At 71.6% G+C, this 56,303-nt stretch carries 49 protein-coding genes, 1 pseudogene and 1 riboswitch (1 of these 51 running past the window's edge); of the genes and pseudogenes, 24 read left to right on the top strand and 26 right to left on the bottom strand.

What is annotated here, in order from left to right; genetic code table 11:
• Together ACZ60Q_RS07285 and ACZ60Q_RS07280 are read left to right on the top strand one after the other, a co-directional pair.
• Positions 1-62, top strand: the final stretch of a protein-coding gene (locus ACZ60Q_RS07285) for a response regulator transcription factor (protein WP_032752670.1). The gene continues 592 nt to the left of window position 1, outside the view; the window shows 62 of its 654 coding nt (coding positions 593-654); its start codon lies beyond the left edge, outside the window; the stop codon is at positions 60-62.
• Complete coding sequence (locus ACZ60Q_RS07280) at positions 59-1,375, top strand: sensor histidine kinase (RefSeq protein ID WP_469629703.1); 1,317 nt, start codon at positions 59-61, stop codon at positions 1,373-1,375. The genes ACZ60Q_RS07285 and ACZ60Q_RS07280 overlap by 4 nt, the downstream gene beginning before the upstream one ends.
• On the opposite strand, the gene ACZ60Q_RS07275 is transcribed toward ACZ60Q_RS07280, so the two are convergent.
• Positions 1,309-2,949, bottom strand: a complete 1,641-nt coding sequence (locus tag ACZ60Q_RS07275; RefSeq protein WP_469629700.1) for a VWA domain-containing protein — start codon at positions 2,947-2,949, stop codon at positions 1,309-1,311. The genes ACZ60Q_RS07280 and ACZ60Q_RS07275 overlap by 67 nt on opposite strands.
• 293 nt (positions 2,950-3,242) lie before the next feature.
• Here ACZ60Q_RS07275 and ACZ60Q_RS07270 point away from each other — a divergent pair, with 293 nt between their 5' ends.
• Together ACZ60Q_RS07270 and ACZ60Q_RS07265 are read left to right on the top strand one after the other, a co-directional pair.
• The gene (locus ACZ60Q_RS07270; RefSeq protein ID WP_469629697.1) at positions 3,243-5,312 is read left to right on the top strand and encodes a PhoX family protein; all 2,070 of its coding nucleotides are present in this window, start codon (positions 3,243-3,245) and stop codon (positions 5,310-5,312) included.
• Between the two features lie 62 nt (positions 5,313-5,374).
• A complete protein-coding gene (locus tag ACZ60Q_RS07265; RefSeq protein WP_469629695.1) occupies positions 5,375-5,776 on the top strand; it encodes an RNA-binding S4 domain-containing protein in 402 nt (133 codons plus the stop codon).
• A 136-nt stretch (positions 5,777-5,912) separates the two neighbouring features.
• Here ACZ60Q_RS07265 and ACZ60Q_RS07260 read toward each other — a convergent pair whose 3' ends face one another.
• Together ACZ60Q_RS07260 and ACZ60Q_RS07255 are read right to left on the bottom strand one after the other, a co-directional pair.
• Positions 5,913-6,158, bottom strand: a complete 246-nt coding sequence (locus ACZ60Q_RS07260; RefSeq protein WP_469631219.1) for a DUF2630 family protein — start codon at positions 6,156-6,158, stop codon at positions 5,913-5,915.
• A 60-nt stretch (positions 6,159-6,218) separates the two neighbouring features.
• Positions 6,219-7,112 carry a hypothetical protein gene (locus ACZ60Q_RS07255; protein ID WP_469629693.1) on the bottom strand — a complete coding sequence of 298 codons (894 nt, stop codon included), beginning with the start codon at positions 7,110-7,112 and terminating at the stop codon, positions 6,219-6,221.
• Positions 7,113-7,243: 131 nt separating this feature from the next.
• On the opposite strand from ACZ60Q_RS07255, the gene ACZ60Q_RS07250 reads away from it, so the two are divergent.
• From ACZ60Q_RS07250 to ACZ60Q_RS07230, 5 genes are all read left to right on the top strand, one after another.
• The gene (locus ACZ60Q_RS07250; protein ID WP_469629690.1) at positions 7,244-7,651 is read left to right on the top strand and encodes a hypothetical protein; all 408 of its coding nucleotides are present in this window, start codon (positions 7,244-7,246) and stop codon (positions 7,649-7,651) included.
• A gap of 205 nt (positions 7,652-7,856) precedes the next feature.
• Entirely contained in the window at positions 7,857-8,471 is a 615-nt protein-coding gene (locus ACZ60Q_RS07245) for an NADPH-dependent FMN reductase (protein ID WP_469629689.1), read from the top strand.
• 70 nt (positions 8,472-8,541) lie between these two features.
• Complete coding sequence (locus tag ACZ60Q_RS07240; RefSeq protein ID WP_469629686.1) at positions 8,542-9,513, top strand: ATP-binding cassette domain-containing protein; 972 nt, start codon at positions 8,542-8,544, stop codon at positions 9,511-9,513.
• Positions 9,510-10,367: an ABC transporter permease gene (locus tag ACZ60Q_RS07235; protein WP_469629683.1), complete on the top strand. Its 858-nt coding sequence runs from the start codon at positions 9,510-9,512 to the stop codon at positions 10,365-10,367. Before ACZ60Q_RS07240 ends, ACZ60Q_RS07235 begins: the two co-directional genes overlap by 4 nt.
• Before the next feature lie 105 nt (positions 10,368-10,472).
• Complete coding sequence (locus ACZ60Q_RS07230; protein ID WP_469629681.1) at positions 10,473-11,729, top strand: MerR family transcriptional regulator; 1,257 nt, start codon at positions 10,473-10,475, stop codon at positions 11,727-11,729.
• 239 nt (positions 11,730-11,968) lie between these two features.
• On the opposite strand, the gene ACZ60Q_RS07225 is transcribed toward ACZ60Q_RS07230, so the two are convergent.
• The 4 genes from ACZ60Q_RS07225 to ACZ60Q_RS07210 form a co-directional block, all read right to left on the bottom strand.
• Positions 11,969-15,670 (bottom strand): ATP-binding protein, encoded by a 3,702-nt coding sequence (locus tag ACZ60Q_RS07225; RefSeq protein WP_469629679.1) that lies wholly within the window; start codon positions 15,668-15,670, stop codon positions 11,969-11,971.
• Positions 15,671-15,747: 77 nt separating this feature from the next.
• The gene (locus ACZ60Q_RS07220) at positions 15,748-16,170 is read right to left on the bottom strand and encodes a universal stress protein (RefSeq protein WP_469629676.1); all 423 of its coding nucleotides are present in this window, start codon (positions 16,168-16,170) and stop codon (positions 15,748-15,750) included.
• Positions 16,171-16,360: 190 nt separating this feature from the next.
• Entirely contained in the window at positions 16,361-17,020 is a 660-nt protein-coding gene (locus ACZ60Q_RS07215; RefSeq protein WP_469629673.1) for an FMN reductase, read from the bottom strand.
• Between the two features lie 6 nt (positions 17,021-17,026).
• A complete protein-coding gene (locus tag ACZ60Q_RS07210) occupies positions 17,027-18,181 on the bottom strand; it encodes an LLM class flavin-dependent oxidoreductase (protein ID WP_469629670.1) in 1,155 nt (384 codons plus the stop codon).
• A gap of 561 nt (positions 18,182-18,742) precedes the next feature.
• Between ACZ60Q_RS07210 and trpS the strand changes: the two genes are divergently transcribed.
• Positions 18,743-19,822 carry a tryptophan--tRNA ligase gene (gene trpS, locus ACZ60Q_RS07205; RefSeq protein ID WP_469629668.1) on the top strand — a complete coding sequence of 360 codons (1,080 nt, stop codon included), beginning with the start codon at positions 18,743-18,745 and terminating at the stop codon, positions 19,820-19,822.
• 111 nt (positions 19,823-19,933) lie between these two features.
• Here trpS and ACZ60Q_RS07200 read toward each other — a convergent pair whose 3' ends face one another.
• Positions 19,934-21,940 carry an NAD-binding protein gene (locus ACZ60Q_RS07200; RefSeq protein WP_469629666.1) on the bottom strand — a complete coding sequence of 669 codons (2,007 nt, stop codon included), beginning with the start codon at positions 21,938-21,940 and terminating at the stop codon, positions 19,934-19,936.
• Between the two features lie 553 nt (positions 21,941-22,493).
• On the opposite strand from ACZ60Q_RS07200, the gene ACZ60Q_RS07195 reads away from it, so the two are divergent.
• Positions 22,494-23,567 carry a PucR family transcriptional regulator gene (locus ACZ60Q_RS07195; protein ID WP_469629663.1) on the top strand — a complete coding sequence of 358 codons (1,074 nt, stop codon included), beginning with the start codon at positions 22,494-22,496 and terminating at the stop codon, positions 23,565-23,567.
• 145 nt (positions 23,568-23,712) lie between these two features.
• On the opposite strand, the gene ACZ60Q_RS07190 is transcribed toward ACZ60Q_RS07195, so the two are convergent.
• The 6 genes from ACZ60Q_RS07190 to ACZ60Q_RS07165 form a co-directional block, all read right to left on the bottom strand.
• The gene (locus ACZ60Q_RS07190) at positions 23,713-24,168 is read right to left on the bottom strand and encodes a tellurite resistance TerB family protein (RefSeq protein ID WP_469629661.1); all 456 of its coding nucleotides are present in this window, start codon (positions 24,166-24,168) and stop codon (positions 23,713-23,715) included.
• Positions 24,169-24,347: 179 nt separating this feature from the next.
• Positions 24,348-25,628 (bottom strand): cation:proton antiporter, encoded by a 1,281-nt coding sequence (locus tag ACZ60Q_RS07185; protein ID WP_469629658.1) that lies wholly within the window; start codon positions 25,626-25,628, stop codon positions 24,348-24,350.
• Positions 25,629-25,630: 2 nt separating this feature from the next.
• A complete protein-coding gene (locus ACZ60Q_RS07180) occupies positions 25,631-26,101 on the bottom strand; it encodes a cation:proton antiporter regulatory subunit (RefSeq protein ID WP_469629655.1) in 471 nt (156 codons plus the stop codon).
• A 254-nt stretch (positions 26,102-26,355) separates the two neighbouring features.
• Complete coding sequence (locus ACZ60Q_RS07175; RefSeq protein WP_469629653.1) at positions 26,356-26,859, bottom strand: winged helix-turn-helix domain-containing protein; 504 nt, start codon at positions 26,857-26,859, stop codon at positions 26,356-26,358.
• Positions 26,856-27,395 (bottom strand): hypothetical protein, encoded by a 540-nt coding sequence (locus ACZ60Q_RS07170; RefSeq protein ID WP_469629650.1) that lies wholly within the window; start codon positions 27,393-27,395, stop codon positions 26,856-26,858. The genes ACZ60Q_RS07175 and ACZ60Q_RS07170 overlap by 4 nt, the downstream gene beginning before the upstream one ends.
• Positions 27,396-27,523: 128 nt before the next feature.
• On the bottom strand, positions 27,524-28,078 hold the full coding sequence (locus ACZ60Q_RS07165) for a flavoprotein (RefSeq protein WP_469629647.1): 555 nt from the start codon (positions 28,076-28,078) through the stop codon (positions 27,524-27,526).
• Positions 28,079-28,231: 153 nt separating this feature from the next.
• Here ACZ60Q_RS07165 and ACZ60Q_RS07160 point away from each other — a divergent pair, with 153 nt between their 5' ends.
• Together ACZ60Q_RS07160 and ACZ60Q_RS07155 are read left to right on the top strand one after the other, a co-directional pair.
• On the top strand, positions 28,232-28,876 hold the full coding sequence (locus ACZ60Q_RS07160) for a dihydrofolate reductase family protein (protein ID WP_469631216.1): 645 nt from the start codon (positions 28,232-28,234) through the stop codon (positions 28,874-28,876).
• A gap of 206 nt (positions 28,877-29,082) precedes the next feature.
• A complete protein-coding gene (locus tag ACZ60Q_RS07155) occupies positions 29,083-29,568 on the top strand; it encodes a hypothetical protein (protein ID WP_469631214.1) in 486 nt (161 codons plus the stop codon).
• A 230-nt stretch (positions 29,569-29,798) separates the two neighbouring features.
• Here ACZ60Q_RS07155 and ACZ60Q_RS07150 read toward each other — a convergent pair whose 3' ends face one another.
• Positions 29,799-30,125 carry a hypothetical protein gene (locus ACZ60Q_RS07150; RefSeq protein WP_469629644.1) on the bottom strand — a complete coding sequence of 109 codons (327 nt, stop codon included), beginning with the start codon at positions 30,123-30,125 and terminating at the stop codon, positions 29,799-29,801.
• Positions 30,126-30,435: 310 nt separating this feature from the next.
• Here ACZ60Q_RS07150 and ACZ60Q_RS07145 point away from each other — a divergent pair, with 310 nt between their 5' ends.
• The gene (locus tag ACZ60Q_RS07145; RefSeq protein WP_469629643.1) at positions 30,436-31,170 is read left to right on the top strand and encodes a DUF6879 family protein; all 735 of its coding nucleotides are present in this window, start codon (positions 30,436-30,438) and stop codon (positions 31,168-31,170) included.
• Positions 31,171-31,197: 27 nt separating this feature from the next.
• Positions 31,198-32,040, top strand: a complete 843-nt coding sequence (locus ACZ60Q_RS07140; RefSeq protein WP_469629641.1) for a helix-turn-helix domain-containing protein — start codon at positions 31,198-31,200, stop codon at positions 32,038-32,040.
• On the opposite strand, the gene ACZ60Q_RS07135 is transcribed toward ACZ60Q_RS07140, so the two are convergent.
• A complete protein-coding gene (locus tag ACZ60Q_RS07135) occupies positions 32,037-32,534 on the bottom strand; it encodes an HAD domain-containing protein (protein ID WP_469629638.1) in 498 nt (165 codons plus the stop codon). The genes ACZ60Q_RS07140 and ACZ60Q_RS07135 overlap by 4 nt on opposite strands.
• Positions 32,535-32,729: 195 nt before the next feature.
• Here ACZ60Q_RS07135 and ACZ60Q_RS07130 point away from each other — a divergent pair, with 195 nt between their 5' ends.
• Complete coding sequence (locus ACZ60Q_RS07130) at positions 32,730-33,800, top strand: hypothetical protein (RefSeq protein ID WP_469629635.1); 1,071 nt, start codon at positions 32,730-32,732, stop codon at positions 33,798-33,800.
• Positions 33,801-33,806: 6 nt separating this feature from the next.
• Here ACZ60Q_RS07130 and ACZ60Q_RS07125 read toward each other — a convergent pair whose 3' ends face one another.
• Complete coding sequence (locus ACZ60Q_RS07125) at positions 33,807-34,928, bottom strand: cobalt-precorrin-5B (C(1))-methyltransferase (protein ID WP_469629632.1); 1,122 nt, start codon at positions 34,926-34,928, stop codon at positions 33,807-33,809.
• Positions 34,929-34,945: 17 nt separating this feature from the next.
• Between ACZ60Q_RS07125 and ACZ60Q_RS07120 the strand changes: the two genes are divergently transcribed.
• Positions 34,946-35,713 (top strand): cobalt-precorrin-6A reductase, encoded by a 768-nt coding sequence (locus ACZ60Q_RS07120; RefSeq protein ID WP_469629629.1) that lies wholly within the window; start codon positions 34,946-34,948, stop codon positions 35,711-35,713.
• On the opposite strand, the gene ACZ60Q_RS07115 is transcribed toward ACZ60Q_RS07120, so the two are convergent.
• Genes ACZ60Q_RS07115 through ACZ60Q_RS07105 form a run of 3 tightly spaced genes read right to left on the bottom strand, consistent with a single transcriptional unit; the run spans position 35,698 to position 39,271 of the window.
• Entirely contained in the window at positions 35,698-37,230 is a 1,533-nt protein-coding gene (locus ACZ60Q_RS07115; RefSeq protein ID WP_469629627.1) for a precorrin-2 C(20)-methyltransferase, read from the bottom strand. The two genes, ACZ60Q_RS07120 and ACZ60Q_RS07115, sit on opposite strands and share 16 nt — an antisense overlap.
• The gene (locus ACZ60Q_RS07110; RefSeq protein WP_469629624.1) at positions 37,227-37,856 is read right to left on the bottom strand and encodes a precorrin-8X methylmutase; all 630 of its coding nucleotides are present in this window, start codon (positions 37,854-37,856) and stop codon (positions 37,227-37,229) included. Before ACZ60Q_RS07110 ends, ACZ60Q_RS07115 begins: the two co-directional genes overlap by 4 nt.
• Positions 37,857-37,909: 53 nt before the next feature.
• Complete coding sequence (locus ACZ60Q_RS07105; protein ID WP_469629622.1) at positions 37,910-39,271, bottom strand: cobalamin biosynthesis protein CobG; 1,362 nt, start codon at positions 39,269-39,271, stop codon at positions 37,910-37,912.
• 300 nt (positions 39,272-39,571) lie between these two features.
• Positions 39,572-39,651: riboswitch (cobalamin riboswitch) on the top strand.
• Between the two features lie 92 nt (positions 39,652-39,743).
• On the opposite strand from ACZ60Q_RS07105, the gene cobN reads away from it, so the two are divergent.
• Positions 39,744-43,349, top strand: coding sequence for a cobaltochelatase subunit CobN (gene cobN, locus ACZ60Q_RS07100; RefSeq protein ID WP_469629619.1), 3,606 nt, complete (start codon positions 39,744-39,746; stop codon positions 43,347-43,349).
• 81 nt (positions 43,350-43,430) lie between these two features.
• Entirely contained in the window at positions 43,431-44,594 is a 1,164-nt protein-coding gene (locus ACZ60Q_RS07095) for a hypothetical protein (RefSeq protein ID WP_469629616.1), read from the top strand.
• A 326-nt stretch (positions 44,595-44,920) separates the two neighbouring features.
• Here the strand turns inward: ACZ60Q_RS07095 and ACZ60Q_RS07090 are convergent.
• Positions 44,921-45,319 (bottom strand): annotated as a pseudogene (locus ACZ60Q_RS07090) (AlbA family DNA-binding domain-containing protein); the annotation flags it as partial.
• A gap of 4 nt (positions 45,320-45,323) precedes the next feature.
• A complete protein-coding gene (locus ACZ60Q_RS07085; RefSeq protein ID WP_469629613.1) occupies positions 45,324-45,974 on the bottom strand; it encodes an ATP-binding protein in 651 nt (216 codons plus the stop codon).
• Between the two features lie 313 nt (positions 45,975-46,287).
• Here ACZ60Q_RS07085 and ACZ60Q_RS07080 point away from each other — a divergent pair, with 313 nt between their 5' ends.
• The 3 genes from ACZ60Q_RS07080 to ACZ60Q_RS07070 all read left to right on the top strand — a co-directional run bounded on the left by ACZ60Q_RS07080 (position 46,288) and on the right by ACZ60Q_RS07070 (position 48,557).
• Positions 46,288-47,139, top strand: a complete 852-nt coding sequence (locus ACZ60Q_RS07080) for a helix-turn-helix domain-containing protein (protein WP_469629610.1) — start codon at positions 46,288-46,290, stop codon at positions 47,137-47,139.
• Positions 47,140-47,150: 11 nt separating this feature from the next.
• The gene (locus tag ACZ60Q_RS07075) at positions 47,151-47,342 is read left to right on the top strand and encodes a hypothetical protein (protein WP_469629607.1); all 192 of its coding nucleotides are present in this window, start codon (positions 47,151-47,153) and stop codon (positions 47,340-47,342) included.
• Between the two features lie 102 nt (positions 47,343-47,444).
• A complete protein-coding gene (locus ACZ60Q_RS07070) occupies positions 47,445-48,557 on the top strand; it encodes a DUF4037 domain-containing protein (RefSeq protein WP_469629606.1) in 1,113 nt (370 codons plus the stop codon).
• An 87-nt stretch (positions 48,558-48,644) separates the two neighbouring features.
• Here the strand turns inward: ACZ60Q_RS07070 and ACZ60Q_RS07065 are convergent, their stop codons facing one another.
• The 4 genes from ACZ60Q_RS07065 to ACZ60Q_RS07050 form a co-directional block, all read right to left on the bottom strand.
• The gene (locus ACZ60Q_RS07065; protein WP_469629603.1) at positions 48,645-50,423 is read right to left on the bottom strand and encodes a lysyl oxidase family protein; all 1,779 of its coding nucleotides are present in this window, start codon (positions 50,421-50,423) and stop codon (positions 48,645-48,647) included.
• A 476-nt stretch (positions 50,424-50,899) separates the two neighbouring features.
• On the bottom strand, positions 50,900-52,087 hold the full coding sequence (locus ACZ60Q_RS07060) for a PQQ-binding-like beta-propeller repeat protein (RefSeq protein WP_469629600.1): 1,188 nt from the start codon (positions 52,085-52,087) through the stop codon (positions 50,900-50,902).
• A gap of 440 nt (positions 52,088-52,527) precedes the next feature.
• Positions 52,528-52,950: a PIN domain nuclease gene (locus ACZ60Q_RS07055; protein ID WP_328866186.1), complete on the bottom strand. Its 423-nt coding sequence runs from the start codon at positions 52,948-52,950 to the stop codon at positions 52,528-52,530.
• On the bottom strand, positions 52,947-53,162 hold the full coding sequence (locus tag ACZ60Q_RS07050) for a type II toxin-antitoxin system VapB family antitoxin (RefSeq protein WP_469629597.1): 216 nt from the start codon (positions 53,160-53,162) through the stop codon (positions 52,947-52,949). The genes ACZ60Q_RS07055 and ACZ60Q_RS07050 overlap by 4 nt, the downstream gene beginning before the upstream one ends.
• Before the next feature lie 356 nt (positions 53,163-53,518).
• Between ACZ60Q_RS07050 and ACZ60Q_RS07045 the strand changes: the two genes are divergently transcribed.
• Positions 53,519-55,942, top strand: coding sequence for an N-6 DNA methylase (locus ACZ60Q_RS07045; RefSeq protein WP_469629594.1), 2,424 nt, complete (start codon positions 53,519-53,521; stop codon positions 55,940-55,942).
• Positions 55,939-56,139: a hypothetical protein gene (locus tag ACZ60Q_RS07040; protein ID WP_469629591.1), complete on the top strand. Its 201-nt coding sequence runs from the start codon at positions 55,939-55,941 to the stop codon at positions 56,137-56,139. Before ACZ60Q_RS07045 ends, ACZ60Q_RS07040 begins: the two co-directional genes overlap by 4 nt.
• The last annotated feature ends 164 nt before the right edge of the window (positions 56,140-56,303 follow it).

Below are 56,303 nucleotides of genomic sequence, written 5' to 3'. Positions count from 1 at the left end.
GCGCCAAGCTCGGCGAGCCCGCGCTGATCCGCACCGTGCAGGGCGTCGGGTACGCCCTGTGAGGCGGCCTTCCCTGCGGCGACTGGTCGACGCCTCGAAGCTGCCGCATTCGACGATCCGGACCCGTATCGCCCTCGTGTACGGCGGTGTCTTCCTGGTGCTCGGCACCGCGCTGCTGACCACCGTCAACCTGGCCTCCCGCGTCGGTACGGAGACCGAGGCGCGCTCCATCGCCTCGTCCGCCGCGGTCGCCCAGCCCGGCTACGCGGTGAACGGTCCGCTGATCTCCCGTCGGCACCTGGGGCCGCCCACCGTCTACGACCTCACCGACAACGTCAGTAACGCGGCGGGGCAACAGCTCCTGTACTGGTCGATCGCCGCTCTGCTCGTGATGACGGGCTGTGCGGTCGCGGTGGGCTGGTGGACGGCCGGGCGGGTGCTGCGCCCCATCCACGACATGACCGAGAAGGCCCGCCAGCTCTCCGCGCACACCCTGCACGAGCGCATGGCGCCCACCGGGCCCGACGACGAGCTCAAGGAACTGGGCGAGACGCTGGACGCGCTGCTGGCCCGGCTGGAGAAGGCGTTCGACAGCCAGCAGAGGTTCATCGCGAACGCGTCGCACGAGCTGAGAACCCCGCTGGCCACCCAGCGCGCCGCGATCCAGATCGGCCTGGATGATCCGTCCCCCGAGGACCTCGTCACCACCCGGCAGACCCTGCTGGACACCAACCGGCGCAGCGAGCGGCTCATCGAGGGACTTCTCGTGCTGGCCCGCAGCGAACGGGGACTGGCCGCGGACGAGCGCGAGGCGGTCCGTCTCGACCACGTGGTCAGGGAGGAGGTGGCCCGGCGCCCGGCGGTACGGGGTATGAGCGGGGACCCGCTGGGCGCAGGGGCGGGCGTCGGCGCCGGTCCGGAGGGCCGGGGGGCGGGCGGCGGACCGGCCGTGAACGTCGCGGTGGCCGCCTGTTCGGTGCGCGGAAACCGGCTGCTTCTCGCCCAGCTGGTGGCGAACCTGCTGGCCAACGCGGTCACGTACAACGTGCCGGGCGGCTCGGTGGAGGTCTCGCTGACCGGGGAGGGCGCCCTGCTGGTGCGCAACACCGGACCGGGGGTCTCCGAGGCCGATATCGCGGGGTTCTTCGAGCCGTTCCGGCGGGGCGAGGGCCGGGACCGGATGGGCCTGGGGTCGGGCCTCGGGCTTTCGATCGTCCGGTCGATCGCGGTGGCCCACGGCGGTACGGTCACGGCGATACCGGGCCCGGAGGGCGGCGGTCTCGCCGTGACCGTGCGGCTGCCGGCCGATCAGGCCCCGGAGCCGGCCGTGCGCGTGGCGGTCCAGGCCGGGAGTCCGGCGAGGATCTCCCGGTAGAGCTCGGCGTCCGCGATCTCGCGGGGCGCGGGGCCGGCGTGGAAGAAGCCGGCGTTCGGGGCGTCGAGCTTCCGCAGGAAGTCGAAGCCCTTCGCGTCCTGCTCACCGAAGGCGACGAACTGGAAGAACAGCGGCAGCCGTGCCGCCTCCGTGAGGGCCTGCCGGGCGGCCTGCCTGGCGTCCGGCGGGCCGTCCGTCTGGAAGATCACGAGAGCCGGGCCGGTGGCCTCCGTCTTCTCGTAGTGCGCGACGATCTCCTCGACCGCACGGTGGTAGTGCGTCCGGCCCAGCCGGCCGAGGCCCGCGTGCAACTCGTCGACGCGACCCTCGTGTCCGGAGAGCTCGATGGCTCCGGTGCCGTCGATGTCCGTCGAGAAGAAGACGACCGGCACGTTGGCGTCCTCGTCCAGGTGCGCGGCGAGCGCGAGCGCCCGGTCGCCCAGGTGCTGGGCGCTGCCGTCCTTGTAGAACGGCCTCATCGAGCCCGAGCGGTCGAGCACCAGGTAGACGCGGGCGCGGAGCCCGGTCAGTCCGTGTGCCTTGAGCGCCGTCTGCGCCGCCTTGTACGGGGCGACGAGCTGCGGAGCATGCGACTTGACCCGCGCGAGCGTGGTGGCGGGCTTGCCGGGAGCGGCCTCCGACGGGGCGACGGTGACGGGTTCGGGTGCGGTGGTGACGACGGGCTCGGTTGCGGTGATGACCGGCTCCGGCGCGGTGGTGACGACGGGCTCGGTCGCGGTGACGACGGGCTCAGTTGCGCTGATGACCGGCTCGGTTGCGGTGATGACCGGCTCCGGCGCGGTGACGGGCTCCGGTGCGGCAGGGGTCTCCGGGGTCAGTTCGATGACCGGCGTCGCTGTGGTCTCCGGTGCCTCCGGTGCTACCGGTGCCACTGAGGCCTCAGGAGCCTTGGGGGCCTCGGCGACGGGAGAGGTCTGAGGTGCCTCGGGGGCGGTCTCAGGGGCCTCTGCCTCCGCTGCTTCGGGGACGGCTCCTGCTTCCTCCTCCGCTTCCGCTTCTGCTGCCGGCTCCGGCTTGGCCTTCGGCTCCGGGGCGGGCGCCGGCGCCTCGTCCAGGTCGAGGTCGATCGTGATCGGCTCCGGCGTCGACTCGGGCTCCTCGGCGGCCTTGACGGGTGCCTCGGTGGTTACCGGCTCCTCGGCGGCCTTGACGGCTTCCTCGGCGGGCACCGGCTCCTCGGGCTTCTCCGCCTTCGGAGCGTCTTCCGGGGCCGACTTCTGTGCGGGGACGGTCGGCGACGTCGGCGCGGCGGCCTTGTCGAAGGCCTCCGCCACCAGGTCGGCGGCGAGCGAGCCGCTACGCTCCGTGGCGTCGGCGGGGGAGGCCGTGGACGCGGTGGACGGCTTCTCCGTGAAGGACGCGGAGGGGGACGAGGGCGAGGCCGGGGCCGGGATCGACGCCTTCGGCTCCGCCGCGGGCTCGGCCGCCGAAGTGGTCTCCGGCTCCGGCTTCTTGGGCTGAGCGCGCTCGGCCTGGGGCGGGACGGTGGCCGTGGTCGGCTCGTCCTGCTCCGTGCGGCCGAACACCTTACGCAGCAAGCTCCGAATGCCCATGGGCGAGGCCTTTCGCATGAGTTGGGTGCGGTGAATGTCCGACCTGGTTGCATTCATCCCTGGCCAGGACGGATACGTAAGGTTAGCGGCCGGATCCGGCCGTTCGCCGGTGCGGCCCACCCCCGCGTCAACCGAGCCGAAACCGTTCCCGGACCGAGTCCACGACGGTGCCTCCCACCGGCCCCCGAGCGAACAGCGGTGGCCCGGACTTCACCCGCCGTTCACCGGGAGTCCCTCGGACCGCGTCAATGCACACATACCGTCACGCACGAAACCAGACGGAGGGAATCCACGTGCGCAATCTGCTGCCGTTCATCAGCTCGCATCCGGGTGGGCGTTCCGCGCTGACCTGCCGCTTCCGCTGCGGGGACGCCTGCTTCAAGGAGACGCCCAACAACAGCGACAACGAGTACGCCGGCGACATCATCGCCGGTGCCGTGTCGCGCCGCTCGATGATGCGCGCCGCCGCCGTGGTCACCGTCGCCACCGCCGCCGGTACCGCGGCGTTGAGCGGCCCGAGCGCCCCGCGGGCCGAGGCCGCCGCGCTCGCCGGGCACGGGCACAAACCGGGCCACCCCCACAAACCGACCCCGTCCGGTGCGCGTGGCCTGCGGTTCTCGCCGGTCGCGCCCAACAAGGACGACAAGGTCACGGTCCCCGACGGGTACGCCCAGAACGTGGTGATCCGCTGGGGCGAGCCGATCCTGCGCGGCGCGCCCGCCTTCGACCCGGACAAGCAGACGGCGAAGGCGCAGGCCGGCCAGTTCGGCTACAACAACGACTTCCTGTCCCTGCTCCCGCTGCGCGGCGAGCGCGGTCGGCAGGTCATGGTCGCCAACCATGAGTACACGGACGAGACCCTCATGTTCCGCGGTTACGATCCGGCCAACCCGACCCGTGAGCAGGTGGAGATCGGCTGGGCGGCGCACGGACTCTCCGTGGTCGTCGTGCAGGAGGAGAACCGCACCGGCAAGCTGGGGCCGGTCAACCGGCACCCGCTGAACCGGCGTCTGACCGCGACCAGCGAGTTCCGTGTGACGGGCCCGGCCGCGGGGAGCACCCTGCTGCGCACGTCCGCCGACCGAACCGGCCGCAAGGTGCTCGGCACCCTCAACAACTGTGCGGGCGGCACCACTCCGTGGGGCACCACGCTGCACGGCGAGGAGAACTTCAACCAGTACTTCGCCAACGGCACCACCGACATGCACAAGCGGTACGGGATCGGCACGAGCGCCACCGAGCGCAAGTGGGAGCGGTTCGACCGTCGGTTCGACCTGGCGAAGGAACCCAACGAGGCCAACCGCTTCGGCTGGGTCGTCGAACTCGACCCGTACGACCCGGACTCCACCCCGCGCAAGCGGACCGCGCTGGGCCGGTTCAAGCACGAGGCGGCACAGCCCCGGCTCACTTCCGACGGTCGCCCGGTCGTCTACATGGGCGACGACGAGAAGTTCGACTACCTCTACAAGTTCGTCTCCAGCAAGCGGATGAAGAAGGGCAACTCGCGGGCCGCCCGCGAGCACAACCTGACGCTGCTGGACGAGGGCACCCTGTACGTCGCCAAGCTGACCGGCGACTCGCCGGTCACGGAGGTCGACGGCACCGGGAAGCTGCCCCTGGACGGGGAGTTCGACGGCAGCGGCGTCTGGATCCCGCTGGCCACGGGCACCACTTCGCACGTGCCCGGCATGACTGCCGACGAGGTGTACGTCTACACGCGGCTCGCCGGTGACAAGGTCGGCGCGACCAAGATGGACCGCCCCGAGGACGTCGAGCCCTCGCCGCGCACCGGCCGGGTCTATGTCGCGCTCACCAACAACTCGGACCGCGGCAAGGCGGGCAAGCCCGGCGCGGACGAGGCGAACCCGCGCAACAGCAACAAGCACGGGCAGATCCTGGAGCTCGCGGAGAACTGGGACGACCCGGCGGGTGACGGCTTCGCCTGGCGACTGTTCCTCGTGGCGGGCGACCCGGACGACCCGGCGACGTACTTCTCCGGCTTCCCCAAGGAGAACGTCAGCCCCATCTCCTGCCCGGACAACGTGGCGTTCGACGCCCACGGCAACCTGTGGATCTCCACGGACGGCAACGCGCTCGGCTCGCACGACGGGCTGTTCGGCGTGGCGACCCACGGTGACCGGCGCGGCGAACTGAAGCAGTTCCTCACCGTCCCGGCCGGGGCCGAGACCTGCGGGCCGGTCATCCAGGACCGCCGGGTCCTGGTCGCGGTCCAGCACCCGGGCGAGATCGACGGGGCTTCCGTCGAGAAGCCGGCGAGCGTCTGGCCCGACGGTCCGGGCAGGATCGTCCGCCCCTCCGTCGTCGCCGTCTGGCGCAAGGACGGGCGCGACATCGGCGTGTGAGGTCCGGCGGGCGGGGGCTTAATGGTTCCCGCCCGTGACCCGGTCCGCATTAGAGTCGGAGCATGGTTTCCGGTGACGCGCCGCAGGCGGAGGGAAGCGTCCGGGTCGACGTGTGGATCTGGTCGGTCCGGCTGACGAAGACCCGCGCCCAGGCGGCCGCCGCCTGCCGGGCGGGACATGTGAAGGTCGGCGGCGAGCGGGCCAAGCCCGCACAGGCCGTACGCGTCGGCGACGAGGTGAGGCTCCGGCACGCGGGGCGGGACCGGGTGGTCGTCGTCTCGAAGGTCGTGAAGAAGCGGGTCGGCCCGCCGGTGGCCGTGGAGTGCTTCGTCGACAACAGTCCGCCCCCACCGCCCCGCGAGATCGCGATCCAGGTGCCCGTACGGGAACGGGGCGCGGGGCGTCCGACCAAGCGCGATCGCCGGGAGATGGAACGTCTTCAGGGACGCCCGCCGGAGAACTGAGGCCCCCGACCGGGTCGGACGGCTTCCCGGGCCGCACGGCTTCCCGGCTCGGCCCGGCTGTTCGTTGTGCGCTTCCGGCCCGGTGTTTCACGTGAAACACCGGGCGGGCCGCCCGGTGCACGTTCCGGGGCCCTGGTCAGCTCTGGTATCCCTCCACCTCGTCGGCGGGGCGAACCTTCGCCGTCGAGGGGTCCTCGCCGTACTCGCTGAGCGCCCGCCGCCGACGCAGCAGGTCCCAGCACTGGTCGAGCTGGACCTCCACCGCTCGCAGCCGGGCCTTCTCGTCCGTGGACAGGCCCATCTTCGCTACGGAGCGGTCGCGCAGACCGCGCTCCTCGGAGACCAGGTCGTCGATGTTCTCGAAGATGTCGCGGTCGGCCATGACGCCTCTCTCGGGTCGCTCGGTGGCGGTCACGGATCCCACTCTCACCCGAGCGCCGCCTCATCGCACGTCGGCCGCGGACCGCCTGCCCCACAGGAGCAACCGGGCCAGTACCGCACCTACGAGCAGGACCGCGCCGACTGCCAGCACCACCCACACCGTGGTCCGCAGCGAGGCGGTCAGGGCGTCGACCACCGCGGCGGCGGCGTCGCGGTCGCTGTCCGGCACCTGGTCCAGCACCCGGCTGCGGCCGGCCGCGACCAGCACCCGGAGCACGATCGCACCGAGCACGAACCCGGCTCCCACGATCGCGGTGGCCCACAGCCCGGCCCGCAGCCCGCGCCGTACGGTCGCGATGCCCACCACCAGGACGATAAGTACCAGCGTGGCGGCGGCCGGCCAGATGCCGCAGGAGCGGAGCCGGCGAAACGAGCTCCTGAGGTCGTCGGCCTGACCGGGGCCGAGCACGGTGATCTCCGTCCGCTCGACCGGGATCTGGTCGGCGAACGGCACGCCGTCGCGTACCAGGTCCTGTTTGACCTGGTCGATCACCGGGGCCAGATCGATCGTCACGGCCTCCCCGCTGTCGCCGTCCAAGGCGGCTGCCACCGCCTTGTGGGCAGCCCGGTTCGCGGTGTCCCAGGCGTTCCGGAAGGCCTGGGTGGTGGTGAACGACCGCACGGTCCCGTGCAGGAACTCCCGGACCGTGTCCTGGAGCGGACCGAGATCGATCTGCCGCATCGCCTCATCGGTGACCAGGTCCGCGACGGTGTTCTGCACCGCCGGGTCGGAGGAGAGCGGGGACACGGCGGCGACGTACCGGTCGGTGTCGTCGATCTCCAGGTCGACCCAGGCGGAGAGCGCGCTCAACGGCACGAGGACGGCGAGCAGAACGAGCAGGACCGCCGAGAAGGCCGCCGAGGCCGCCGAGATCGCTGAGGGAGAGGTGCGCACTCCTCCAGGGAATCCCGTACGGGGCCGGGCCGCTCCGGGCCGTACGCCATCCGAGTTGCCGGGTGGCGCGGTCGGGTGTGCTCTGGAGGAACGGGGGCGTGCGACGGGGGCGACGGAAGGAGCTGTCCGCGATGGCCACACACGCAGCCATGCCCGGCCGAAGTGGTTCCCGCGCCCCTGCGCGGCCCCGCCACCACACCCCGCTCGCCTGGGCGCTGCCCCTGGTGCTCGGTGTGGCCTACGGGTTCTACGCGGCGTTCATCCGCCGTGACGGCGGTCCCAGCACCGGCGGACAGGTCCTGCTCGGGCTCGTCTCCGGTGTCGCTCTGGCGGTCCTCTGCTTCGCGGTGGGCCGGATCCAGCGCTCGCTGCCGCGCGAGCTGCGGGCAGCCGTGTACGGCGCGCTGACCGCGTGCGCCATCGGCTTCCTGGTGAGCCTCACCGACACCAGCGTGCTGAGGTCGACCGTTCTCGGTCTGGTGGTCGGGGCGGGCGTCCTCTGCGTCTCGTTCTACGTCTTCTACACGCGGGAGACCTGAAGTCCATCCGATGCGCGGGGCCGGGTTGCGGAACCCGGCCCCGTGATCGGGTTCCGTGACCGGGTTCCGGGCTGGTCCGACCGCTTGCGCGACCGCCAGATTGAATCTGGCGGTCGCGCCCCCGCGTCTGGCGCCCAAGAGGTGAGGGAGCGGAACGGGCCGGGCCGGACGGCGCGGAGGGTCGCGGGAGGAGGAGAAACGAGCGATGACGACGGACGAGAGCGCCGACGAGAGCGCCTGCGGGTTCCGGGACGCGGGTAGCAGCCTTCCCCTGCGCGTAGCGGTGATCATCGGCAGCACCCGCGAAGGCCGCATCGGCGATGCGGTCGGCCGCTGGTTCATGGAGCGGGCCCAGGACCGGAGCGAGCTGGACCTCGTCGTGCTGGACCTCGCCGATTTCGACTTCCCGGTGCACTACCCGGAGCGGGCGACCGGGCAGATGACGGAGTTCACCGAGGAGATCGCCAGGGCCGAGGCCTTCGTCGTGGTCACTCCGGAGTACAACCGCTCGTTCCCCGCCTCCCTGAAGCAGGCCATCGACTTCGCCTACGAGGAGTGGCAGACCAAGCCGGTCGCCTTCGTGAGCTACGGACACGGTTCCGCCGGGCTGTACGCCGTGGAGCAGCTGCGCTCGGTCTTCACCGAGCTGCACACGGTGACCCTGAGGAACGGGGTCGCGCTCGACTTCCTCCGGCAGCCGCTGGAGGGGCACCCCGGCGACACCGGCCGGGACCGGTCAGTGGGCCTGATGCTCGACCAGCTCGGCTGGTGGGGCTGGGCCCTGCGCGAGGCGCGCGCCGTCCGCCCGTACGTCTCATGAGCCCCGGAAAGCCGCCACCGATCACAGGCTCCCACCGACGACCCACAAAGCGACTCACAAGGAATGGACCATGAGCACTGAACTGGCCATCGAGACCACGGGGCTGGTGAAGGTCTTCGGCGACAACCGTGCGGTGGACGGCATCGACCTCGCCGTCCCCACCGGAACCGTCTATGGCGTCCTCGGACCCAACGGCGCGGGGAAGACCACCGCCGTCCGCATGCTCGCGACCCTGCTGCGCCCCGACGGCGGCACGGCCCGGGTGTTCGGCAAGGACGTCGTGAAGGATGCCGACGCGGTCCGCAGCCGGGTCAGCCTGACCGGGCAGTACGCCTCGGTGGACGAGGACCTGACCGGAGCGGAGAATCTGGTCCTGCTCGGCCGGCTGCTCGGGCACTCCAAGCCGGCGGCCCGCGACCGGGCGACCCAGCTGCTCGAAGGATTCGGGCTGAGCGAGGCGGCGGGCAGGCAGGTGAAGAACTACTCGGGAGGCATGCGGCGACGCATCGACATCGCCGCGTCCATCCTGAACACCCCGGATGTGTTGTTCCTGGACGAGCCGACCACCGGACTCGACCCCCGCAGCCGCAACCAGGTGTGGGACATCGTGCGGGCGGTCGTCGCCCACGGCACCACGGTCCTGCTGACCACTCAGTATCTGGACGAGGCCGACCAGTTGGCCTCGCGTATCGCGGTGATCGACCACGGCAAGGTCATCGCCGAGGGAACCAAGGGCGAGCTCAAGGCTTCTGTCGGTGCCGGAACCGTCCATCTGCGGCTCCGTGACGCCGGTCAGCGGGGCGAGGCGCAGCAGCTGCTGGCGCTCGCGCTGAACACGGAGGTCCAGCTCGACGCGGACCCGGTGGCGCTGACCGCCAGGGTCGACGGGCAGAGCACCGAGCAGGGCGCGGCGGAGCAGGCCGGGCGCGCCCTGGCCGAGCTGGCGCGTTGTGGCATCACGGTCGACAACTTCTCGCTGGGGCAGCCCAGCCTCGACGAGGTCTTCCTCGCACTCACGGACAAGAAGGGAGTGGCGGTATGAGCACCGCGACCGCCAAGACGGAGCTGGAGGGCGTCGCGCTCGCCGCGCCGGACCAGGAACGCCTCTCGGCGCTTCTGGTGAGCCGGAGCCGCCCGCCGAGGCCCAGTGCCCTGTCGGCATCGGTGACCTTCGGCTGGCGCGCCATGCTGAAGATCAAGCATGTGCCGGAACAGCTTTTCGATGTGACGGCTTTTCCGATCATGCTGGTCCTGATGTACACGTATCTCTTCGGCGGGGCGCTGGCCGGCTCCACGGAGGAGTACATCCAGTTCCTGCTGCCCGGCATCATGGTGATGAGCGTCGTGATGATCACGATGTACACGGGCGTCGCGGTGAACACGGACATATCCAAGGGCGTCTTCGACCGGTTCCGTACGCTGCCGATCTGGCGGCCCGCTCCGATGGTCGGCTATCTGCTCGGTGATGTCCTCCGCTATGTGCTGGCGTCGTTGGTGATGCTCGCCGTCGGTATGGCCATCGGCTTCCGCCCGGACGGCGGTGTGCTCGGCGTGCTGGCGGGTGTCGCGCTGCTGGTCGTGTTCTCGTTCGCGTTCTCCTGGATCTGGACGATGCTCGGGCTGCTGCTGCGCTCCGAGAAGTCGGTGATGGGCGTCAGCATGATGGTGATCTTCCCGCTGACGTTCCTCAGCAATGTCTTCGTCGACCCGAAGACGATGCCGGGCTGGCTCCAGGCCTTTGTGAACAACAGCCCGGTCACGCATCTCGCCACGGCGGTGCGTGGCTTGATGGAGGGCGAATGGCCGGCCGCCGAGATCGCCTGGACGCTGGGCTGGACCGGGGTGCTCCTGGTGGTCTTCGGCTCGGCGACGATGCGGATCTACAACCGGAAGTGACCGACCGCGGACGGGCCCGCCCCGCGCATCCTTGACCTTCCCCGCAGGGGAGGCCCCAGCATCGGTGGGGCCGGGCGGAAGGCGCCCGGTACGAGGAGGTACGGGGTGGAACGCGAAGGCCGCGCGGCGGGTGCCGCGAGCGGAGAGCTGGTGACGATCGGGGAGTTCGCCCGGTTGTCCCGGCTCTCCGCCAAGGCGCTCCGGCGCTACGACGAGCTGGGTCTGCTCCGGCCCGCCCTGGTCGACCCGGTGAACGGCTACCGGTACTACGACCCGGCGCAGGTGGAGGGGGCCCGGCTCGTGGCGTGGCTGCGCAGGATCGGCATGCCCCTGAGCCGGATCGGCCGGGTCGTGGCGCTCGACGCGGGCGCCGCGGCCGTGGAGATCCGGGCCTACTGGGCGCGGGTGGAGGCCGAGACGGCGGCCCGGCGCGATCTGGCGATGTACCTCGTCGACCATCTGTCAGCGGAGGGCAGGACCATGTCGCGGAAACCGGTAGGCACGGGAAGCACGGGCAACGCAGGCGGCACAGGCGGCACGGAGGGCACGGGGAGCTCGGGCGGGCGGGGGAGCTCGGGTTCGGGGGTGCCGGGCGGGCCCGGGGCGGTGCCGCTCGCGATCCGGTGCGCCGCGCTGACCGATACCGGGACGGTGCGTACGACGAACCAGGATGCGGCGTTCGCGGGGCCCCGACTGCTGGCGGTCGCCGACGGTTTCGGAGAGGGCGGGTCCGAGGCGAGTGCCGCGGCGATCGAGGCGCTCAAGCTCTCCGCGTGGGGCGCCCGGAGCGGTGCGCTGTCCGCCGCGGATCTGCTGAACGCCTTGGAGGACACGGCGGATTCCGCTGCGCGGGCGGTCCGGGACGCGGTCGCGCCCTGTGCGGCCCCGGACGGTTCGGGGACCACGCTCACAGCGATGCTGTGGACCGGATCACGGCTCGGGCTCGTGCACATCGGGGACTCGCGGGCCTATCTGCTGCGGGGCGGGGAGCTGTTTCGGATCACGCATGACCACAGCCTGGTCCAGTCGATGATCGACGACGGTTCGCTGGGCCGGGAGGAGGCGGCTTCCCACCCGGGGCGGGCGCTGCTGCTGAAGGCGCTGGTCGGGGAGGTGCGGTCCGCCCCGGTGGCCGTGGCGAGCCGCCCCGACGTCCGCTTGCGGGAGGTGATGGCCGGGGACCGTTATCTGCTCTGCTCGGACGGGCTGTCCGCAGTGGTGGACGAGGCGGAGCTGAGGGTGGCGGTCATCGCGACGGAGGACCCGGAGGAGGCCGTACGCCGGTTGGTCGGTCTGGCCCGGGAGGTGGGCGGACCCGACAACGTGGCGTGTGTCGTCGCCGACGTCGGCGCTGAGGAGTAGCGGCACGGGGCGCGGCGACGACAACCGGACGGGCGGCGGGCCGGAGGCGACCGGGGTGCCGGGCGATAGGGGAACGGCAGGGCCGGATGTCCGGGCTGCCCGGGCCGGGCAGTCCTTTCGGCAGGCCGGACCGGGGCTTCCCGGGAGGCCGGTGCCGGCCGGTTTCCAGGCAGGACGGGCCAGGTGTTCCGGGAGGCCGGGGGCAGGTGTTCAGGGTGATCCGTGAGGCCGGGGGCGGGTCAGAGTCGCCAGTCGGGGGCGTGCTCGGGACGGTAGGCGCAGGTGGTCCCGGTCGTCACGGAGGCCTTCAGATGGGCCGCCAGCGCGGGGTGCAGGGTGTCCAGCTTGCGCAGGGTGTCGCGGATCCGGGCGGTGACCGTCTTACGGGCACGCTCGGTCTGGTCGCCCAGTCGGCGGGTCCGGCCGCCGAGCCCGGCCGCGGTGCGGAGCTCGTCGAGGAGGGCCTGTCGCTCCCGGTCGTATTTCTCGACCCCCCGGACGTCGTCCCGGGCGGCGGCACGGTCTATCTCGGCGTCCAGCCGGGCCAGGTGTTCCTTGTAACGGCGCTTGGCCTCCTCGTCGAGCACCGGATCGGCGCCGAGCTGCCCGGCGGCGACGACGAGGTCCCCGCCCTCGGGCGCGAGGAGCCGGACGGCCGGGACGTCGGCACCGGGCAGCCCCAGCAGGCTGTGCAGGTCCCGCAGGCCCTTGGCGTCCGGGACGTGCACGGTCGCACCGTCCCAACGCAGCTGCCATACAGGCCCGTTCCGTCGGAACTCCGCGGACGGCACGGCCCGGGTCCCCGCCGATGAGCCGGCCACCGCCTCCGCCGGTGCCCCTGCCGATGTCCCTGCCGATGTCCCGGCTGTGCCCCGGTTCGGAGCCGCGACGGGGTCCTGGGCCCGCGAGACGGCGGGACCGGAGGCGGGCCGGGGGGCGGTGGAGGCGTCGATCGCGGTAGCGGCAGCGGCAGCGGTGATGGGCGGGGTCGTGCGGAGGGCTGCGGCCTCGGCCTTCATATGGGCCATGGCCAGCTCGCCCGCCTCCCGCTCCACTTCACCGAGCAGCCGACGGGCCTGCCCGGCGTCACCGGCACCGGCACCGGCACCGGCGCGCTCGGCCCGGGCCGCACCGTCACCGGCCGCACCGTCACCGGCCGCGTCGGCGCGGGTGAGCAGGGAACGGGCCAGGCACAGCCGGGCGCGTACGGCCCAGGGGCGGGCGCCGAGGCGGTCCGAGGAGGCGGCGGCCTCGGTGAGCGCCGCCACCGCCGCGTCCTGGTCGTCGCGCGCGGCGGCGAGCATCCCGAGCCAGAGGTCGACGGGGCCGCTGATGTCGCACCCGTACAGCGAGACGACCCACTGGCCCGTGTAGGGCGTCAGCTCGTCCTCCGCACGGGTGATGAGCCGTGGGTCGCCCGTGATCGCGGCCGTCTGGGCCAGCAGCCGGAGCCACAGCGGCATGAACGCCCGCGGGTAGGGAGCGGAGAGGTCCCCCTGTTCGGCGATCAGGCGCAGCGCGGGTGTGGCGTCGCCCTGCTCCGCCGCGGTGACCGCCTCCAGCAGCCCGGGGTAGGGATACCCGGAGCCCGGAAGCTCGCCGATGGTCTCCTCGGCCTCGGAGAAGTGGCCCTGGAGCAGGTGCATGGCCCAGCGCAGGTGGTGCCCCATGAAGCTGAAGGACGCCTGGTCGTTGTTCTCGGGGGCGAGTGCGTCGTACTCCAGCGCGGTGGACGCCTCGGCGAACCGGCCCTGGAGGGCGGCGATCAGACTGGTGTCGACCGCGATCCCCAGGGCGAACCGGGGCAGCGCGGACAGCTCGGCGAGCCGGACGAACGTACGGAACTGGTCGAGGAAGGCCGGGTCGCCCAGCTCCAGCAGCGCCACCCAGCGCATGGACGTCGCGTTCAGTTCCATGTCCTGGTGCCGGGTGCGCCTGCCGACGACGGTCATCTCGTCGGTCAGCCCGAGTCGCTCCACCGCCGAGCCGAGACCCCACACGGAGTCGTGGCGCGCCCAGAGCGAGAAGGCGAGCGCCTCGTCGTCCGAGCCGCTCCGGGCCAGCGCCATGATGTGGATGGCCAGTTCCTGGGCGAGCCGGTCGTCGGAGAGGCCTGCCTGGGCCTCCTTGCCGGTGATCCTTCGGTGTGCCTCGGCGAGGAGGCCCGTCGTGGCCACACCGTGGCCGCCGAAGGACCCGTCCCGGTGGAGGGTGATCGCCACCCGGGCCAGCAGCTCCGGTTCGTCCAGTTCCCGGGCCAGGGTGACCGACCGGTCCAGCAGACGCTGCGCCTCGGCCGCCTCCCCCGCGTGCCGGAGCTGTCCGGCGAGGTCGAGACCGATCAGCGCGGCCCGCCGGAGATCCGGACCCCGGCCCTCCGCACCCGCCGCGCCGGGCCCGCATGCCGGGACTCCCCCCGAAGCCCCTCCGGCGGACTCCTGCGGTCCTCCGGGTCCTCCGGGTCCTCCGGGTCCTCCGGGTCCTCCGGGTCCTCCCGGCCTTCCGGGTCCCTCCGGCCCCGCTGAATCCCCCGACTCGCCGGAGGCCACCGCGAGGGCGCGCCGGTAGTGGCCGACGGCCTCCTCGTCGGCCAGGCGCCCCAAGGCGTCCCGGGCGGCCGACAGCAGCAGGTCGATCCGGCGGTCGCGGTCCAGGGCGTCGCCGGCGAGGTGGGCGTGCCGGGCGAGAGCGCCGGGCCGCACCGCGTCGCCGAGGCCGCCGTGCGCGTCCAGGGACCGTACGGCGGCGGCATGGCGTTCACGGGCCTCGGCGTCGTCCAGCGAGGCGTACAGCGTCTCGCGCAGCAGGTCGTGGGCGAAGGCGTACTGCCCGGACGGGCGGGGGACGACGACACGGGCGACGACGGCGGGCTCCAGCAGCCGGTCCACGTGGGGGACCGGCGAGCCGTGGACCACGGCCAGGACCTGCCGGCGGAATTCCCGGCCCAGCAGGGCGGCGCTGGTCAGCAGGGAGACGACGGCCTCGGGCAGCAGGTCGAGCCGCCGGCGGACCGCCTCCCGCACGCTGGGCGGAATGGTGGAGACCGGGCTCCCGCTGTGCCAGAGCCGGGCGGTCTGCTCGACGAAGAAGGGGTTGCCGCCGGTACGCCGGTGGACCTCGTCGATCAGCTGCGGTGCGGGCTCGCGGCCCGTCGTCACCGTCATCAGCGCCCCCACTTCGTCCCGGCCGAGGCCGGTCAGGGTGAGGGTCGCGGCGGCGCGCGAGACCAGCGGCAGGATCAGCCGCTGGAGCGGGTGCCCGGGGGCCTCCACCTCGACGTCCCGATAGGTGCCGATCAGCAGCAGCCGCTCGAACCAGGCGTGCTGGGCGACGAATTCGAGCAGCCGCAGGGAGGCCGGGTCGGAGCTGTGCAGATCGTCGAGGACGACCACCAGCGGCCGGCTCTGGGAGAGCGTGACGAGCGCCGTGGTCACCGCGTCGAAGAGCCCGAAGGCCTCGGCGCCCTCCGGCGAACCGCCGCCCGGCGGGCTCGTGCCCGCTTCCGTGCCGGGCTCGCCGCCCCGCGCCCCGTCGGGACCCGGGCCGCCGGCGGTGTCCGGGGCCGGAGGCGTGCTGGGCCCCGGACCGTCCGTACCGCCCATGGCGACCCTGACCGGGTCGCCCAGGAGCACGGCGAGCCGGCCGTCCGACGCCTCCTGGGCCGCCGCCCACTCGGCCGCGGTGGCGGACCGGCGGAGGCCACGCAGGATCTGGACCCAGGGCCAGTAGCCGGGGGTGTTGTCCGAGTCCCAGCAGGAACCTCCGACCACCAGCGCCCCGCGCCGTCGTGCCTCGTGCGCGGCGTCGGTGACGAGCGTGCTCTTGCCGATCCCGGCCTCGCCGGTGACCAGCACGAGACCGCCGTGGCTGTCCGTGGCCCGGGCGATCTCCGAGCGGAGAACGCCTGCGGGGTGGTCGCGCCCGAAGAGAGCAGGGGTCATGACCACACGATAGGAGCACCCACTGACAACGACCCCTTCGTTCTACCGCCGGGACGGTTCAGCCGCGTATCGGCGGCTCAGTCGCGTACGACCGTCACCGGGCACGGCGCGTGCTGGGTGACATGGAGGCTGACCGAGCCGAGCAGGGTGGCCTTGAGGCCGGTGTGGCCGCGGGCTCCCACGACGAGCAGGTCGGCGCCTTCGGCGCGGTCCAGCAGGGCCTGGGCCGGATTGCCGATGACCACGACCTTGCTGACCGCGGCGGCTCCCCCGGCGCCGAGGGCCTCCTCCAGCGCCTCGGTGAGGGAGACGGTGGCCAGGGCCTGCGGGTCGAAGTCCTCCGGCATGCCCGGCATCATCGACGCCCAGCTGGTGGCGGGGTACTCCCAGCTGTTCACGGCCTCCACCTCGGCGCCGGTCAGCTCGGCCTGGCGCACGGCCCAGTGCAGCGCCTTGATCGAGGAGTCGGAGCCGTCGACGCCCACAACGATCCTGCCCATTTCTGCCTCCAGCTCGGTACAGCCCAGTAGCTCGGTACAGCCCAGTGGCTCGGTAAGCGCGGTACAGCTCGGTAGCTCGGTACGGCGCGGTCCCGTTCTGTCACGTTCTGTTCCGCTTGTGCAGCGTTTGATCTCACTGTAATCACATCGGACAAGTGGGAGCAGGTCGGTGCGAACCACTCCCACGGCATCAGTCCAGCCGCAGGTCCGCGAGCTGCTGCTCGAAGGGGACGATCGCGTCCTCCCCGTCGTCCAGGCCCGGTGCCCGCGAGGCCCCGGAGACCGTACGGCCCAGGACCGCGGAGGCCAGCTCGCCGCCCGCGCGCCGGATCCGGGACGGCAGGCCCTCGGTGTACTCGTCGCCCGAGGAGCCCCAGTCCTCCGAGGCCGCGTAGACGGAGGTGGGCACGGTGACGGCCCGCAGGTAGGCGAAGAGCGGGCGCAGCGCGTGTTCCAGGACCAGCGAGTGCCGGGCCGTCCCGCCCGTCGCGGCGATCACGACGGGCTTGCCGGTCAGCGCGGTGTTGTCGATCAGGTCGAAGAACGACTTGAACAGACCGCTGTACGAGGCGGTGAACACCGGCGTCACGGCGATCAGCCCGTCGGCCTCCGTCACCGCGTCGAGCGCTTCCCGCAGCGTGGCCGAAGGGAAGCCGCTGAGGAGGTGGTGGGCGATGTCCACGGCGAGGTCGCGCACCTCGATGACCTGGACCACGACGCTCCGGTCCTGCTCGGCCGCGAGGCGCTCGCGGGTGGCGGCGGCCAGCCGGTCGGCCAGCAGCCGGGTGGAGGACGGCTGACTGAGCCCGGCCGAGACGGCGACGATGCGCAGGGGGGTGGTGGCGAACATCAGAGGTCAGGCCTCCTTCTCGGTGGTGCCGGTGGTGCCGGTGGTGCCGGTGGTGCTGGTGGTGCTGGTGGTGTCGGCGGTGCGGGCGGTGCGGGCCGCGGCGACCGCCGGGTGGACGGGCGCGGACTCCGGTACTCCGGCCGGCCGCAGGTTGGCGAACTCCTTGCGCAGCACCGGTACGACCTCCTCGCCGAGGATGTCGAGCTGCTCCAGGACCGTCTTCAGCGGGAGCCCCGCGTGGTCCATCAGGAACAGCTGGCGCTGGTAGTCGCCGACCGCGTCCCGGAACGTCAGCGTCCGCTCGATGACCTCCTGCGGGGAGCCCACGGTCAGCGGGGTCTCGCGGGTGAAGTCCTCCAGGGACGGGCCGTGGCCGTAGACCGGCGCGTTGTCGAAGTACGGGCGGAACTCCCTCACCGCGTCCTGCGAGTTCTTGCGCATGAACACCTGGCCGCCGAGTCCGACGATGGCCTGTTCGGCGGTGCCGTGCCCGTAGTGGGCGTAGCGGCGTCGGTAGAGGTCGACCATCTTCCTCGTGTGCTCCATGGGCCAGAAGATGTTGTTGTGGAAGAAGCCGTCGCCGTAGTACGCGGCCTGCTCGGCGATCTCGGGGGAGCGGATGGAGCCGTGCCAGACGAACGGCGGGACGCCGTCCAGCGGGCGCGGGGTGGCGGTGAAGGACTGCAGTGGCGTACGGAACTTGCCCTCCCAGTCCACGACGTCCTCGCGCCACAGCTGGTGCAGCAGGGCGTAGTTCTCGATCGCCATCGGGATGCCCTGGCGGATGTCCTTGCCGAACCAGGGGTAGACCGGTCCGGTGTTGCCCCGGCCCATCATCAGGTCGACACGGCCGTCCGCGAGATGCTGGAGGGTGGCGTAGTCCTCGGCGATCTTCACCGGGTCGTTGGTGGTGATCAGCGTGGTGGAGGTGGAGAGGATGAGGTTCTCGGTGCGGGCGGCGATGTAGCCGAGGGTGGTCGTCGGGGAGGACGGGACGAACGGCGGGTTGTGGTGCTCGCCGGTCGCGAAGACGTCCAGGCCGACCTCCTCGGCCTTCTGTGCGATGGCCAGGGTCGCCTTGATCCGCTCGTTCTCGGTGGGGGTCCGGCCGGTGGTCGGGTCGGTCGTGACGTCCCCGACGGTGAAGATCCCGAACTGCATGGCGTCCGCCTTCCTGGGTGCCGGCCAAAGGTCAGGGATTCCGGGTTCGGAAGCCTCGGCCGAAATTTGGTTGAACGTTGAACTACATCCTACAACGGGACCTCTCTCCGTCCTATTCCACGCGGCCCGGCGCCCTTCCCGGGCGCACGTATCCGCAACGGTGAGCGAGCGGACGAGCGACCGCGGGGAGTGGAAAGCGCGCGGAGTGTTCCTGCGCGTCTCCGTCTTCTCCACCTTCACCTCTACGCCTTCGCGACGCACTTGTTCGCCGGGTTCATCCGGCTCCTCTTCTACGCGGGCGGACCCGCCTCGAAGTAGCGCCGACTTTCCCCGCCCCGGACCGGTGGCCGCTACACTCGGCCCATGACCTCCATCCCCTGCCGGAACTGGTGGCGCTCCTCATAGGAGCGGCCACCGCATCTGCACGGAACCAGGGCCGTTCGACATGGACGGCCCTTTTCGCTGCCCTCGTACGGCACGGACACGGAGACGAGGCGCAGCGGCGCTCACCGGCGGGGCCGTCCTCCACGCATCCACCCACGCGAGGAGAGACCAGACCCCATGACCAGCACAGCACCCGCCGCCGGCGCCCCGCCCATCGCCCCGGCCGCCGCCGCCGGGCTCCGCAGCACCGAGCTGGAGAGCCGCATCGCCCAGGACCCGGGCGGCTTCCGGGTCCTCACCGGGGACCGCCCCACCGGCGCCCTCCACCTCGGTCACTACTTCGGCTCCCTGCGCAACCGGGTCCGCCTTCAGGACCTCGGCGTGGACGTCATGGTCCTCATCCCCGACTATCAGGTCATCACCGACCGTGACACCGCGGAGCGGTTGCGGGAGTACACCGACGGGCTGCTCCTGGACTACCTGGCCCTCGGCATCGACCCCGCCCGGTCAACCGTCTTCAACCACAGCGCCGTCCCCGCGCTCAACCAGCTCATGCTGCCCTTCCTCAGCCTCGTCTCCGTCGCGGAGCTGAACCGCAACCCCACGGTCAAGGACGAGATCGCGCATTCCCGGCAGTCGGCCGTCAGCGGGCTGATGCTCACCTATCCGGTCCACCAGGCGGCCGACATCCTGTCCTGCAAGGGCAACCTGGTCCCGGTCGGCCAGGACCAGCTGCCCCATCTGGAAGTCACCCGGACGATCGCCCGCCGTTTCAACGACCGGTACGGCACGGTCTTCCCGGAGCCGGATGCCCTGCTCTCCGCCGCACCCCTGCTGCTCGGCACGGACGGCACGAAGATGAGCAAGAGCCGGGCCAACTCCGTCCCGCTCGGCGCCACCGCCGACGAGACGGCCCGCCTGATCAAGGGCGCGGTCACGGACGCCGACCGGCACATCACCTACGACCCCGACGCACGCCCCAGCGTCTCCTCCCTGGTGCTGCTGGCCGCCCTCTGCCTGGAGCGGGAACCGCACGAGGTCGCGGCGGAGGTCGGCGACGGCGGGTCCGCCGCACTCAAGCGGACGGTGACCGACGCGGTGAACAGCCACCTGGCCCCCTTCCGGGCCCGGCGGGCGGAGTACGCGACGGACCTGACGTACGTGAGGTCGGTGCTTCGCGCGGGCAACGAGCGGGCGAACGCGCTGGCGGAGGCCACGCTGGACGAGGTGCGGGAGGCGATGGGCGCGTTCCGGTAGCCGGGCGCGCGAGCCGGAACCCGAGCGGGGCCCCGCGCCCCGGCAGCGGCGGCCCCCGCGCCCCGGCGCCGCCGCCCGGGCACGTTCCGGTGGGGGCCCGGGCAGGGGGTGCTACCGCCTCGGCGCCACCGACCGCTGCCGCCGCAGCAGCTCCGCGAGTCCCCGGCGGGTGGCGGCGATCACCACCCGGTCCTGGGCGCGCAGGACGTAGCCGGGGTGCAGGTCCCAGACCAGGCCGGAGGGCGGCGGCGTCGCGTCGCCCTCCGGGTCGTACGGCGGGAGGGCGGCGAGGTCGGGGTTGCGGTCGGCGGGCGGGGTGGTGTCGATGGCCAGGACCCGCCAGGCGCCCGCCCGGAACGCCTGCTCGACGGTGTGGCCCTCCAACTGCGGGTGCGCCGCGACCTCCAGGGCCGCGAACAGCATGACCTTGCGCTCGACCGGGACCGCGCCGAGGATCTGGCGGCCCATCATGGCGCCCGCGAACGCCGGGGCGGCGAGATGGGAGACCGAGCGGGAGCGGGTCAGGGCCCCGGGGTGCGCGGTGCGCAGGGTGCGGTAGACGGCGGTGGCGAACTCGTCGTCGTACAGCCGCAGCGCCACCCTCAGGTCCGGCTTCACCGAGCGGGCGTACAGCGTGGCTTCCAGGTTCGTCGTATCGATGCTGGTGAGCGCGAGGAGGGCGTGGGCGCGGCGGATCTTGGCCGCTTCCAGGACGCCTTCCTGGGTGACGTCGCCGATCACGGTCGGCACGTGCATCGAGCGGGCCAGCGGGATGCCCCGCGCCTCGGGGTCCTCCTCCACGACGACCACGGGGATGTCGAGTTCGCGGAGGCGTACGAGGACGCGCGTGCCGATCTTGCCGAGTCCGAGCAGCACCACGTGCCCCGAGAGGCCACGGGGCGGGCGGCGCAGCGAGGAGGCGGTACGCAGGGTGCCGAACGCCTCCAGGACGGCGGCGATCAGCAGTGGGAGCAGGAGGAGTCCCGCGACGCCGGAGAGGAGCTGGATGATCTGCCGGGCCGGCGGCGCTTCCTCCGCCGGGTCGTTCATACCCAGCAGATCGAGCAGGGTGAGGTAGGCGGAGTGCAGCAGGCTGTCCTTGGTGGTCACGACCGAGGCGATCACGAGGGCGACCGCGGCGGCCGCGACGCCGAGCGCCGACCAGCGCAGCCGACGGGAGAAGACCTGGGAGAGCGGGGCGCCCCTGCCGCCCATGCGGGTCGCGGGCCGGTCAGGGTCGGCCCGGCTGATCGTTTCGAGGACGACGGTCCCGCGCCCGCTCGCCGCGGCGACGGCGCTCTCGTCGGGCAGCAGTTGCGGGGCCTCGTCGCCGCTGCTGTCCGAACCCTCCGCGCCCGCCGGATCGTTGGTGGTGGAGGAGAGCAGCGCGAGGGTGCACAGGCCCGGGTCGAGGGTCTCGCCGGGGCGCGGTGGCGGGCGTTCGGCGGCGCGCAGGAGAAGCCCCTCGGCCTGGATGATCTTGCTGCTGCCGGTGAGTGCGGTGGCGGCGAGCGCCGGGGCGGCGGTGTCGGCGTCGGACAGGACGGTGGTGGAGGCGTCCAGTAGCGCCGGGTCGATGCCGGGCATGGCGACGGCCGCCGCCTGGTCGAGCAGCTCCTCCAGATGGAGCCCGAGCTTGCGGTTGTAGAGCCGGATCACCAGCCGCAGACGGGGGTTGAGGCGACGGGCGGTCAGGGCGGCGCGGATGTTGCGCTCGTCGTCGTCGTAGACGAGCGCGAGAGCGGCGGCCCGGTCGACGCCCGCCTCCTCCAGTACGTCGTCGGAGGGTTCGGGCGCCTCCATGATGCGGACGGCCTCGACTCCGGCGTTGGTGTCTCCGCTGCCGCCGCCGGTGGTCCCGCCGCTGTTGCCCGTGCGGTTCATCGCCGCCGACATCCGGCCGAACAGGGCCGCCGCCCGCCCCCGTTGGGTCAGCGGCGTATCGGGGCTGTTCGTGTCCCGGCCCGGAGGCAGGAGCAGGGTGACCCGTTCCCCGTAGACGTAGCGAAGTTCCACGGCGAGCCGGCGAGCCAGGGCGTCGTCACCGCAGACGATCATGTGGCCGGCCGACGGCGGGCGTCCCGGCTGCTGAGGAAGTGGAGGCACGAAACCCAGCATGCCGTGATCCTTCCGGCTCGGTCTTCCCGGTCGATGTGAAGTATCAGTGTGAAGTGCCGGTGATCTTCGCATGGTGGTTCGCAACCGCCCGGTCGTTCACCGGTGCACCCGGGCCCGTCAGCGGGGGCCGGGGATCCGCCGCGCCCCGGATCGCTGTCTCGAGGGCCGCGATCCGGTCCGCGAGCAGCCCGAGTGCGGCCACGGCCCGGGAGACGGGGTCTTCCTGCTCGAACGCGGCTGAGAGCTTGGGGAAGGGGCGCCGTCCGGGCCGCCGACCCCTCGGGACTCCCCGCCGGGTCCGGACCCCGGACCCCGGACCCCGGATCCGGGTCCGGACCCTGGATCCGAGCGGGGCTTCCGCCCCCCGTTACCCGCGCTCCCCGCTTCCCCCGTGCTTCCCCCGTGTTGTTGCTGACCTCATCGTGTCAGCCGGGACCCGCTCAGCACATTGCCGGATCCCGGCAATCTTTACGCTTCGCTAATGCTGGGCACCGGCACCGCTCCGTGTGCGTTGGGGAAATGACAAGACTGCTGCAAGGCTGGAGGAGAGTGCGTGGCCGAGCTGAGGATCCCCGAGGAAGTTCTGGGCAACTATGCCGATATTCTGGCCGAAGTCGCCCTCACCGGCCGTCGTCTGACACGTGACGAGCTGGAAGCGCGCCGCGCGCTGGGTCGTGCGGCGGCGGACGCGGGCCACCAGTTGCGTGCGCTGGTGACGATGCATCTGGCGCAGACCCGTGAGGCCTGGCCAGGTGGAGCTGCCGGAAACTCCCCTGCCGTGGCCGATGCCGTCCTGGCTGCGGTGCAGCAGGCGGTCGACGCGTTCGCCGAGGGTTTCGAGCGTGCCCAGCGGCTCACGGTGCGGCGGGAGGAGGCGGCGCGCCGGGAGTTCATCGACGACCTGCTCTACGGGCGCAGCGATCTGGTGCGGCTCGCGGAGCGGGCGACCCGCTTCGGCCTGCGGCTTTCCCGGGCGCACGCGGTGGCGGTGGCCTCCGGTCCGGAGGCGTACACGGAGACGGACATGGTGCCGCGCAAGGTGGAGGCGGCGCTGCTGACGCGGTTCAGCGGCCGCAAGATCCTGCTGACGACGAAGGGCGGCCGGATCGTCTGCATCGCGCCCGGCAGTCAGCCCGACGTCCTGCGCTACTTCGCCAAGCAGGCGCACGCGGCGACGGACGGCGGCCAGGTCGCGGTCGGCCGTCCGCACAAGGGCCCCGGCGGGGTGGTCCATTCGTACGACGAGGCGCTCGAAGCCCTCGACCTGGCGGACCGGATGGGGATGGACGACCCCGTGTTGTACGCCTCGGACCTCATGGTCTACCCGGTGCTGACCCGGGACCGGCAGGCGATGACCGATCTGGTGCGCAGCGAGTTGGGCCCGCTCCAGAAGGCGAGGGGCGGCGCGGAGCCGCTGCTGAACACGCTGGCGGTCTACTTCGACGCGGGCTGCGTCGCCGCCGAGACCGCCCGCCGGCTGGCGCTGAGCGTCCGGGCGCTGACGTACCGCCTGGAGCGCATCCATCAGTTGACCGGCTCCGACCCTTCGGACCCGATGCACCGCTACAGCCTGCAGACGGCGGTCATCGGGGCCCGGCTGCTGGACTGGCCGGCCAAGGAGCTGTGACGGCCGCCGCCAGAGAGGGGCCGCGGGGAAGGTATGGCCGGGGGTGCTCAGGGGGGTGATGCACCCCCGGCCTGCCGGTGGGGACGGGGACGTGGACCGGCGGTCGGCCGGACCGCGCGACCGCACCGGCGGTCCGGGTGTCCGCCTACAGGTCGAACTCGTGCGGCGGCAGGTCGAGCGCGAAGCACGCCTCCCGCACGACGGCCTGCTCGGACGGGTCGAAGTCGCCGTCGGCGCCGCCGATGACGATGCCGATCTGGATCACGGCACGGGCCTCGGCCGGCTTCTTCCTCGCCTTGGCGATCTCCTGGAGGATGCTGACCTTGCCGAACGCGAAGTCGGCGGTGAGCTGGTCGGCGTAGGCGTTGAAGCGGCGTCGCAGGTCGTCCGCGGGGAAGTTCCGCAGGACGTCGTTGGTCGAGATGAGCGTCGCGACGCGCCGGCGCTCCGACAGGTCGATGGAACCGTCGGCGGCGGCGACGAGGGCGCACATGGCCATGCTCGCGTCCCGGAACGACCCCGACTTCAGGTCGTTCTTCTTCGCCTCCAGCTGCGTCTGCATCGACGACGCGGATTCCTTGATGCGATCCCACAGAGCCATGACGTCTCCCTACGTTGCGGTGCGAGTTCGGAACCGATGCAACTCTACAGGCGTGTAGAGATAGGCGATTCGGGCGCCTCCCACGACGAAGCCCCCGGACACGGTGCGGCGGGTGTCCGGGGGCTTCGTCGTGGGCCGCGAGCGGCGGGGGCCGGGAGGTCGTAGCGGCCGTGAGGCGGCTACTCGCGCGTCTCGCCCGCCGGTTCGGGGGTGAGGTCGTCGTGCGACGGCAGCCGGCGCTCGGGAGCGGACTTCGCGGCGGGCTCCTTCTCCGTGCCGCTCGCGTCCTTGCTCTTCCCGTCCCCGCCGCGACGGGCCTCGATCTTCGCCGCGAGGGGCTGTGTCCACCGGGCGGTGAGCGGGCCGACGATGACGAGGATCAGGACGTACGCGGTGGCGATGGGGCCGATGCGCGGCTCGGTGGCCACGGCCAGACCGGCGATGACGATGGAGAACTCACCGCGCGCCACGAGGGTGCCGCCCGCCCGCCAGCGACCGCGCGAGCCGACTCCGGCGCGCCGGGCCGCGTAGTAGCCGGTGGCGATCTTGGTGAAGGTGGTGATGATGGCCAGCAGGGCCGCGGGCAGCAGCACCGGCGGGATGTCGGCCGGGTTCGTGGAGAGCCCGAAGAAGACGAAGAACACGGCGGCGAACAGGTCCCGCAGCGGGGTGAGCAGCTTGCGGGCGCCCTCGGCGACCTCGCCGGAGAGCGCGATGCCGACGAGGAACGCGCCGACGGCGGCGGACACCTGGAGCTGCTGGGCGATGCCGGCGACCAGGACGGTGAGGCCGAGGACCACCAGGAGCAGCATCTCCGGGTTGTCGGAGGAGACGGCGCGGCTGATCAGGCGGCCGTGGCGGAGCGCCAGGTAGAGGACGAACCCGACGGCCCCGAGCGCGATCACGAGCGCGAGGCTGCCGCCGGCCAGGCTGACCCCGGCGAGCATGGCGGTGAGCAGCGGCAGGTACACCGCCATCGCCAGGTCCTCCATGACGAGGACGCCGAGGATGACCGGGGTTTCGCGGTTGCCGAGCCGGCCGAGATCGGTCATGACCTTCGCGATCACCCCGGACGACGAGATCCAGGTGACCCCGGCGAGCGCGACGGCGCCCACAGGGCCCCAGCCGAGGATCAGGGCCGCGACGGCACCGGGCGTCGCGTTGAGCACGAAGTCCACGGCGCCGGAGGGATATTGCGTCTTGAGACTGGTGACCAGCTCGGACGCGCTGTACTCGAGCCCCAGCAGGAGAAGCAGCAGGATGACGCCGATCTCGGCGCCCACCATGGTGAACTCTTCGCTGGCCTTGAGCGGGATCAGCCCTCCGTGCCCGAACGCGAGCCCGGCGAGCAGGTAGAGCGGGATGGGGGAGAGGCCTATCCGCCCGGCGAACCGCCCCACGAGCCCCAGCCCGAGGATGACGGCTCCCAGCTCCACCAGCAACGCAGTCGTGTCATGCACGGTCAGCCCTCCGCAATGATCTCGGAGAGCGCGTCGACGCCCTCACGCGTACCGACGGCGACGAGCGTGTCCCCGATGGCCAGTCGAAAATCCGGTTCCGGCGACGGGTGCGCGCTGTGGGTGCGCAGCACCGCCACGATGGACGCCCCGGTCCGCGTCCGTGCCCGCGTCTCCCCCAGCAGCCGCCCGCCGTACGGGGAGCGGGTCCCGAGCGGGATGTGCTCGGTGACGAGGTCGATGCCCTCGGTCCGTACGGCGTCGATGGGCGCCGGATCGATGAGGTGCGCGAGCGCGGTGGCCTCGGACGTCGTCAGGGGGACGGAGAGTTGGCACGAATCAGGGTCGTCCTGTTCGTAGAAGCCGATGAACCGGCGACCGTCGTGGTGGACGACGACCGAAATGTGCTGGCCCGTCTCGGTGGTGAAGTCGTACTGAGCACCCACTCCGGGCAGTGATGTGCGGCGGGTTCCCATGGCTTCCTCCCGAGAGTGCGGCGGTACGCGCGCACTTGGTGATCTCTTTATTCGGCCATTACCTTATCGGGCGACGAAAATCCGTCCATGGGCCGCGGCCTGGGGTGTACGGGAAGGGGTGTACGGCAGGGGCGGCGGGACAGGGCCCCTCACGATCCCCTTCCCGGTTGCTCCCGTCGCTCTCGCAGCCTTGGCCGTCCTGGCCGAAAAACGCCCCTGGCCGTTCGTGCGCGGGGGGCGGGAAGGGGGCGGCGCTACACGCCGGCCGAGCCCGCCGCGCGGCGGGCGGCGTCCACGAGATCCTGGAGCGCCGCGAGGTGCCGGGCCAGCGCCTGTCGCCCGGCGGGGGTGAGGGAGAGCCAGGTCCGGGGCCGTTTGCCGATGTGCCCCTTGCGTACGTGGAGGTAGCCCGCGGCCTCCAGCGTGGAGGCGTTCTTGCTGAGGACCGAGTCGGAGACCCGGCACCCGTCGCGCACGGCGGCGAACTCGGCCTCGTCGCAGGCGGAGAGGAAGGCGACGAGGGTCAGCCGGGTCGGATGGTGGATGACGCCGTCCAGTGCGGGGGCCTCGTCCGGTGCGGGTCCGAGGCCCTGCGCGGGTCCGAGGCCCTGCGCGGGTCCGACGCCCGGCGCGGGTCCGACGCTCCTCTGCTCGGGTCCGACGCTCCGCGCGGGTCTCCTGTCCCGGGCGGGGCTGCCGCCGCGCGCGGGGCTGTCGCCCTGGTCGCCCTGGTCGGCCCGGTCGGCCTTACGGCTCACGCGAGCTCCCGCAGGGCTCGCCGGACGGCCGCGTTACGAACGAGGCACGCACCCCAGACGCCGAGCCCCCAGACGCCGAACACGCAGATCTGGGTGGCGGTGTGGCTCGCCCCGGCCGCCCAGCAGACGACCCCCGCGATCGCCCCGGCCGCGAGGACGACGGGCAGCACGACCCGGCTCCGCCACAGTCGTGAGGACCAGGACCGCGCCACCAGGACCCCGGCCCCCCGCCGGGCGGCCCGCGCGAGCGCGATGACGACGCCGAGCCCGAGCACCGACACGAGCAGCGCGACGGCCGTCGCGACTCCGCCCCGGCCGTCGCTCCAGGCCCGCACCACGCTCGGCCCCACCAGGGCGACCGCGGCGGCCGGCCCGTACCAGGCAGGCGTCATCCCCGCCCGAAGACCGGCCCGCTCCCGCGCCAGCCGTACGTCGCTCAGCGCCTCGGCCGCGTACTCCGCCGAGGTGCCGGGGCGCTCGGCTTCGTTCTCCTGCGACGGTGAGGGTGACGGTGAGGGCGACGGCGAAGAGGGCATGGGCGTGCGAGGACCTTCCGGGAGCGCGGGTGAGCTGCGGATCTTCATGATGACATCCACTTTCCACTGAGGAAAGTACTTTCCTCAGTGGCGCGGGGTTCCCGCCGGGCCCTGGCGGCAGTCGCCGCTCACGTCCGCGCGGAGGGCTCGGCCGCGAGCAGCTCCAGGGCGTTCTCCCAGGGGAAGGGGGCCGTGTCACCGGACTTGGGTGTGTGCGGGGCGCGGGTGCTGACGAGGACGCCCATGCCGCGCAGCCTCCGCAGGCTCTCGACGTACGCGGGGTGCGCGGCGAGGGCGGAGTTCACGGCCGGGAGGACGGCGGTGGGGACGCCGAGCCCGTACGCCTCGCAGAGGATGCCGAGGGCCAGGGTGTCCGAGATCCCGGCCGCCCATTTGTTGATGGTGTTGAACGTGGCGGGCGCGACAACGATGGCGTCCGGGTCCGGCAGCGGGCGCGGGTCTCCGGGGGAGCGCCAGGCGGAGCGGACCGGGTATCCGGTCCGCTCCTCGACGGCCGCCGCGTCGAGGAACCCGAGCCCCTGCGGGGTGGCGATGACGCCCACCTCCCACCCGGCGTCCTGCGCGGCGGCGAACAGCCGGTCGACGTCACGGGCGACGCCGGCCGCGCAGACGACCACGTACAGGAACGGCTTACGGGCCTGTCGGCCGGACTGGTCGCCCACGAGGACTCTCCTGGATCGCTGAAGCGGATGCGGTGTGATGAGGTGACGTGACGTGACGTGACGTGAGGTGATCTCTGCTCCCGACCGATGAGTTTTCCCTCTCCGGGAAGTCTCACCACCGTCATCGACCGCACCCGTCAGTCGGAGGAACGCGTGACCCAGCTGTTGAGAGTCCAGAACTTCACCGTGTCGAGCGACGGTATCGCCGCCGGTGAGGAGCAGTCGCTGGAGCGGCCGTTCGGTCACGTCGACCCCCAGCGGCTCTTCTCCTGGGCGGGGGCGACGGCGAGCTGGCCCATGGGCAAGGACACCGGCGGGACCCGGGGCCTGGATGACTACTTCACGCGGGACTTCGAGCACAACATCGGTGCCGAGATCATGGGGCGCAACAAGTTCGGCCCGCAGCGCGGTCCTTGGGAGAACCACGAGTGGCGCGGCTGGTGGGGCGACGAACCGCCGTTCCACACACCGGTGTTCGTGATGACCCACCACAAGCGCCCGTCGTTCACGCTGTCGGACACCACGTTCCACTTCGTCGACGACGCCCCGGCGACCGTTCTCGACCGGGCGCGGGAAGCGGCGGGAGGCAAGGACGTACGACTTGGCGGCGGCGTCACCACGATCCGTGAGTTCCTTGACGCCGGCCTGGTCGACACCCTGCACGTGGCGGTCTCCCCGGTGAAGCTGGAAACGGGCCTGCGCCTGTGGGAGTCGCCCGACGAACTGCTCGACCGGTACCACCTGGATGTCGTTCCGAGCCCGAGTGGCATGACACATCACCTGTTCTGGCGAAAGTGACAGCTGGGGGGCGGCCAGTTTTGTGAAGTCCCCGGCGGTGTCACCGGGGATCGTGGAGAGTCGATCGGGTAGTCGCCCGAGTGCGCACAGGTACGGAGCGCACTCGGGCACCGCGTGCTGACCTTCGCAGCCACCCGACAAAGGACCCTGTGTTGTCGCTCTACGAACCCCGACATGCTCCCGCCGGTGATGTGGGCGGAGCGCTCATGCTGATCGACTCCCGGCTCAGGGCCATCCACGCGGGCGGGGCCGGGACCGACCCCGAACGGGACAAGCTGGCCGAGCAGTTCTCCGCGTCCCTGGGGCCGGAGGACGTGGACGACCTGCTGGACGGCGTGTGCACGCTCATCTACCTGTACGCGAAATGGCTCCGGCAGGCCCACGAGGACCACGACAAGGACGTCATCGAGTATGTGGTGCCGACCCTCGTCACCTCGCTGCTGCGGATGCCGAGGAGTATCCCGACCGAGGCCGTCCCCACGATGGCCGGTCTGGTCGTCGCCGCCTGTACCGGCCTGAGCCCCACCCTGTGGCGCAAGCAGTACGGCGACTGGACCGAAGCGGAACTGACCCCGCTGGAGGCGACGGCGTTCCTCCTCGCCGAACACATCAACCGCATCACGGAGGACCAGGACTTCGCGACCCGCATGATCACGGAGGCGCTGGCCAAGGCGGAGGCGGGGGCGGAGTAGGGCGAGAAGCCCCCGGCTCCGCCTACCTCCCCGAAGTCGCCGCCCTCCTACGCCGACTCGCCGAAACCCCCTGCCCCGGCATCGAACTACGGCGCGGGCGGCGGGCGGCAGCCCGGTCGAGGCCGATGCGGGTGGTCGCCATGGGGCTTCACACTTCCTCGGATGGGGCACGTGGGTGCGCAGTGGTGCGGGGCGGGCGATCAGGAACGTTCCGTTGTACGGGGTCGCGATCAGCTGGTGCACAGGACCTCCTCCGAGGTGTCTTCCCAGGTGTGCTGTTCGACGTGGCCGGCGAACAGACAGCAGCCGTCACCGTCGGGACCCGGCCCGGCCACCGGGCAGTCCCGCAGTACGACCAGGTCGAGGTAGGCCCCGCGCCAGCGGAGCCAGAGGGCGGTGCCGTACGTGTCGAGTCCGGACAGGAGGCCATGGTGCTCGTCGCCTTCGTGGGCGGACAGTTGGCACTGGACGGCCCGGTCGACGCATCCGGCCGGAGCCTTCTGCCGAGCCTCCTGCGCCAGGTCCAGCGGCACCCGGCGCCAGTGCTTGCACCGCATCACGACACCATCCGCAGGACATCGACGGAGGCGCGGTACACAGCTCCATCACCGTCAGGGACTGAGCCGCCCAATCGGTTCATCACGCACACCGGTGGAGCCGTCGCCGTCTTCTCATCGCTCATGGACGGTCACGCTAGAAAGCAGAGTTGAGCGGTTCTACGCCGTGTTCTCGAATGTTCTCGCCCATGAGCGGAATGTTCGTGAGTGTTCTCATCTGCTGCCGGGAATCTCTACTCAGTACGTGCGGCCCTGGTCATGATTCTTGTCGACAGAAGCATCTGGGACGGCGAAGAGGGACGTGGGGACGATGACTCGGAATCTCCGCTTCAACGGGACAGGATCGGGCGGCGGCGGATGCCCTTCCGTGCACGAGGACTTGGACAGTGGCGAGGTGATCGTCCACGGTCCGCCGCTCACCGATCCCGACGACGTTGCCCAGCTCCAGCATCTGAACGAAGGTGAGGTGCCCATCGTCGTACCGCGCGAGCTGCTGGTGGACTTCGCCCCGAAGATCCGGACGCCGCGCATCGTCGACCTGGACGCGTTCGGGGAGCTGTTCGAGACGTTCGAGCATACGGCCTGGCGGCTGGAGACGCGTCGCCGATTCGCCTCCGACGAAGTGACCACCACCTACCGCCAGTTCGCGTCGGGGCAGTCGGTCGAGTGGGACTACGAGGACGGCTGGTGCCGGAACGTCCGGGCGCAGACAGCGCAGGGGAAGCGGTTCGAGCGGGTCAGGGTCGTTGACAACCCTCCGACTCCAGGGCAGCTGTACCTGCTCGACAACGCGCGCCGGAACTGCGCTGTCGGGGAGGACATCCGGAACCTGTGGCGCACTGAAGCGAAACGCCTGAGGCTGCCCTCCGAAGACTTCTGGGTCTTCGATTCCCGGCTGGTGGCTCTCCTCAACTTCGATGCGGACGACGACCTCGTCGACGTCGAGCTGATCACCGAGCCGGCCGAGGTGAACCGGTACGCGCAAGCACGGGACGCGGCGTGGCACTACGCCATCGGCCATGACGCCTTCGCGGCGAACCTCTAACCCTCCTCAGTAGTTAGCGTGTGACCGGTGAGCACAGATTTTCAAAAGGCGCGGGACGCCCTCGGGGCGCGGCTCAGGGAGCTTCGCACCACGGGCCCCGCCGGGCGGCTCACCGGTCCACAGCTGGGCGAACGTCTGGGTTGGCCGCACTCCAAGATCTACAAACTGGAGAACGGACGGCAGACCGCGACCGCCGCCGACCTCCGCGCCTGGGCGGAAGCCACAGGAACGCCGGATGCCGCGCCGGAACTGCAGTCCCGCCTCCAGGGGATGGAGTCCCACGTACGTTCGTGGCGACGTCAGTTGGCTACGGGACACCGCCCGGTCCAGGACGCGATCACCATCGAGCACGCCCGCACCGCCACCTTGTACATCTGGGAGAACTGCCTGATCCCGGGGATGGTGCAGACACCCGACTACGCCCGCGCGGTGTTCACCCGGCACGCCCAGCTGATGCGTTCACCGAAGGACACCGAGGAGGCCGTACGAGCCAGAGTGCGGCGGCAGGAAGCGCTGTACGACTCCGGCAAGAGACACCGCATCATCATGTGGGAAGGAGCGCTGCGCGCCCTGGTGTGTCCGGCCGCCGTGCTGGCCGCGCAGCTCGACCGGCTCGCGAGCCTGACCGGACTCGACACCGTGGAACTGGGAATCGTCCCGTTCGCGGCACCGCTGAAGATCCATCCGGCCAACGGATTCTGGATCTACGACGACAGGCTGGTCGTCGCCGAGGACTGGCACGCGGAACTCTGGATCGACGACGCCGACAGTGTCGCCGTCTACCAGCGGACGTGGAACCTCCTGCGCGAATCAGCGGTCTTCGGCACCGAGGCCCAACGGGTCATCGCCCGGGTGCAGCAAGGGGGTTAGCTCCAGCGCAGCAGCTCCTCCACCGTCTCCTCCGTCAGCCCCCTCGCCGGGTCCGTGGCGACCAGCAGTGTCCGTGCCCGGCGGGAGGCGGCCCACTCCCGGGCCTGAGGGGTGTGCGCGTCGTCCACCCAGGCCGTGGGGTGGTCCCCGGCGAAGGCCGCGATCGGCGGGACCTTCTCCGCCGGGGCGAAGGGGACCGGGGGGAAGCGGATCACCGGTAGCGGCGGGAGGTTGAAGACCGGGGCCAGGTAGGTGTTGGCCTCGTCCTCCCAGCCGGTGGCCCAGGCCAGGTCGTAGTGGTTCGCGAGCCGTGCCAGCCAGGGGGCATGGGCGTCGTTCAGCCGGACCGGGGGGTCGTCGTCGGGGAAGAAGCCGTGTTCGCGGTAGCCGGGTGGGCAGGTCGGGGCGGCGAAGGGGTTCAGTACGCCGTCCACGTCCAGGAGGAGCAGCGGGCGTGGGGGGTGTGTCCCGGGGGTGTGGTCGTCGTCGCGCATGTACCCACGGAATCAGTAAGTCACCTGGTCGGGTGGGGTGTTCCGTCTTCTGGTCCTCGCACCTTCCCGGCTGCGGTACCGTGATCGCGTCATCACGCTCTGTGTGCTCCCGCGCATGGAGCGGCCCCCGGTGGTGTTCACAGCACCGAGCCGAGGGCCTTCATCCAACTAGTGGAAAGCACAGGTCCCACCGGGATGCTTTGGCATGCTATCGCGCCGTCCCGGCGCTACACGAAGGCTTCGCACGACGTCGTGCGTCATCCGCGTCTGTGCAGTGACGCGAAGGTTCTGATTCTCTACGTCCAGGGGTTGCCGGACGGCGACACACATCTGGCGTTGTCCGAACATGCCCGGAGGCTGGGCATCAAAGGGCGGGCGTTCCAGCGGGCCAAGGAGCAGTTGGTCCTGTGCGGGTTCGTGCATGAGCGCCGGGTCCCCGGTGAGCGGGGGCGGTGGGCGACCCAGCAGCTGTTCGCCAACGTGCCCCTGGGCGGGGGCGAGGTTCTCGCGCTGTGGTGCGATGCCGGTCTCGGTTCCGGTTCGCCTCCGAGTATGCGTTCTCCGGCCGTCGGCCAGCCGGGGGCCCGGAGCGTCGGTCATCAACCACCGGTAGACGAAGAACGGGAGAAGAACTCTCCCCACCCACCCACCGAAACCCCGGACGCGAACGCGTACGAGGCGCGGAGGTCGGGTCCGCTGACGGCTGAAGAAGCCGAAGCCGAGCGGGTGTTGTTGTCGCTTTGCCATGCCAGCCGTGAGCTTCGGCTCGGCGTTCTCCAGGCTCGTCCGCTGGTCGCGCAGGCGGTGGAGTGGATGCGGCGCGGGGTCTCGGGAGGCGAGTTGCGGCGGGTGCTGAGCAGCAATCTGCCGCAGGACGGGGTCCGGTCCGCCGTGGGGTTCCTGCGGCACCGGCTGGAGCTGATGATGCCCGAAGCAGCCGCCTCCGCACGCGACGTCGAACCGGAGCGCTCGCACGCGGATCAGCCGCCCCCGCCTGCCGCCCCCCGGTACGTCGCCCCCCTCGTCACCTGCGTCGGTCCCGGCACCGAGCATGTCTTCCGGGCCATGGCCGGGGAGACCGAGTGCCCCGACTGCCGGCAGGCCGCCGCCTGGGCCCGCTGGGCCGAGCACCGCATCGCCGACCAGGGGATCGACCTCGCAGTGGACGCGGCCGTGGCCGTGGAGGCCGGGCGCGATCCGGACGGCTGGCGGGCGCGGCTCGCTGCCGCCGCGTCGGGGGGACCCGGTGGATCCGGGGCTTCGTAGCAATCGCTACCCCCGACCCACCACCACCCCCGCCCGGTCGACGCAGATCACGTCGACCGCCACCGGCGCGCCCCGCAGCACCGACAGGGCCTCGTCGCGGGCTCGGGCCGCCACCAGGTCGCCCAGGGGGACGCCCGCCGCCTCGCACAGGCGCAGTGCCTCCAGGCCTGTGTTGGCGGTGGCGATACGGGAGGCCAGTGGTTCGTCCGCGCCGCCCTGCCGGGCCAGGCCGGCCAGGAAGGGCTTGTCGACCTGGGAGCGGGCCGAGTGGAGGTCCAGGTGGCCCGCCGCGAGCTTCGACAGCTTGGCGAAGCCGCCGCAGATCGTGAGGCGGGCCACGGGATGCCGGCGTACGTATTTCAGGACCGCGCCCGCGAAGTCGCCCATGTCCAGCAGCGCGATGTCCGCCAGGCCGTACTCCGACACGACCGTCTTCTCCGACGTCGAGCCCGTGCAGCCCGCCACATGGGTCAGGCCCGCCGCCCTCGCCACGTCCACGCCCCGGCGGATCGAGTCGATCCACGCCGAGCAGGAGTACGGGACCACCACCCCCGTCGTGCCCAGGATCGACAGGCCGCCCAGGATGCCGAGCCGGCCGTTCCACGTCGAGCGGGCGATCTCCTCGCCGTGGTCGACCGAGACCGTGACCTCCACGTCCCCCGTCCCGCCGTGCTCCGCCGCCACCCGCTCCACGTGCTCGCGCATCAGTTGGCGCGGGACCGGGTTCACGGCGGGCTCACCGACGTCCAGCGGCAGGCCGGGGAGGGTGACGGTGCCCACGCCCGGGCCCGCCCGGAACACCACGCCGGAGCCCGGCGGCAGTCTCCGTACGGTCGACCGGACCAGTGCCCCGTGCGTCACGTCCGGGTCGTCGCCCGCGTCCTTCACCACTCCGGCCGTCGCCACCGCCCCGCCCGGTCCGGCCGTCAGCTCCTCCACCGCCAGTGCGAACGCCGGGGTCTGGCCCTTCGGCAGGGTGATGGTCACCGGGTCCGGGAAGTCGCCGGTCAGCAGCGCCGTGTACGCGGCCGTCGTCGCCGCCGTCGCACAGGCGCCGGTCGTCCAGCCGGGCCGCAGGCCGGTGTGTTTGAGTTGGGCGCTGCGACCGCCCCGCGCCTCAGCGTTCACGAGAAGAGTCCGTTCCGATGACTGTGCACGTTCTTGTTCTGGGGGGTACGACCGAGGCCCGCCGGCTGGCCGAACACCTGGTCGCCCATGATCCGGGGGTCCGGGTGACCACCTCGCTCGCCGGGCGCGTCGCCGCTCCCCGGCTGCCGCCCGGTGACGTGCGCGTCGGCGGGTTCGGGGGGCCCGAGGGGCTTGCCGCCTGGGTGCGTGAGCACGGTGTGGACGCCCTCGTCGATGCCACCCACCCCTTCGCCGCGACCATGAGCCGGAACGCGGCCGAGGCCGCCGCACAGGCCCATGTTCCTCTCCTCGCCCTCCGCCGGCCCGGCTGGGTCGCCCAGGACGGTGACCGCTGGCACCCCGCCGGATCGCTCGCCGAGGCCGCCGGGCTGCTGCCCGCGCTGGGTGAGCGGGTCTTCCTCACCACCGGGCGGATGGGGCTCGCCGCCTTCGCGGGAGCGGGACCGGGACCGGGCGCGCTGTGGTTCCTCGTGCGGTCGGTCGATGCTCCCGGGCCGCCCTTCCCGGCCCGGATGGAGGTCCTGCTCGACCGGGGGCCGTTCACGCTGGAGGGGGAGCGCGAGCTCATCCGCCGCCATCGCCTCGACGTCCTTGTCACCAAGGACAGCGGCGGGGACGCGACCGCCCCCAAGCTCGCCGCCGCCCGTGAGGCCGGGATTCCCGTCGTCGTGGTCCGGCGGCCACCGGTACCGGCAGGGGTACCGGTGGCCCGTACGCCCGACGAGGCCGCTCGGTGGGTACGCCGGCTCTACGCCTCCGGGTAGCGGCGGGGCGTCCACACGATGGACCGGTCGGCGCCGGAACCGCCCCTGCGCACCCACCGGGTCTGCGACGAGCCCACGATCAGCAGCGTCCGCATGTCCACCTCCGCCGGGTCCAGGTCCGCCAGCCGCACCGTACGGACGGACTCCGTCGGGCCGCCCACATCGCGCGCCAGCACCACCGGGGTATCCGGCGAGCGGTGCTCCAGGAGCAGGTCGCGGGCCTTGCCGACCTGCCACGTACGGGACGCGGAGCCCGGGTTGTACAGGGCCAGCACCAGGTCCGCCGAGGCTGCCGCGCGCAGCCGCTCCGCGATGACCTCCCACGGCTTGAGCCGGTCCGAGAGGGAGATCGTGGCGTAGTCGTGGCCCAGCGGCGCACCCGCGCGGGCTGCCGCCGCGTTGGCGGCGGTGACGCCGGGCAGGACCCGTACGGGGATGTCCGTGTACGGGTCCTGGGAGGCCACCTCCAGCACCGCCGTCGCCATCGCGAAGACCCCGGGGTCGCCGCCGGAGACCACCACGACACGGTGGCCGCGCCGGGCCAGGTCCAGGGCGAACTCGGCGCGCTCCGACTCCACCTTGTTGTCCGAGCCGTGCCGCGCCTGGCCGGGGCGGACCGGCACCCGGTCCAGGTAGGTCGTGTAGCCGACCACGGCGTCGGCGGCGGCGAGTGCTCCGCGCGTCTCCGGTGTCAGCCACAGCGGGCCCGCCGGGCCGGTGCCCACCACCACGACCTCGCCGCCCGTGGAAGGCGACGGGCGCGGCGCGTCGACGCGGCTCGGCAGGACCGCGACCGAGAAGTACGGGACGGACGCCGGGTCGATGTCCGCCAGGTCGCCCGTGCGTTCCCCGGCCATCGTCGCCCGCTCCACGTACCGCGCCTCCGCCAGCCTCCCCGACGCCTCGAACGCCCCGCGCACCGCCGGGAACGTACGCCCCAGCTTCATCACCACGGCCGTGTCGGTGGCGGCGAGACGGGCCGTCAGCTCCTCTTCCGGCAGTGTGCCGGGCAGGATCGTGAGGATTTCCTCGCCCTCGACGAGGGGGGTGCCGAGCCGGGCCGCCGCCGCGCTGACGGACGTCACTCCCGGGATCACCTCGGTCGGGTACCGGTCGGCCAGACGCTTGTGCATGTGCATGTACGAGCCGTAGAACATCGGGTCGCCCTCGGCGAGCACCGCGACGGTCAGCCCCGCGTCCAGATGCGCCGCGAGGCGGGCCGCGGCCTTCTCGTAGAACTCCTCCAACGCACCCCGGTAGCCGCCCGGGTGGTCCGTGGTCTCCGTCGTGACGGGGTAGACCAGGGCCTCCTCGATGTGGTCGGGCCGCAGGTGCGCCGCCGCGATGGACCGGGCGATCGAGCGGCCGTGCCGGGCGCTGTGGTAGGCGACGACGTCGGCCTCGCCGATGGCCTGGACGGCCCGCAGCGTCATCAGGTTCGGGTCGCCGGGGCCGAGCCCGACACCGTAGAGCCGGCCGGTACCGCCGCCGCTGAGCCCGGTCACTGGAGAGGTCACTGCTCTTCCTCGCTCGCGATGGCGTTGAGCGCCGCCGCCGCTATCGCGCTGCCGCCGCGCCGGCCGCGCACGATCAGGTGCTCCAGGCCCGACGCGTGCTCGGCCAGGGCCTCCTTGGACTCGGCCGCGCCGATGAAACCGACCGGGACGCCGATGACGGCGGCCGGGCGCGGGGCGCCCTCCTCGATCATCTCCAGCAGGCGGAACAGGGCGGTCGGGGCGTTGCCGACCGCGACCACCGCCCCCTCCATCCGGTCCCGCCACAGCTCCAGGGCCGCCGCGCTGCGCGTGGTCCCCATCTTCGCGGCCAGCTCCGGCACGGACGGGTCGGACAGTGTGCAGATCACGTCGTTGTCCGCGGGCAGCCGCCTGCGGGTGACCCCGCTGGCCACCATCGCCACGTCGCAGAGGATCGGTGCGCCGGAGCGCAGGGCCGCGCGGGCGTCGGCCACGGCGTTCGGTGAGAAGGCGAGGTCCCTTACGAGGTCGACCATGCCGCAGGCGTGGATCATCCGGACGGCGACCTGGCTCACATCGGCGGGCAGCCCGGCCAGATCCGCCTCCGCGCGGATGGTGGCGAAGGACTGGCGGTAGATCGCCGGTCCGTCCTTCTCGTACTGGTGCACAGTGCTGTCGCTTTCTTCTGCCGGAAGGGGGGAGGGGAGCTGGGGGGGCGTGCTCAGGCGCGGGCCTCGGCCACCGCCGCGGCGAGTGCCGCCGGGTCGTTCAGGGCCGCCGCCCGGGGGGCACGGTGTTCGCCCCGTACGTGCGAGATCCGGTGCCCGTCGGGCGTGACGACCACGTCGATCCACTCCCCGTGGGGGTGGCCGCAGCGGCGTTCGCACCCGGACCAGTACACAGGGAGCCGTCCGACCGGTCCGACAGCGGCCCCCGCTTCGGCCCGCACGTCGGACAGCGACTTCGCGCAGCCGGGGTGGCCGATGCAGGCGCCGACGCCGGTCCACGGGGAGTCCGGGCCGGTGATCAGCCCGGCCGCCGCCAGGGTGCCGAGCGCCTTCGCCGCGTGCCCGCGCCGCCCGGGCCGCGCGGAAGATCCGGACGGTCCGGACGGTCCGAAGGGGCCGGGGATGACGATCCCGCGCCACGGGGTGAGCCGCAGCTCGTTCCCGTACCGCCGGGCCGTTTCGGTGAGCAGCCGCCACTGGGCGGGGGTGAGCCGCCCCAGCGGTACGCCGACGCTGATCGCTGTCACAGTCACTGCCGCTGTCGCTGTAGTGCTGTCGTCCGGCGCGGTGACCGTACCCGGGGCCGGAGCCTTCGCCGTACGCGGACGGGGGTGGTGCACGGTCGCACTCGCCGCCGCTCCGACGGCCCGGGCGACCTCGCCGGGCAGCGCGGCGCGTACGGCGTCGGGCAGGTCCTTCACGCGCCACGCGCCGGAGTCCCGGGCGGCGCGGAGGAACACCTCGGCGGCCAGCAGCGCGGCGCGCGGGCCGTCCGCCGCGGGCAGGCGGAACACCTCGTCGGCGGCCCCGACCCGCAGCAGGCAGCCGCCGCCGTGCGCGATCAGCGTCACGTCCGCGCCCAGCGTGTCCACGTCACCACTGCCCGCGTCGAGGGCGAAGAGGAAGCGGCCGGAGAGCGCGGCGGCGGCGGCCGACCGGCACACCAGGCCGTCCAGCTGGGACAACCAGCCGCCGACCGAGGGCGATCCGTCGAGTCCGGCGAGCGGCGAGGCCACGATGTTGCGGGCCCGCTCGTGCGCGGCGGACGGCAGCAGCCCGGCGGCGCCGAGCAGTTCGGCCGGCTCGCCGCCGCACTCCGCGTCGAGGCCGCGCAGCTGTACGTTGCCCCGCGAGGTGAGATGCAGCTCACCGTCCCCGAACCGGCCGGCCACCGCGAGCAGCGCGTCCGCCCGGTCGGCGCTCAACACCCCGCCGGGGACGCGTACCCGGGCCAGCGCACCGTCGTCGGCCCGGTGCAGCCGCAGCGTCCCCGGGCAGGCGTCGCCGCCGTCGCGGCGGGCTGTGCCGCCCGCGGAAAGGGGCGAGGGGGCGGAATCGGGCATGGCGGCGAGCATACCGACCGGGCCGACCCCGTCGGCGGGCCCGCTCCTGTGACCTGCGGGACACGGGTACGGCCGGCCTGCGGGACAGATACGGCCCACCTGCGGGACACGTACGGCCGGCCTGCGGGCACAGGTAGGGCCCACCTGCGGGACACGGGTACGGCCGGCCTGTGGGGGATCGGGGTCGGAGAGCCGGCGCGCTCCGCGCACAGTGATCACCACCGCACCCCCGCCCCCTGCCCGAACCCGCCCCCGCCGCTTAGGATGCAGGCGGTGGTCCGTTCAGGCCGCCATCGCCAGACGGCGACAGGGGAGGAAGCCCGGTGAGATTCCGGCGCGGTCCCGCCACTGTGAGCCCGGCCGCCACCACCGGCCGGGCGAGTCAGGAACTCCCTTCCCCGAGCGCCCGGTCTCCGAGCCGGACGTGGGGAGACCCTCCGACACCGCCCGGGGCGTGGACACCCCGAGGAAGGCCTGACGCAGCATGATCCTGCTCCTGTCGACGTCCGACACCGACCTCCTGAGCGCCCGCGCCGGTGAGGGACCCGTCAGCTACCGGTACGCCAACCCCTCCCGCGTCGCCCTCGACGTACTGCCGGAGCTGCTGGAAGGCGTCGACCTCGTCGTCGTACGCCTCCTCGGCGGCGTACGGGCATGGCAGGAGGGTTTGGACGCGGTGCTGGCCACCGGCCGCCCGGTCGTCGTGCTGACCGGTGAACAGGCCCCCGACGCCCAGTTGATGGCCGCCTCCACCGTGCCGATCGGCATCGCGGCCGAGGCGCACGCCTACCTCGCGCACGGCGGGCCCGCCAACCTGGAGCAGCTGGCCCGGTTCCTCTCCGACACCGTGCTGCTGACCGGCCACGGCTTCGAGCCGCCCGCCCCGGCCCCCGCGTGGGGCCCGCTGGAGCGGGAGGCCCGCACGGTGCCCGAGGGTGCGCCGACCGTCGCCGTCCTCTACTACCGCGCCCACCACATGAGCGGGAACACCGCGTTCATCGACGCGCTGTGCACCGCCGTCGAGGACGCGGGGGCCCGGCCGCTCCCGCTGTACGTCGCGTCCCTCCGTACGCCGGAGGCCGAGCTGATCGACGCTCTCCGCGCCGCCGACGCCATCGTCACCACCGTCCTCGCGGCGGGCGGCACCAAGCCCGCCGAGGCTTCGGCCGGCGGCGACGACGAGTCATGGGACGCGGGCGCGCTCACCGGGCTCGACGTGCCGATCCTCCAGGCGCTCTGCCTCACCAGCCCGCGCGCCGCGTGGGAGGAGAACGACGAGGGCGTCTCCCCGTTGGACGCGGCCACCCAGATCGCGGTGCCGGAGTTCGACGGCCGGCTGATCACCGTCCCCTTCTCCTTCAAGGAGATCGACGAGGACGGGCTCCCGGCGTACGTCGCCGACGCCGAGCGCGCGGCCCGGGTCGCCGGGATCGCCGTACGCCACGCGAAGCTGCGGCACATCCCGAACGCGGAGAAGCGGATCGCGCTCGTGCTCTCCGCCTACCCGACCAAGCACTCCCGGATCGGGAACGCGGTCGGCCTCGACACGCCCGCCAGCGCCGTGGCGCTGCTGCGGCGGCTGCGCGCCGAGGGGTACGACTTCGGCCCCGAGGAGGACATCCCGGGGCTGGTCTCCGGCGACGGCGACGAGCTGATCTACGCGCTGATCGAGGCGGGCGGCCACGACCAGGAGTGGCTGACCGAGGAGCAGTTGGCCAGGAACCCGGTCCGGATCCCGGCCGCCGACTACCGCCGCTGGTTCGCCACGCTCCCCGAGGAACTGCGGCTCGCGGTGGAGCGGCACTGGGGCCCGGCGCCCGGCGAGATGTTCGTGGACCGGTCCGCGAACCCGGAGGGCGACATCGTCCTCGCTGCCCTGCGGCGCGGCAACCTCCTCATCCTCATCCAGCCGCCGCGTGGCTTCGGCGAGAACCCGATCGCGATCTACCACGACCCCGATCTGCCGCCCTCGCACCACTACCTGGCCGCCTACCGCTGGATCGCCGCCTCCGCCGACGACAACGGCTTCGGCGCGGACGCGATGATCCACCTCGGCAAGCACGGCAATCTGGAGTGGCTGCCCGGCAAGAACGCGGGCCTGTCGGCCGCGTGCGGCCCGGACGCCGCCCTCGGCGATCTGCCGCTGGTCTACCCGTTCCTGGTCAACGACCCGGGCGAGGGCACGCAGGCCAAGCGTCGCGTCCACGCCACGCTGATCGACCACCTGGTGCCGCCGATGGCCCGCGCCGACAGCTACGGCGACATCGCCCGGCTTGAGCAACTCCTCGACGAACACGCCCAGATCGCCGCGATGGACCCGGCGAAGCTGCCCGCGATCCGCGCGCAGATCTGGACGCTGATCCAGGCCGCGAAACTCGACCACGACCTCGGTCTTGAGGACCGGCCGGAGGACGAGGGCTTCGACGACTTCATCATGCATCTCGACGGCTGGCTCTGCGAGATCAAGGACGTCCAGATCCGCGACGGCCTGCACGTGCTGGGCAGCCCGCCCGCCGGGAACGACCGGGTCAACCTGGTCCTCGCCGTACTGCGCGCCCGCCAGATCTGGGGCGGCACCGCCTCGCTCCCGGGGCTGCGCGAGGCGCTCGGCCTCGACGAGTCGGCCGCCACCCGCACCGCCGCCGACGAGATCGAGGAGCAGGCCCGCGCGCTCGTCCAGGCGATGGACGACGCCGACTGGGACCCGGCCGCCGTCGCCGGTGTCGCCGCCGGGCTGCCGGACGCGGTCGCTGACATCCTCACCTTCGCGGCCACCGAGGTCGTCCCGCGCATGGCGGCCACGACCGACGAACTCACCCACGCCGTGCACGCGTTGAACGGCGGCTTCGTACCCGCCGGGCCCTCCGGTTCGCCCCTGCGCGGCCTGGTCAACGTCCTCCCCACCGGCCGCAACTTCTACTCCGTCGACCCGAAGGCCGTCCCCTCCAAGCTCGCCTGGGAGACCGGCCAGGCGCTCGCCGAATCGCTCCTGACCCGCTACCGCACCGACAACGGCGACTGGCCCACCTCGGTCGGCCTCTCCCTCTGGGGCACCAGCGCGATGCGCACGGCGGGCGACGACATCGCGGAGGCGTTCGCGCTGCTCGGCATCCGCCCCGTCTGGGACGACGCCTCCCGCCGCGTGACCGGCCTGGAGCCCATCCCGTACGAGGAGCTGGGCCGCCCCCGTATCGACGTGACACTGCGCATCTCGGGCTTCTTCCGCGACGCGTTCCCGCACACGGTCGGGCTGCTCGACGACGCCGTACGGCTGGCCGCCTCACTCGACGAGCCGGCCGAGCGGAACCACGTACGGGCGCACACCCAGGCCGACCTGGCCGAACACGGCGACGAACGCCGGGCCACCACCCGGATCTTCGGCTCCCGCCCCGGCACCTACGGCGCGGGCCTCCTCCAGCTCATCGACTCCCGCGACTGGCGCACCGACGCCGATCTCGCCGAGGTCTACACGGTGTGGGGCGGCTACGCCTACGGCCGTGAGCTCGACGGCCGCCCGGCCCGCGAGGAGATGGAGAGCGCTTACAAGCGCATCGAGGTCGCCGCGAAGAACACCGACACCCGCGAGCACGACATCGCGGACTCCGACGACTACTTCCAGTACCACGGCGGCATGGTGGCCACCGTGCGCGCGCTCAAGGGCAAGGCCCCGGAGGCGTACATCGGGGACTCCACCCGCCCCGAGACCGTCCGCACGCGGACGCTGGTCGAGGAGACGTCCCGGGTCTTCCGTGCCCGGGTCGTCAATCCGAAGTGGATCGAGGCGATGCGACGCCACGGCTACAAGGGCGCGTTCGAGCTGGCGGCCACCGTCGACTACCTCTTCGGGTACGACGCCACGACCGGCGTCGTCGCCGACTGGATGTACGACAAGCTCACCGAGACGTACGTCCTGGACCCGGAGAACCGGCGGTTCCTCCAGGAGGCCAACCCCTGGGCGCTGCACGGCATCGCGGAACGCCTCCTGGAGGCCGAGTCGCGCGGCATGTGGGCCAAGCCCGACCCGGCGGTGCTGGACGCGCTGCGCCAGGTGTACCTGGAGACGGAAGGAAACCTGGAGGGCGAGGACTGACCTCGTCGTATTTCTTCGGTCCACCCCTTTTCTTCGGTCCACCCCTGCCCCGGATCGCCCCCGCCCGGCACAATCACGGTCATGGGGACACCAGGGCAGGGGCGGACGGAGCGGACGGAGCAGGACACCGCTGAAATCAACGGGCGTACTGTGCGCGGGCGTTCGGTGCTGAGCGGACTCTTCGACGCCCTGCGTCTGACGGTCGTGTCGGGGGTGACCGGCGCGGCGATCGCGGCTGTCGTGGTCGGCGCGATCCTGGAGGAGCTGCCCGTCGTCATCACCGGGGGCGGAGTCCTGGTCGTCCTCATCCTGATCGGCGTCGTCACCGGGCGACGGCCCTCGGGGCCCGTCACGCCGCCGACCGGCGAGATCGCCCTCGCCCGGATCGAGGACCTGCGGGCGACGGGCGGCGAAATGGCCGACGTACCGGTGAAGTTCCGGCTGACCGTGGCGCCGGACGACCGGCCGGCGTACCGCGTGAAGTTCAGCCAGCCCATCAACCTGGTCGACATCCCCGCCTACCGGCCGCGCGGCATCGCGGTCGTGGAGTACCGCCCGGACGAGCCCTGGAAGGTGCGGATCGTCACCCGCCCGACCCCGGAGTGGAGCCGCCGGGCCGAGGAGGCGGAGATCGACTCCGCGCCCGAGTCCACCCTGGTGAACGACCCCGGGCCGGGCGAGGCTTCCTGGTGCGTGCTGGCGCTGCTCGCGTTCCTGGCGGGCGGGGCCCTGGTGGTCCTCCTGTTCCGGGCGGACCTGTTCACGTCCGAGGACGCGTCGGGGACCTCGTCGAAGCAGCCGTCCTCCACCTCCTCCGCGTCCTCCTCCCGGACGTTCACCACGTCCACCACGGTCTCCGGGCCCTCCTCCTCGCTGCTGGTCCTCGGCCGGATGCGGGAGACGGCCACGAAACTGGAGGCCCGCGCGGGCACCTCGGACGTCACCGCGATCACCATCGAGGAACGCCGCATGGAGATCCGCGGCGACTCGGCCCGCCCGCCCGGCGAGACCGTGCACCTCCAGATGCTCCCGTACGAACTGTTCCCCGCCCTGGTCCGCGAGGCCCGCACGACCCTGGGCGTGCGCGACCCGAAGAGCTGGCGTATCGACGTGACGCCGGGCGCGGGCACCGGAGTGGGCCCCCGGGTCCGCGTCACGGTGACCGGCGAGGAGGGCACCGCCCACCTGGACGCGGACGCGACGGCCCGGATCCTGGAGCGGCGGCCGGTGGGGGAGAAGGGCTGAGGGCTCGTCCGCACGGGTGATGGTCCGTTCCTGTCGCATCGCCCGCGCGGAGACAGCCGGTCGAGCCCGACGGTCAGCAGGCCCAGAGCGGTGGGGATGCCGTCCGGTGTCGCGAGGTGACAGGAGGCCGGCTGGACGTCGAGCGGGCGGCCGTTCTCCTCGATCACCTCGGGGTCGACCATGGAGGGCAGGTAGGAACGCTGGAACAGGTCGAGATCCAGATCCTCACGCGTCGCGCGGACCATCGGCCGGACGTCGAACGGCCCGTCTCCCGACCGGAGGCGCTCGGACAACACGCGTTCGTCCTCCCGCCCGGCCCGTCGGGTGGTGGGACCCGGCCGGACCCAGACCACGCCGTCGCACCGCACGGGCGGCGCGGCCGAGGCTTCCACGCGCAGATGTACGACCGGCTTGCCCTTGTAGCGGGCCACGCGGACGGTGAGCGAGGGCCGGTCGAGAATGCGGCCGTCGTCCCGGAGTTCGGTCAGGGCCAGCAGCGCGCGATCGCTCGTGTCGACATCGTCCACCGGATCTCCGGCGTCGTTCACGCCCACAAGGATGTCACCGCCTCCACGGCCACAGAGGTCGTTGGCCATGGCGCACACGGCCGTGGCGATGGCGTCACCGGGCTTGCCCTCCCGCTTCGCCGTGCGCTTGAACTCCAACGTCGTGCTCTCGCAGATGCCCAGGACATCGGCCAGATCATCGTTGCTCACCGTGCGCATCCTCTCAGCTCCCCGTGGGCCGGGCAGCGGGAGCGCGGGCACCCTCCCCGGCCTGCCCGTACGGGAGGCTGGCCCACGTGCGGGTTCCGACACCCGGCGGGTGGGCGGGGGCGAAGCCCCAGACGCCGAGACGTGTCTCCACCAGTGTCGTGACGGGGGCGAGCAGGTCCCGACGCCGTACGTCGCAGGCGGCTGCAAGGCGGGGGTGACGGTGAGCGGCGTGTGTGTCGTACACGGTGAACCGGAGCGTGTTGTCAGCCGAGCGCAACGAGAGGTGAAGCTGCTCGCCGGCGCCGGTGAACCCGCAGGCGTACGCCACCAGGTCGTGGGTGAGCAGGATCGCCGCGTCCGTCAGCTCCGCCCCCGCGCGGTGCGTGTCCAGGATGATCTCGACGGCCTCCTCGGCGATGGCCGGCGTCGTGAGAGCCGAGGGCAGTGTCAGGCCGTGAACGAGGTTCGCCAGGGACGGCTCGGAGAGGTCCGGAGGCGGCGGCGGACAGTGGGTGAACCTCGCGACGGGCCGGAGGGAGAGCGGCGCGAGGTGAGGCCGGTTCCCGTCTCCGTGTCCGTATCCGTATCCGGTTCGGGGAGCGGGCCGCGTTTCGGTGGCAGGGCCTTGCGTGGCCGGTACCGGTGTGGGCGTGCTTTCGGGCATGGGGACTCCGCTCAGGGGAAGGTGTGCCGTTCGGTGCGACGGTGAGGTGGTTGCGGGCCGTTCGATGCGTCGTCCGCGTAGCGGTGCGGTGGCTCGTCTCCCTGGCGCGGGCGCGCCCCTCCCAGGGCAGGAGGACGCGGGCAGGCCCGCGCGATGCTCTTCGTTCTCGCCTTGCGTGAGCGTCGCGTGACTTACGGTAGAGGAAGGTGAGTGGCATTTACCACCTGAATCGAGAAAATGCCCCGGCCTGGTGTCTGGTTGAAGCCGTACTGCCAGGCACACTGTTCACTTACCGATCCGGGAGAAGCGCCGCATGCCGCCACGGAGTGTCCCCAGCGAACGTCAGAAGCGACTCGGTTCCGAACTGCGCAGGATGAGGAACGACGCGGGCGAGAGCACGGAGTTCGCCGCCCGGCTGCTCGGGGTGGACAGGGCGAAGGTCTCGAACATCGAGTCAGGCGTCCGGGCGATCACGCCTGAGCGCGTACGCACACTGGCAAGCAACTACGGGTGTGGCGAGAGGCGTTACGTCGATGCTCTCGTCGCCATGGCCGAGCCGCGCCCGAAGGACTGGTGGGAGGTCTATCGGGGGCAGCTTCCGGCCGGACTGCTCGACATCACCGAGTTGGAATGGCATGCCACCTCCGTGCGGGCCGGAGTGTTCCTCCACGTCCCCGGCCTGCTCCAGACAGACGGATACGTCAGGGCCGTTGGTCATGCTGCGCTGCCGCCGCTGTCGGACCACGAGATCGAGCTTCGCGTCGCGCTCCGCCTGCAGCGTCAGCAGGTGCTGCATCGGCCCGATCCGATCGCGTACGCGGCCTACATCCACGAAGCGGCCCTGCGCATCGAGTTCGGCGGAATGAAGGTCATGCGCGCACAGTTGCACCATCTGTGTGAGATGAGCCAACTCCGCCATGTGGATGTGAGGGTGGTGCCGTTCGCTTCCGGGGCCTTCCCCGGAGCCGGACAGGCCCTGTCCTACGCCGGAGGAGTCGTTCCGCAGCTGGACACGGTGCAGCTCGATTCGGCCCACGGGCCGGGTTTCACCCACGCGACGGCACAACTCGACAAGTACCGCTCCCAACTGGACTGGATGGAACGGGCCTCCCTCAGTCCCGACAGGTCCCGGGACTGCATACTCGCCCTCACCGGCACCCGATAGGAGACGTGGCCATGACCGACATCACGTGGGAAGAGCCTTTCTGCGCGGAGAGTTCCAACTGCTTCCGCCTGGGTACCGACGCCGACGGCAACGCCTACATAGCGGTCGCCGGGCAGGAAGGGGCCTACCTCACGGACACCCGGGAGGCGCTGAGCACCCTCATCCGGGACATCAAGGCCGGGAAGGCCGACCACCTGCTGTAGCGCTCGCTCCCCGGCCGCTGTTCCGGGATCGGCCGTGAGCTGGGGCCGCGCGACACGGTAATCGCCTGGAAACCGGCGCGTCTGTCCGGGCACAGTGGGCGGATGACGACCCCCGCCCCCGCGTTCCTGCCCGGACTCGACCTGTCCCGGATCCTCTACGAGGAGGCCGTGCGGCCGGTCCTCGACGCGGCGTACCCCGGACTGCGGTACGCCGCCGCCCGGATCGGCTCCGGCTCCGAGGTGCTCGGCTTCGACACCGCCCGGTCCGCGGACCACGAATGGGGCCCGCGCCTGGACCTCTTCCTGGAACCGGCCGACGCCGCCGCGCACGGGGAGCGGATCCACCGCCTGCTCGCCGAGCGGCTGCCCAAGCGGGTGCGCGGCTGGCCGACGCACTTCCGGCACGCCGACCCCGCCGACCCGGTCGGGCACATGGAACCGACCGACGGCCCGGTCGACCACCGCGTCGTCGTCGCCGACGTCGGCGGGTGGCTGCACGACCGGCTCGGCCTCCGTCCCGGCCCCGACGGGAAGCCCCCGGCGCCGACGGTCCACGACTGGCTGGCCATGCCGCAGCAGAAGCTGGCGGAGACCACGGGCGGCGCGGTGTTCCGCGACGACGTGGGCACACTGACCCGGGCGCGGCAGGAGCTGGCCTGGTACCCGGACGAGGTGTGGCGCTATCTGCTGGCCTGCCAGTGGCAGCGGATCTCCCAGGAGGAGGCGTTCGCCGGACGCTGTGCCGAGGTGGGGGACGAGCTGGGGTCCGCTGTGGTCGCGGGGCGGCTCGTGCGCGACCTGATGCGCCTGTGCCTGCTCCTCGCGCGGGAGTACGCGCCGTACGGCAAGTGGCTGGGGAGCGCCTTCGCCCGGCTGCCCGGGGCCGACGCGCTGCTGCCCGCCCTGCGGGGAGCCGTCACGGCCACGGAGTATCCGGCGCGCGAGGGACACCTCTGCGACGCGTACGAGGCCGTGGCCGCGCTCCAGAACCGCTCGGGCCTCGCGCAGGCGGTGGACCCCGGGCGGCGGCCGTACCACGGCCGCCCGTTCCAGGTGCTGCACGCCGAGCGCTTCGCCGGGGCCCTGGCCCGGAGCATCACCGACCCGGAACTGCGGGCCCTGCCGCTGACCGGGAGCGTGGACCAGTGGGCCGACAGCACGGACTTCCTCGGGCGGCAGGGGGCCGTGCGGGCGGCGGTCGACGCGCTCGGCTGACGGGCCCGCGCCGCAGGCCCCGGGAACAGCTTCCCGGGGCCTGCGGAACGTACGGTGCGGAGCGGGTCAACGCGCCGCGTGGGACAACTAGTTGGCGTTCACCAGTTCGTGGGCGGGGACCGTCACGGTGCGGGCGCCCTTCTTGCCTCCGAGGACGACCTTGCGCAGCGCGCTGTTGTTGTTGTGGTTGGTCTCCTTGAGCCGGTTCTCCGGGTTGGCGAGGACCTGGATGTAGTACGTGCCGTTCGGCAGGTTCGTGATGTCGAAGGACTGGCCGGGCAGGTCCTGGGTGTAGGTGTCACCGGAGCCGACGTCCAGCACCTCGCGCACGGAGATCGAGTTCTCCTGGCCGCACGCGGTGGACAGGTCGGTGTTGCCCGGGTGCCAGTTGGCGTTCTTCACCGTGTAGTCGACGGCGTCGGTGTTGGCCAGGCAGAACGCCTCCTTGCCGCTGCGCACCGACTCCTTCTGGTCGGCCTTCAGCAGCCGGTAGCTGGCGAAGTCCGTGAAGTGCCAGTGCTCGTGGCCGGGGCGCGGGTCCCACTCCATGGTGCCGGTCGGGGTGTAGCCGACCTGCTTGCCGTTGGCGTCGTAGAAGTACTGGTAGGCGTCCATCAGCTCCTTGCCGGGGGAGCGGAAGCCGTCCACGACGAGCTTGGCCGGGCCCGCGTTCCACACGTTGGCGCTGAAGGCGAGGTAGTCCTTGCCGGGCACCTCCTCGTACCCGTCGCTGACGGTGATGCCGTACGCGGGCAGCGAGCGCAGGTCCGGCTTCGGCACGTCGGGCACGGCCGCCTTGCCGGTGGGCCGCTTCGCGTTGGGCTTGGAGCCCGGAGCCTGGCGCGAACCGTCGGTCTGCCCGGCGCGGTCACCGGTCCTGGCAGCGGAGAAGGCCTCCCGCTGGAGCGATTCCTTCTTCAGCGCCCAGGGCAGCGCGGCCGGAGCCGGCGGGTAGGGCCCGTGACCGACGTTGAACGTGGAGCCGGCGCCGGTCGTCCGGGTGGCGGGTGCCTCGGTGCGGGCCGGGGCGCCGTGCCCGGCGTGGGCGGAGGGCGCGGCGGGCGCGGTCGCCTTCCCGTGCCCTTCGTGCCCTCCGTGACCCTCGTGCGCGGACGCGGCGCCGCTGCTGCCGGCGGGAACCGGGGGCGGCTCCTCCCAACTGCGCTCGCGCACGGTCACCTTGACGGTGCGGGTCTGGTTGGCGATGCCGAAGAGATCGCGGTACTTCTTGGTCACGTTGATCTTGGCGGTGTACTTACCGGCGGCCAGCTGGACCGGCTTGGAGTAGTAGCCGGCGTAGGTGTTGGACGCCCAGCCGTTCTCCACGCCCCACACCGAGCCGAGGGTGAAGGGGTTCACCGGACAGCTCTGCGGATACTTCGAGTTGGCGGGAGCGTCCGGCCGGACCCGCCCGGAGGCGTTGTTGGGGCAGAACGCCTCGGTCTTGGTCAGCACCTTCTTCCCCGCCGCGTCGGTGAGCTGGATCTGCGCGAAGTCCGGCAGCCCGGAGAAGTCCTTCACCAGCCCGGCGGGAAGCGCCTTGGTCGTGGTCTTCTTCCCGTTCCGGAAGACCTGCGAGGCGACGACCGGGGTCTTGTAGGACTTCCGGGTCACCTTGAGCTCGAAGGAGGCGTTCTCGGAGGTGAGGTACGTCCCGAGATCCAGATAGACGCCGGGATCCTCCTTCCACGAGTCGAGCGTCACCGAGGTGGAGGCGGCGATCAGGCTGAGCTTCGGCGTCGGCTCCGCCGTCTTGGCGTCGGGCGCGGCGGCAACGACGCCCGCGGTCACGGCGACGGCCGCGGCGACAGCGATCGAGGGGCGGGTCAGGCGGTTCGTGCGGCCCTGCGGGGATCTGGTCATCATTCCTCGTACTTCCGGATTCCGGGTGCTTGGCGGAACGTGGACGCGCAGCACGGCCCCAACTCACCTGTGGCGACGCTGTGTCCGGACTGTGAGAGGCGGCGCGGGGGCCCGTAGGTTGTCTGTCCTCACCCGGGCGGCCCACAGTTGTCTGAAAAGTACCCCCCGGGCCTCCATGACGGAGTCGGGCGGGAAGCCTCGACGTGCCTCCTGCGCTGCGGCTCTGCCGTGCGGCGCCCCTGCTCGCTTTTCGGCCAGGGGCACCGGCAACGGACCGGCTCGTCTCGTGCGGCGCCGGGTCACGGCGCTCTCGATGCGGGTGATGCCGTGCGGTGCGGCCAACTCATCGGCCAGGTGGGCGCGCGGCCCGCTCACGCTGCGGCACTCCACCCTGACGGAAGCGGGGCACGGCCCGGTGGTTACGGGACGGGCAGGGGGGTGGCATCCGGGCCGCAGGGACCGGACGCCACCCCTGCGGCTCACTGCCCGTACGCGACCAACAGGTTGGTGGCCGGGACCACCACGAGTCCGCCGCCGGCTCCGAGGCCGGTCAGTGGCTGGGACACGTTGTGCTCGTCGGGCTCGTTGATCGGCGCGCCGACGTCGGTGGACCAGACGGGCTGACCGGTGGCGCCGTTGACCGCCCACAGCCGGCCGCTCAGGGAGCCGACGTAGACGTAACCGTTGACGACGATCGGGGCCGTGCTGATCCGGCCGTCCCCCTCGAACGTCCAGCGGGTGGCCAGGGTCCGGCTGTGCCGCTCCCGCAGAACACCGTCATCGACGAAGTAGCCCTGGCGTCCGTCGAAGGCGGGCGCCGGCGACCAGCCGGTGGCCGGGTAGGTGCCGCGGACCTTCCCGTCGGCGGTGTTGAGCACCGCAGGGGCCATCCCGCCGCCGTCGCGTATCCAGACACCGCCGTCGGCGACGACAGGAGTGCGGCCACCGCCGCCGGAGCAGTCGGTCCGGTGGTGCCAGACCGGGGCGCCCGACTTCGGGTCGAAGGCATAGGCCTGCTCACAGGCGTACGAGACGTACACCCCGTTGGCCGTGACGGCGGGCGAACTGTTGTCCCCGTTGGCGACGGGCCGCGTCCACCGCACCGCACCGCTGGCGGCGTCCACCGCGTACAAGGTGCCGCCCGAGCCGGCCCCGCCGGTGTACACCACACCGCCGGAGAAGCTGGGAGGGGAGGAGAAGGAGTACTGGTCGGGCAGCGTGACCGTCCAGAGCCGCGCCCCGGTGACCGGATTGAAGGCCGTCAGCACCCCGTCGTAGTTCTGGGCGTAGAGCCGGCCGCCCCCGTAGGCGAGCGCGGACCACCAGTAGGTGCCACCGAGGGCGACCGGCTCCCAGGCGTTCTTACCCGTGTCCGCGTTCATGGCGTGGAGGACGGTGCCGTACCCGTCCGGCGAGGCGACGGTCACGAAGACGCGCCCGCCGGCCACGATGGGGTAGGAGACGCTTCCGCCCAGGTCACGGGACCACTTCTGGCTGAGCGGCGGAGCACCGACGGCGGAATCGACGAGGCTTCCGTCGTGCCGCGCGTTGATCTGGTAGGTGGTCGAGGATCCGGTCTGCGTCGACTGCGCGCCCACCGGCGTCACGAATGTGACGACGGCCAGCGCCGCACCGAACAGCACGGCAACGGTTCTTCGAAGCTTCACGCAGATGCCCCTCGTCATCCGGCATCGCCACGGCGATGCGCACAGGGCGGGTCAGGCTCAGGTCCGCTGACCCGTCTCCGGCCCCCATGCTCCAGGAGGAAGGCCGCAACCGCCGCTTATTTATGGCCAGTTGGGCATCCGCGGTCACGGGACGACGAGCCGCCCGACACGGTCCGGAGCGCGGCCGGACGGCTGGGGAACTTCGAAGGCCCCTGGAGCCCTTGGGTTCCTTGGGTTCTAGCGATCATCGCAACACTGGCTCAGGCAGCGAGTAGATCACGTAGACGCTCGGCTGGTGTATCCCAGCCGAGCGTCTTGCGTGGACGGCCGTTCGGCAGCAGTCGCGGGCGCCTGGACCTGTGGCGGAGCCGGCGGATACAGGTTTGGTGAACTGTGGTGAACACCTGCGAATGAGACCGGAACTGAGACCAGGCACTCGTCTATTTGCCGGACACCGGGCCGTACCACTGCATGGCTTGACCGGTGATTGCGGCGATACATTCGAAGTCGTGGTCGCGGTGCAGGAGGGTCAGTCCCTGCAGTTCCGCTGTGGCGGCGACGACGAGGTCAACAGCTCCCGCACTGCGGTGCTGACCGCGTTGGGTCAGCAGCTCCTGAACCTGCCAGGCGCGGTCGTACGCGCGGTCATCGACGGGCACCCAACCGAACAGCAGCCGCATGTCCTCGATGCCGCGCGCACGGTCCGCGGCGGAGCGGGCGCTGTAGAAGAACTCCAGCTCGGTAACAGGGCAGGTCGCGATGAGCCCTGCTGTGGCGGCCTGATCCCATCCGTACTGTTCGGCGTCGTCGCGGAAGAATCGGGCGAGCGCACTGGTGTCGATCAGGAACTGTGCCGCGCTCACCGCCGGTAGTCCCTCTTCTCCTCGAAGACATCCAGATCGAACGCGCCCTCGCCGGCCGCAGCCCGCAGCCGAGTGAGAGCGAGAGCCCGTCGGCGGTTGTCGAGCACCTCGCGCAGAGCGGAGTTGACCGTCTCCCTCTTGGTGCCGGTCCCCAGCGCCTGAGCCACGTCGGCCAGCAGCTCGTCGTCGAGATCGATCACTGTACGACTCATCGATGACCTCCTGAGATATCAACTATGGCATCGAGTATATCGCAGACGAAGTATGGCTGTGGGATGCCGGGCGGAGAGGTGTCGGGGCTGGGTAGTGACCGATCCATGTTGATGGGCTTCACGAGATTAGTCATAGGCGTGTAGATGGTGGAGGTGGCATTCATGGCCATTATGTGACCTTATCGAGAGATATATAGGGGCAATCTGCCGATGTTCTCCCGTGCTGAACTGCACCTGAGGGGACGCCATGCCTATCTGAGCATTGCAATGCTCAGTTGCTGCCACACGATCGCCTCCCTAGCATCACAGCCATCGGATCCGCTGCAGTGGCGGCTCGCACGGTCGAACGGGGCAGCATGAGAATCACGAAATACCAGCAGCAGCAGCTGGTGTCGAGGGCGGCTATCGCAGAAATGGCCGGCGTACAGCGCTCGGCGATCACCAATTGGGAGCGCAGGTACACGGATTTCCCGAGCCCTACGAGGGCCGGTGGCACCGACTACTACTACTTGTCCGACGTGCTCACCTGGCTGAAGGGCCGCTCGGTTCCGCCGAGAGCGCGGCGGGATGATGAGAGGGCAGATGCCACGTACGCCGACCGGGCTCGGACGGCTCTCATCGCGGCGTCAGAGGCCGAAGCCGTAGAGGACCTCGAAGCGGAGGGCTTTCCGGCTGCCCGAGGTACCGCACATGATGATCCCGACGGCGAGCACCTCAGTTCGGCCGACATTCTGCTCCGTGAGCAGGACGAGGGGCACTGGGGCTCAGGGGCGCGAGTCAGCTTCCTGTATCTGCTGTTTTCCCTTGTCTACCTGAGATGGGCCCAGCCGAGGAGGTGGGCAGTGGTGCGGCGGGCCGCCGTACAAGGTCAGGCGGGAACGCACATCCATAGGTTCCTGCCCGCAGTCGCGCAGCAGGTCGAACAGACTCTCGCGGCGCAGGGTGTGACCAGTGCCATGGCAGTAAGGCTGGAGGACCTCACCCCCCGTAGCCACCAAGCCATCGTCCGCCTTCTGGACAAGATCGAAAGTTCGGGGCGCGGAAGTTTTACAGAGCTGTTGGGCCACCACGCGCTTGAGGCCGGGCTGGGAAGTCGCGATGCCTTCACCCCGCCAGGTGTCGCACGTCTTCTGGCAGCGCTGCTCGGGGAGAGCTCTTCTGCTCAAAGCCTGTACGACCCGAACGGCCGGGGCGGCGAACTCCTGTCAGCCGTATTGGCCGCCAGGCCGGAGCCGGGGGATGAGGCCGGTGGAGGGACCCCGGCTGTCACGATCGGGAGTGCCCATCCGGAGACGCGCGAGCTCGCGGCCATGAACCTCATGGTGCACGGTGCTCGTCCGGAGTTGCTGAACCTTACAGGCGCCACCCGCCCCTGGACGGAGGGCCCCCGGCTCCGCCGGGCGGACCTCGTTCTCACCAATCCGCCGTTCAATGTTTCTGCGGTACCGGTTGATGCCGACTGGTGGACCTACGGAGAACCGCCGGCGTCCAACGCCAACCTGGCGTGGCCTCAGCACGCGGTCATGTCACTCAACGAAGGTGGCCGGGCGGCCGTTCTGATGCCCAACAGTGCTGCCACCTCCTCCCATCTCAAGGAGCAGCGCATTCGGCACGCCTTGGTGGATCGCGGAGCCGTGGAATGCGTCATCGCGCTGCCGGCGAAGATGTTCAGCGCAACCGCGATCTCTGTCAATGTCTGGATCCTGAAGCCAGAAGCACAGGAACGGAGCTCGGGAGAGGTTCTGTTCATTGACGCCTCCGGCCTGGCGACCAAGGTGTCCAGGAAGCTGTCCGTTCTGGAGGCTGACGACTGTGCGCTTATCGCGGCTGCCTACCACTCGTGGCGTGGGACGGGCGGAAACGACGCGGTCCTCCCGGATTCCCGGCTTCCCTGTGCGGCAGTCCGGAGAGACGCCGTCAACGCAGCCGGCTCCTCGTTGCGCCCTGCCGACTACGCGCGGCCCGCAGGGCGGTCGAACGTAGACGCAGAAGAGCCGACAGATTCCTACGGCGCCCTGTTGAGGTCCCGGGAGGCGGCTGAGCGGGCCGATGTCCTGGCCGAATCCCGAGTTGCCGGGTTCCGGCAAGTCGAAGGCGGGCTCGGTGTGCTGATCGATACCGCACCAGATGACTGGGAATGGCGGAGCCTCGGCGAGTTGTGCGAGCTCCAAGCCGGCCCCTCTCCTTCACTGTTGCCGAAGGACGCCTACGTGCCCGGCGGCGTGGTTCCGGTTGTCCAGCCGAAGCATCTACGCGATCGCCGGGTCGCCGATGTGCGCGGTACGGCTGTTCCGTACGACAAGGCGCAGAGGTTGCGGCGCTTCGCCCTGCAGGAGGGAGACATCCTGTGCGCCCGAACGGGCACGGTGGGGCCTGTGGCGCAGGTGCGGGCCGACCAGGTGGGCTGGTTGTTCGGCAGTAATCTGATCCGTCTTCACCGGTTCGCGCCCGAGGTCTGCCCCGCTTACCTGCTGGCCTATCTCTCGCTCTCACGGACCACTGAGTGGATCAAGAGCCGCTCCGAGAAGACCACAGTCCCTTCAATCAGCAAAGCCGACCTCCAGGCGCTGCCGGTGTATCTGCCCACATGGTCCGAACAGAAGCGGATCGCTGGGGCACTCGGGGCGCTCGACGAGCAGATCGCCAGGCACTCGGAGGTCGCGCGGGCAGCAACCCAGATGCACAAGGAGCTCGCCGAGCAACTGGTCGGACTTGTCGCCCTCCAAGGCCCGACTGCGCCTGCCTCGGCCGGCACCTTCCCCGAAAGGACCTCCCGATGAGTGGCTTGCCCCCCGCCGCGAGGTTCGCGTGGCTCCTGGTCGTCCTGCTGTTCTCTGTCGTCGTCGCGTTAGCGGCCTTCATCTTGAAGACGCGCACCGGAACACGAGCAGCCGACGCTGCCCTCGTGGCAGGCTCGGCGTTCGCAGGCAGCGCGATCCTGAGTCTTGGCCTGATCGCTGCGGCCATTGGCGTGTGACCGCCAACGTCGAAGGCCCCCGCAGCAAGCTCTTGGGTTCTAACAATCCTCGCAACACTCATCACCCTGTGAACCGTTCCGGGTTCGGTAGAGACTCGATTCCGTGAAAGGATTGAGTCATGGCACGCCCCTCCTCCTATCCCCTTGAGCTGCGCAAACGAGCG

The sequence above is a fragment of the Streptomyces sp. NPDC104313 genome, from assembly GCF_055583985.1.
The sequence above is the reverse complement of the archived record's forward strand: the minus strand, read 5'-3'. Positions and strand labels throughout refer to the sequence as shown.

Excerpts from the sequence above, each read along its gene's own strand:
- ACZ60Q_RS07275 (WP_469629700.1), bottom strand. The coding sequence starts at position 2,949 with ATGGGCATTCGGAGCTTGCTGCGTAAGGTGTTCGGCCGCACGGAGCAG.
- ACZ60Q_RS07265 (WP_469629695.1), top strand. The coding sequence starts at position 5,375 with ATGGTTTCCGGTGACGCGCCGCAGGCGGAGGGAAGCGTCCGGGTCGAC.
- ACZ60Q_RS07260 (WP_469631219.1), bottom strand. The coding sequence starts at position 6,158 with ATGGCCGACCGCGACATCTTCGAGAACATCGACGACCTGGTCTCCGAG.
- ACZ60Q_RS07250 (WP_469629690.1), top strand. The coding sequence starts at position 7,244 with ATGGCCACACACGCAGCCATGCCCGGCCGAAGTGGTTCCCGCGCCCCT.
- ACZ60Q_RS07245 (WP_469629689.1), top strand. The coding sequence starts at position 7,857 with ATGACGACGGACGAGAGCGCCGACGAGAGCGCCTGCGGGTTCCGGGAC.
- ACZ60Q_RS07240 (WP_469629686.1), top strand. The coding sequence starts at position 8,542 with ATGAGCACTGAACTGGCCATCGAGACCACGGGGCTGGTGAAGGTCTTC.
- ACZ60Q_RS07235 (WP_469629683.1), top strand. The coding sequence starts at position 9,510 with ATGAGCACCGCGACCGCCAAGACGGAGCTGGAGGGCGTCGCGCTCGCC.
- ACZ60Q_RS07225 (WP_469629679.1), bottom strand. The coding sequence starts at position 15,670 with ATGACCCCTGCTCTCTTCGGGCGCGACCACCCCGCAGGCGTTCTCCGC.
- ACZ60Q_RS07220 (WP_469629676.1), bottom strand. The coding sequence starts at position 16,170 with ATGGGCAGGATCGTTGTGGGCGTCGACGGCTCCGACTCCTCGATCAAG.
- ACZ60Q_RS07215 (WP_469629673.1), bottom strand. The coding sequence starts at position 17,020 with ATGTTCGCCACCACCCCCCTGCGCATCGTCGCCGTCTCGGCCGGGCTC.
- ACZ60Q_RS07210 (WP_469629670.1), bottom strand. The coding sequence starts at position 18,181 with ATGCAGTTCGGGATCTTCACCGTCGGGGACGTCACGACCGACCCGACC.
- trpS (WP_469629668.1), top strand. The coding sequence starts at position 18,743 with ATGACCAGCACAGCACCCGCCGCCGGCGCCCCGCCCATCGCCCCGGCC.
- ACZ60Q_RS07200 (WP_469629666.1), bottom strand. The coding sequence starts at position 21,940 with ATGCTGGGTTTCGTGCCTCCACTTCCTCAGCAGCCGGGACGCCCGCCG.
- ACZ60Q_RS07190 (WP_469629661.1), bottom strand. The coding sequence starts at position 24,168 with ATGGCTCTGTGGGATCGCATCAAGGAATCCGCGTCGTCGATGCAGACG.
- ACZ60Q_RS07180 (WP_469629655.1), bottom strand. The coding sequence starts at position 26,101 with ATGGGAACCCGCCGCACATCACTGCCCGGAGTGGGTGCTCAGTACGAC.
- ACZ60Q_RS07170 (WP_469629650.1), bottom strand. The coding sequence starts at position 27,395 with ATGCCCTCTTCGCCGTCGCCCTCACCGTCACCCTCACCGTCGCAGGAG.
- ACZ60Q_RS07155 (WP_469631214.1), top strand. The coding sequence starts at position 29,083 with ATGCTGATCGACTCCCGGCTCAGGGCCATCCACGCGGGCGGGGCCGGG.
- ACZ60Q_RS07150 (WP_469629644.1), bottom strand. The coding sequence starts at position 30,125 with ATGCGGTGCAAGCACTGGCGCCGGGTGCCGCTGGACCTGGCGCAGGAG.
- ACZ60Q_RS07145 (WP_469629643.1), top strand. The coding sequence starts at position 30,436 with ATGACTCGGAATCTCCGCTTCAACGGGACAGGATCGGGCGGCGGCGGA.
- ACZ60Q_RS07135 (WP_469629638.1), bottom strand. The coding sequence starts at position 32,534 with ATGCGCGACGACGACCACACCCCCGGGACACACCCCCCACGCCCGCTG.
- ACZ60Q_RS07130 (WP_469629635.1), top strand. The coding sequence starts at position 32,730 with ATGCTTTGGCATGCTATCGCGCCGTCCCGGCGCTACACGAAGGCTTCG.
- ACZ60Q_RS07120 (WP_469629629.1), top strand. The coding sequence starts at position 34,946 with ATGACTGTGCACGTTCTTGTTCTGGGGGGTACGACCGAGGCCCGCCGG.
- ACZ60Q_RS07105 (WP_469629622.1), bottom strand. The coding sequence starts at position 39,271 with ATGCTCGCCGCCATGCCCGATTCCGCCCCCTCGCCCCTTTCCGCGGGC.
- cobN (WP_469629619.1), top strand. The coding sequence starts at position 39,744 with ATGATCCTGCTCCTGTCGACGTCCGACACCGACCTCCTGAGCGCCCGC.
- ACZ60Q_RS07095 (WP_469629616.1), top strand. The coding sequence starts at position 43,431 with ATGGGGACACCAGGGCAGGGGCGGACGGAGCGGACGGAGCAGGACACC.
- ACZ60Q_RS07085 (WP_469629613.1), bottom strand. The coding sequence starts at position 45,974 with ATGCCCGAAAGCACGCCCACACCGGTACCGGCCACGCAAGGCCCTGCC.
- ACZ60Q_RS07080 (WP_469629610.1), top strand. The coding sequence starts at position 46,288 with ATGCCGCCACGGAGTGTCCCCAGCGAACGTCAGAAGCGACTCGGTTCC.
- ACZ60Q_RS07075 (WP_469629607.1), top strand. The coding sequence starts at position 47,151 with ATGACCGACATCACGTGGGAAGAGCCTTTCTGCGCGGAGAGTTCCAAC.
- ACZ60Q_RS07070 (WP_469629606.1), top strand. The coding sequence starts at position 47,445 with ATGACGACCCCCGCCCCCGCGTTCCTGCCCGGACTCGACCTGTCCCGG.
- ACZ60Q_RS07065 (WP_469629603.1), bottom strand. The coding sequence starts at position 50,423 with ATGATGACCAGATCCCCGCAGGGCCGCACGAACCGCCTGACCCGCCCC.
- ACZ60Q_RS07050 (WP_469629597.1), bottom strand. The coding sequence starts at position 53,162 with ATGAGTCGTACAGTGATCGATCTCGACGACGAGCTGCTGGCCGACGTG.
- ACZ60Q_RS07045 (WP_469629594.1), top strand. The coding sequence starts at position 53,519 with ATGAGAATCACGAAATACCAGCAGCAGCAGCTGGTGTCGAGGGCGGCT.
- ACZ60Q_RS07040 (WP_469629591.1), top strand. The coding sequence starts at position 55,939 with ATGAGTGGCTTGCCCCCCGCCGCGAGGTTCGCGTGGCTCCTGGTCGTC.